The sequence below is a fragment of the Klebsiella sp. 141198 genome, assembly GCF_050600785.1.
Lineage (GTDB): Bacteria > Pseudomonadota > Gammaproteobacteria > Enterobacterales > Enterobacteriaceae > Klebsiella > Klebsiella aerogenes.
In genome coordinates, this window is record NZ_JAQIRM010000004.1 from 171407 (window position 1) to 229077 (window position 57671).

Consider the following 57671-nt stretch of genomic DNA (forward strand, 5'->3'; position numbering starts at 1 on the left):
TCCACGCCGGCCAGCATATCCGTTATGAAATTCGCCGCCAGGTGCTGGACCGCCTTCAGCAGGCGGGCCCGGCCTGGATTCAGGGAAAACCCGCCGGCAGTTGGGCGACGCTCATCCTCGAGCAAATCGACGATATGCATGATTACTACGCGCGCTATCTGCCGCAGATGACGCTGGCCGCCTGCGTGCCGCTGCTGATTGTTATCACTATCTTCCCCAGCAACTGGGCAGCCGCGCTAATTTTACTCGGCACCGCTCCGCTGATCCCGCTCTTTATGGCGCTGGTCGGGATGGGCGCCGCCGATGCCAACCGGCGCAATTTCCTTGCGCTCGGTCGCCTTAGCGGCCACTTCCTCGACCGCCTACGCGGCATGGAAACACTGCGCCTGTTCAACCGCGGCGAAGCGGAAATCAATAATATCCGCGACGCGTCGCAGGATTTCCGCCAGCGGACGATGGAAGTCCTGCGTCTGGCTTTTCTCTCCTCCGGCGTACTGGAATTCTTTACCTCGCTCTCTATCGCGCTGGTGGCGGTCTATTTCGGTTTTTCCTACCTCGGCGAGCTCGACTTCGGCCACTACGGCGTCGGCGTCACGCTGATGTCAGGTTTTTTAACCCTGATACTGGCGCCGGAGTTTTTCCAGCCGCTGCGTGATTTAGGCACATTTTACCATGCTAAGGCTCAGGCCATTGGCGCAGCGGATAGCCTGAAGTCCTTTATGGAAACTCCGCTGGCGCAGGCCGAACGGGGCGAGAAAACGCTAAGCGATCATGAACTGATTCGCCTCGAAGCCCGCGATCTGATAGTCAAATCACCGGATGGCAAAACGCTGGCAGGCCCGCTTAGTTTTATCCTGAACGCCGGAGAACGTGTGGTACTGGTTGGCCAGAGCGGCTCTGGTAAAAGCTCGCTGCTGAATACGCTGACAGGCTTTCTTCCCTATGAAGGTTCGCTACAGGTTAACGGCGTGGAGTTGCGCGATCTCGATGCTGAACGCTGGCGTCGGCTAATTAGCTGGGTCGGTCAGAACCCGCAGCTGCCCGCTGCCACTCTGCGTGAAAACGTGCTGCTGGCGTGGCCAGAAGCCACGGAAGCGCAACTGCAGCTAGCTCTGGATAAGGCCTGGGTCAGCGAGTTTATCTCCCAACTGCCACAAGGTATTAATACCCCGGTCGGCGATCAGGCTGCTGGCCTCTCTGTCGGCCAGGCTCAGCGCATTGCCGTAGCGCGCGCGCTGCTGGTGCCGTGCCGTCTGTTGCTGCTTGATGAACCAGCGGCCAGCCTTGACGCCCATAGCGAACAGCGCGTCATGCAGGCGCTGTCTCACGCCTCCACCCAGCAGACCACCCTGATGGTCACCCACCAACTGGCAGGACTCGCCGAGTGGGATGCTATCTGGGTAATGCAGGATGGTCAGATTGTCGAGCAAGGCGACTATGCGCAGCTTTCTGCCGCTGGAGGCGCGTTTGCCTCACTGTTAGCCCATCGCCAGGAGGAAATTTAAATGCGCGCACTGTTACCCTATCTGGCGCTATACAAACGCCACAAATGGCTGCTGACCCTCGGCGTGGTGCTGGCTATCGTTACGCTGCTGGCAAGTATCGGGCTGTTAACGCTTTCCGGTTGGTTCCTTTCCGCCTCGGCGGTCGTCGGCGTCGCCGGTATCTACAGTTTTAACTACATGCTGCCCGCCGCAGGCGTTCGCGGCGCAGCGATTATTCGTACTGCAGGCCGCTATTTTGAGCGTCTGGTAAGCCACGACGCGACTTTCCGGGTATTGCAGCACCTGCGCGTCGCCACGTTTAGCAAACTGCTGCCGCTCTCCCCCGCCGGGCTGGCGCGTTTTCGCCAGGGCGAGTTACTCAACCGCATCGTGGCTGATGTCGACACGCTGGATCACCTCTATCTACGCGTGATTTCGCCGCTGGTTGGCGCGCTGGTGGTCATTCTGGTGGTAACCATCGGCTTAAGCGTACTCGATGTCACCCTGGCGCTCACGCTTGGCGGTATTATGCTGGCGACGCTACTCCTGCTGCCACCGCTGTTTTACCGTGCCGGTAAGCCGACCGGGGAGCATATCACCCAGCTTCGCGGGCAATATCGCCAGCAACTCACCTCCTGGCTACAGGGGCAGGCCGAGTTGATGCTTTTTAATGCCAGCGATCGCTACCGCGAACAGATGGAAAAAACGGAACAGCGCTGGCAAGAAGCGCAGCGCCGTCAGGCAGAGCTTACCGCCCTGTCGCAGGCGCTGATGCTGTTGATTGGCGGCATCGCGGTGATCGCCATGCTGTGGATGGCATCTGACGGCGTTGGCGGTAATAGCCAGCCGGGCGCGCTCATCGCTCTCTTCGTTTTCTGCGCCTTGGCGGCATTTGAAGCGCTGGCGCCGGTCACCGGCGCCTTCCAGCATCTCGGCCAGGTCATCGCGTCCGCCCGCCGCATCACGCAGATTACCGAGCAGCAGCCCGAGGTGACGTTCAGCCAGCAGACACCGCAAAGCTTCTCCCAGGTAGCGCTTACCCTGAATGAGGTAACCTTCAGCTACCCGCAGCAATCGGCCCCGGCGCTGAAAGATATTTCGCTGCAGGTCGCGGCAGGCGAGCATATCGCCATTCTTGGCCGTACCGGCTGCGGTAAATCAACTCTGCTACAGCTATTGACCCGCGCCTGGGATCCGGCCAACGGTCAGATTCAACTAAATGGCCAGCCGCTTAGCGCACTGTCTGAAACGACCCTGCGCCAGGCGATGAGCGTCGTGCCGCAGCGGGTACATCTCTTCAGCGCGACGCTGCGCGATAATCTGCTGCTTGCCGCGCCGCAGGCCAGCGACGGCGAGCTTGCCAATATCCTGGAGCGCGTCGGCCTGGAGAAACTGCTGGAAGATAGCGGTCTGAATAGCTGGCTTGGTGAAGGCGGACGTCAGCTTTCCGGCGGCGAGCTACGTCGACTGGCCATCGCCCGCGCGCTATTGCACGATGCGCCGCTAATGCTGCTTGATGAGCCCACCGAAGGTCTGGATGCGACAACGGAAAGCCAGATCCTTGATTTACTTAGCGAAGTGATGCACGAAAAAACCGTACTGATGGTCACCCACCGCCTGCGTGGGCTGGCGCGGTTTAATCAGATAATAGTCATGGACAACGGACAAATTATTGAGCAAGGTAGTCACGCAGAGCTGCTGGCGAAACAGGGCCGCTATTACCAGTTTAAGCAACGTCTGTAAGCTATTATTGTCAACAATTGCTGGTGCGTATTGAGGTCAAAAATGCGTCTGGTTCAGCTCTCTCGTGACTCTATCGCCTTCCCTTCCCCGGAAGGCGCCCTGCGTGAACCAAATGGCCTGCTGGCGCTGGGCGGCGATCTGAGCCCCGCTCGCCTGCTCATGGCCTATCAGCGCGGTATTTTTCCATGGTTTTCTCCCGGCGACCCTATTTTATGGTGGTCGCCCGACCCACGCGCCGTACTGTGGCCGGAGCAATTCCACTTTAGCCGCAGCATGAAGCGCTTTCATCAACGCTCTCCCTATCGGGTGACGCTCAACCACGCCTTCGGCCAGGTTATCGAGGGCTGCGCCAGCCATCGTGATGAAGGCACCTGGATCACCCCCAGCATCGTGCAGGCCTATCACCAGTTACATGAACTTGGTCACGCTCATTCAATCGAGGTATGGGATGAAAACTCGCTGGTCGGCGGCATGTATGGCGTGGCGCAGGGAGCGCTGTTTTGCGGCGAATCGATGTTTAGCCGGGCGGAAAATGCCTCCAAAACCGCGCTGATGATCTTCTGTCAGGCTTTTGCCCAGGATGGCGGCAGATTAATTGACTGCCAGGTTCTCAACGCGCATACCGCCTCTTTAGGGGCGATTGAAATCCCGCGCCGCGATTATCTCGATTACCTTTCCGTATTACGCACCTACCGCTTACCGGAGCGATTTTGGGTACCAAGGGTGCTATTTACCGGTAATGGATAAATGTTTTCAGCACATTTCTTAGCGTGGTGGTATAATTGCGCGGTAGAGTAGCTTCTGCCTGTTGCCCCGCCGCCGTTTGGGAATAATAAGAGTCAGATAACGCCCATCGTTCTGTCACTGCCCTTTACGTTTGCGCCTGTCATGCGGTTTCACCGCGTGTATTCCGGGCAATGCGCCAAAACTACTTCGGCGATTTATACCCGTCATGTTTTAAGCTACAGGCGCTGGCTGCGCGCAATTATTTATCGCCAGCCTGCGACGCGAACTGTTTTGGGTATACGTAAAACTTTACATACTTGCTGAACTTCGGCATTATCTTGCCGGTTCAAAACTACGGTAGTGATACCCCAGAGGACTAGATGGCCAAAGAAGACAATATTGAAATGCAGGGCACCGTACTTGAAACGTTGCCTAACACTATGTTCCGCGTAGAACTGGAAAACGGTCACGTGGTAACTGCGCATATTTCCGGTAAAATGCGTAAAAACTACATCCGCATTCTGACGGGCGACAAAGTGACTGTTGAGCTGACCCCGTACGACCTGAGCAAAGGCCGCATTGTCTTCCGTAGTCGCTAATTGTTTCCGCCGCTAAGGCGTCAGATGCTGAAGGCCGGGCTCATGCCCGGTCTTTTCATTTCCGCTTCCCGCGCTGATTTACTCTGTCATCTCTTTATCTATCGGCAGGGTATTATTTAGCGCTTCTTTCGGCACATGAGCGCTCAATTTGTCGATACCAATAAGCTCTGAAGCGAAGCCGGAATAAACCATTAAACCATAATCGGTAGTAATGGTTTTCTCAGTCATATAATTTTGCGACTGACTCGTGGTGGTAATTTTCTTTCCCTTCTCCGTTTTCACCAACATCCCAGCGCCTTTGATTAGCAAGGCACATTGCGGGATTTGCTCCTCTAACCGTTTTTCCTCGGGGATATCAATGGTGTATGTGCTCACATACTTACCTGATCCGGTGGGGAAAAACGCCTTATAGGTTGGCCCCCCGGCAGCCTTAACCAGATAGAAGGGATTTTCAGCACCGCTAAACCGATAACTTCCTGTCATATCCGGACATTGCGCCTGAGCGGCAATGGAAAACAGCGCCAGCGAGGCGCAGAGCAAAAATTTGCCGGGTTTCATGGTTCATCCTTGTGATTTTATCCGTCCCGTCCCACGCTAATAAAAAAAGACCGGGCTGTCACCAGCCCGGTCTTTATCATTGAACAATTCAGAATTTATTTAATGCGCCGCTTCTGGTTTGTGCTTTTGCGCGCTGTGGAAGCCGTAGGTCAGCACGTTGTTGGCTTTATCCAACTCAACGGTGACCTGGCCGCCGTCCACCAGCGAACCAAACAGCAGCTCATTCGCCAACGGTTTCTTCAGGTTGTCCTGAATCACCCGCGCCATTGGACGCGCGCCCATTGCCCGGTCATATCCCTTCTCTGCCAGCCAGTCACGCGCTTCCTGGCTCACTTCCAGCGACACGCCTTTCTGATCCAGCTGTACCTGCAGCTCGACGATAAACTTATCGACCACCTGATGGATCACGGTCGTAGAGAGGTGATCGAACCAGATGATATTGTCGAGACGGTTACGGAACTCCGGCGTAAAGATCTTTTTGATCTCTTCCATCGCATCGGTGCTGTTATCCTGCTGGATAAGACCAATCGATTTACGCTCGGTTTCACGCACCCCGGCGTTGGTGGTCATCACCAGCACCACGTTGCGGAAGTCCGCTTTACGGCCGTTGTTATCGGTCAGCGTACCGTTATCCATTACCTGCAGCAGGATATTGAAGACATCCGGATGCGCTTTTTCGATCTCATCAAGCAGCAGCACCGCGTGCGGATGTTTGATAACCGCATCAGTCAACAGCCCGCCCTGATCGAAACCGACGTATCCCGGAGGCGCGCCAATCAAGCGGCTAACGGTATGACGTTCCATATACTCGGACATATCAAAGCGCAGCAGCTCAATGCCCAGCGCTTTCGCCAGCTGCACGGTGACTTCGGTTTTCCCGACCCCGGTCGGCCCGGCAAACAGGAAAGACCCAACCGGCTTATGCTCATGTCCAAGCCCGGCACGCGCCATCTTGATAGCTTCAGTCAGCGCTTCAATCGCTTTATCCTGACCGAAGACCAACATTTTCAGACGGTCGCCAAGGTTTTTCAGCGTATCGCGATCGCTGCGGGAGACGCTCTTCTCCGGAATACGCGCAATGCGCGCAACCACAGATTCGATATCCGCCACATTGACCGTTTTCTTGCGCTTACTGACCGGCATCAGCCGCGCCCGCGCCCCCGCTTCGTCGATCACGTCAATCGCCTTATCCGGCAGATGACGATCGTTGATGTATTTCACCGCCAGCTCGACCGCCGCACGAACCGCTTTGGCGGTATAACGCACATCGTGGTGCGCTTCGTATTTCGGTTTCAGGCCGTTGATGATCTGCACCGTCTCTTCGACAGAAGGCTCGGTCACGTCGATTTTCTGGAAACGACGCGCCAGCGCGCGATCTTTTTCAAAAATGTTGCTGAACTCCTGGTAGGTCGTGGAGCCAATCACCCTGATCTTGCCGCCGGAAAGCAGCGGTTTAATCAGGTTAGCCGCATCGACCTGACCGCCGGAGGCCGCGCCTGCGCCGATGATAGTATGGATCTCATCGATAAACAGGATGCTATTGGTATCCTGCTCAAGCTGTTTCAGCAGCGCTTTAAAGCGTTTTTCAAAATCGCCGCGATATTTGGTGCCCGCCAGCAGCGAACCGATATCCAGCGAGTAAATGGTGCAATCCGCCATCACTTCCGGTACGTCGCCCTGGACGATACGCCAGGCGAGCCCTTCCGCAATCGCGGTCTTGCCGACGCCGGACTCACCCACCAGCAGCGGGTTGTTTTTACGGCGGCGACACAATACCTGAATAGCACGCTCCAGCTCTTTATCACGGCCGATCAGCGGATCGATACCGCCCACGCGCGCAAGCTGGTTGAGATTGGTGGTGAAGTTTTCCATACGATCCTCCCCGCCTGCTTGCTCTTCGTTACCCGGCTGGCTCGCGTTATTTTCCGAAGGCTGGCTGGGCTCGTCTTTGCGCGTGCCGTGAGAGATGAAATTCACCACATCAAGGCGGCTGACTTCATGTTTACGCAGCAGATAGGCGGCCTGCGACTCCTGCTCGCTGAAAATCGCGACCAGGACGTTGGCGCCGGTGACTTCGCTGCGACCGGAGGATTGGACGTGAAAAACCGCACGCTGCAGCACGCGCTGAAAACTTAGCGTCGGCTGGGTGTCTCGCTCTTCTTCCGTAGCCGGAAGGACGGGAGTGGTCTGTTCGATGAAGGCTTCAAGTTCCTGACGCAAAGCGACCAGGTCCACGGAACAGGCTTCCAGCGCTTCGCGTGCCGAGGGGTTGCTGAGCAAAGCCAGCAACAAGTGCTCGACGGTCATAAATTCATGACGGTGCTCGCGCGCTCTGGCGAAAGCCATGTTTAAACTGAGTTCCAGTTCTTGATTGAGCATAGGCACCTCCCCCAATTTTCATGCCTGTAATCAGGCTTTCTCTAGCGTACACAGCAATGGATGCTCGTTCTCCTTGGCGTACTGGTTCACCATAGCGACTTTGGTTTCCGCAACTTCGGCGGTAAAAACGCCGCAAATCGCCTTACCTTCATAGTGAACCGTGAGCATCAGTTGCGTTGCACGTTCTACATCATAAGAAAAGAATTTTTGTAACACGTCAATAACAAACTCCATTGGAGTGTAGTCATCATTGACTAATATCACTTTATACATAGATGGTGGTTTAAGCGCATCACGAACTTCATCTTCTACCAGTTGATCGAAGTCCAGCCAATCTCTCTTACTCATCGTCAATGTTCGTCATCGGTTGCTGTTGCCAACAGGCCGCGGCCTGTCGATGATCTGAGGTTATGCACGTTACAAATTTACAATAGATCATAGATAACTATCATCTATTGCTTCCATCCGCGACGCCTGTCACATTCCCCAGCAATAGCGTTAACTGCTTCAAATTTTGACGCATTTTTCACCGTCCACCCTCGTCAATTGCTTGACGCATTTCCGTATTTCTCTAAATTGTACTGGCGAGAGTTGGCGAGCAATTGTACAACTCGTAACTCCCCTACCGGTTCATTCCATCTTACTTATAAAGATTTACGAAGGATGTCGAAGTATGGAAATGGGTACTGTTAAGTGGTTCAACAATGCCAAAGGGTTCGGTTTTATTTGCCCTGAGGGCGGCGGCGAAGACATTTTCGCCCATTACTCCACCATCCAGATGGATGGTTACAGAACGCTAAAAGCCGGGCAATCCGTTCGGTTTGATGTTCACCAGGGGCCGAAAGGCAATCACGCCAGCGTGATTGTTCCTGTGGAAGCAGAAACGGCTGCATAACTCTTTTGCTTCATTGTGTACATCCTGCTAATAAAATGCCAGTCCTTCTGACTGGCATTTTTATCTCCTTACTCACGCGCCAACGCATCAACCGGGTCTAATCGCGCGGCATTACGCGCCGGTAACCAGCCAAAAAGCACTCCGGTGAACGTCGAACACAAAAATGCGGTCAACAGCGCCAGCGGCGAAAAACCGATTTCCCAACCGGGTAAGAACAGTTGCAAAATGAACGCGATCATCAACGACAAACTCACGCCGATTGCGCCGCCCACCAGACAAACCAGCACCGCTTCAATAAGAAACTGCTGCAGAACATCCCGGGCCCGGGCGCCAACCGCCATTCTGATGCCGATTTCACGGGTGCGCTCCGTGACTGACACCAGCATGATATTCATCACCCCAATTCCGCCGACGACCAGCGCGATCACCGCCACCAGGGTCAGGAACAGCTGTAAAGTATGTGTGGTCCTTTCCGCCGTTTTCAAGACACTGTCCATATTCCAGGTGAAAACATCTTTTTTGCCATGGCGGAGCTCCAGCAACCGCACCAGTTGCTGCTCAGCGGTGGCGCTATCGTAGCCCTCCTGCACGCGGACGGTTATCGAGTTAAGCCACGATTGCCCCATCACCCGCCCGGCCATCGTGGAATAGGGCAGCCAGACGCGGAGGATTTTGCTGCTGCCGAACATCGATTGTTTCTCATCAGCCACGCCGACAATCGTCGCCGGCATATTACCGACCAAAATCACCTCGCCAACCACTTTCGCCTTGTGGGGGAATAGCTGGCGACGGGCATTGCTATCCAGCACCACCACCTGCGCCCGGCTATTCAGCTGCAGCTCATTGAACGTATTTCCCTCGCTGAACGTCATGCCGTAAACGTTGAAATATTGCGCGCCAACGCCTTCGGCGCTGGCGGCCACATCGATGTTATTAGCGCGCAGGCGCAGGCTTTTCGATACCGCCGGCGTCGCGGAGCTCACCCATGGTTGTTTTTGAATCGCCAGCAGATCGTCATATTTTAACGCCTGCTGATAACGCGGATCGTCATCGCCAAAATCTTTGCCGGGGTAAACATCGATGGTATTGGTGCCAATGGCGCGAATATCGGCTAAAACCAACTGTTTCGCGGCATCGCCGACGACCACGATAGAGACGACCGAAGCGATACCAATAATGATGCCAAGCATAGTTAACAGCGTGCGCATTTTATTCGCCGCCATCGCCCGCCAGGCCATCACCAGCGCCTCACGAAAACCACTACTGAACTGACGCCAGATGGTAGGCTCCGCGCGGTCTTCGGCGCGAAGCACGCCGCCTTTTTCCAGCGATGACGGCGGTGGGTTACGCACAATTTCACCGTCGCGCAATTCGATGATTCTTTCCGCCTGCGCCGCGACCTGCGGGTCGTGGGTGACGATAATCACCGTATGCCCTTGCGCCTTAAGCTGATGCAGGATGGCCATGACCTCTTCACCTGAGTGGCTATCCAGCGCCCCGGTCGGTTCATCGGCAAGGATCACCTCGCCGCCGTTCATCAGGGCGCGGGCGATACTCACGCGCTGCTGCTGCCCGCCGGATAGCTGCGACGGGAAGTATTCCGCCCGCTCGCCCAAACCTAATCGGGTGAGTAAATCCCGCGCCCGTTCAAGGCGAATCCGGCGCTCTTTGCCGGCATAGATAGCAGGGACCTCGACGTTTTGCGCCGCCGTCAGGTGCGATAACAGATGGTAACGCTGGAAAATAAAGCCAAAGTGCTCGCGGCGTAGCCTGGCCAGTTCATCGCCGCTCAGATGCGACACATCGACCCCGGCAACCTGATAGGTACCGCTGGTGGGTTTATCAAGGCAGCCAAGGATGTTCATCAGCGTTGATTTGCCGGAACCTGAAGCCCCAACGATCGCCACCATTTCCCCGGCGGCAATACTGAGGGTGATGCCCTTTAGGACTTCAACTTCACCGTCGCCCGAGGGGTAACTGCGGCGAATATCACGCAGTTCGAGCAGCGCCGTCATTTTGCCGCTCCGGGCGTGCTTTCGCTGATAATGACCTCATCACCCTCTTCCAGCCCTTTCGCCACCGCCACATCGGTATCGTTACGCGCACCGATAACGATTTCACGCTCTTTCACTTCCCCGTTGCGCAGCAAGCGCACGTTGTAGCGGTTATCGCCGATGGCGTCGCCCAGCGCGCTGAGCGGAATAGTAATCACGTTTTTCACTTCCGCCAGCTGGATATGCACCTGCGCCGTCATTTCAAGACGCAGGATCCCCTGCGGGTTGGGAACTTCAAACCGCGCATAATAAAATATGGCATCATTGACCTTTTCCGGCGTCGGCAGAATATCCTTCAGCGTACCTTCGTAACGGGTCAGAGGGTCGCCGAGTACCGTAAACCAGGCCTTTTGCCCCGGCTTAAGATGGATCACATCCGCTTCCGAAACCTGCGCTTTGACCAGCATGGTACTGAGGTCCGCCAGCGTCAGGATGTTTGGCGCCTGCTGAGCGGCAATCACAGTCTGTCCCTGCAGGGTAGTGATTTGCGTCACTTCGCCGGACATCGGCGCCAGGATACGCGTGTAGTCGAGGTTGGTTTTCGCGGTGTCGAGGGTCGCCTGGTTGCGTTTAATCTGCGCCTCTATGGTGCCGATTTGCGCCTCTTTCACCGCCACATCGGTGGCGGCGGTATCCAGATCCTGGCGTGAGACCAGTTGGCGTTGCGCCAACTGCTGCTGGCGCGCTAAGGTTACCTGCGCGAGCTTACGTTCGGCCTGCGCCTGTTTTAACTGAGCGCGCAGCTCCATGAGCGTCGCTTCGACTTCTTTAATCTGGTTTTCAGCCTGCTCCGGGTCGATAACTCCCAGCAGCTGGTCCTTCTGTACTTTATCGCCAATATTGACGCGCAGCGTCTTCAACTGGCCGCTGACCTGCGCGCCGACGTCGACTTTACGCAGCGCATCTAACTTGCCCGTCGCCAGTACGCTCTGCTGCAGATCGCCTTTACGCGCCACCAGCGTTTGATACTGCGGCAACGGCGCGTTCAGAACGCGCCATCCCCAAACGGCCGCAATAACCACCACCAGCGCCAACAGCCACCAGACTTTCCTGCGTTTTCCATTCAATGTCATAAAAAATTCCTGATCTATTCCCCGCAGCTCGGATGATGATTCTAACGGAAGCGGCGGCGAACAGAAGCCAGAATTTTAGCAATGCTTAATGTTTATTGATGTTGGGCTGCCGCGATGTCTTGCGGCGAGACATGGCACGGTTTTCGCTGCTGGGCTAATCAGCGCGCCCGCGCGCCAGCCACAACACCCGGGAAAACATCTTTTTCAGCAACGTCGGGACGGCGTCGATTCCCCGCCGTCCAGCCTCCATCGCGACTTCTATCGCCAGGTCGGGTTTCGATGAACGGTGAATGGCTTTGGTGATCACTCGGCGCATGTTCATCGGCATATTATCCGGGATCTGCGCCACCCGATGGTAAACATCATCGAACCCCTGACGATACATAAAGTGTTCCATGTCCATCGCCGGAAGCATGGTTAAGTGTACGCGTTCCAGTTCGTTATCATTGTTGAGTAGTCCGCGCACCGTAGCGGCGTACTTCTTTCCTGCCTCATCGCCGTCGACCAGCACATGCCATTCAATCCCCATCCGGCGGGCAAATTTAATCAGCGGCTTGAGCCCGGATTGGGCGAATTCAATCACCTTCACCCCTTCAGCGTCGAAATGATGCCCGCACTGGCGCGCCAGTTCGTTGATAACCCAGGTTTCCGTTTCGCCTTCCACCAGCAACCAGCAGCGGGCAAACAGCGATGACGCGCGGTTGAAGCGAATGTGAAACGCAATGCGACGGCTATCTTCCGCATTCATCCCGCCGGGACCGAGCCGCCACGCCGAGACGCGGGACGATTCACGCACCAGCCGACACACCTGCTCGACCGGCGTCAACGACAAAAGTTCGCCGGAATTGGTTGTAGTGACTCGCTGCAGCGGCAGGAGATTCAGTAAATGCCAGGCGACCGAAAGCATGATCGGATGCAACCGCGTTTCTGGATCTTCAATCAGCAGCAGCGGCCGCGCATCGCGATCGAGGCGGACGGTCCCCTTCGCCTGCAATAAAGTGGAGAACAACCCAAGCAGGATCACCCGGTGACTACGACCGCCGGGTTTATCAATCATTCGGTTAATAATATCGAGATAGCGCCAGCTGCGTTGTTCATCATGAGAACGTCGGCGCATCAGGCGATTGCGGCTTTGCGCGCTGCTCTGCTCGGCGAAGTAATGTTCTAGCAGTTGCACCATCGCCGACAGCCCTTCGCGGATTTGCCCATCGGTGAGATTTTGCGGATGATTGACCAGTTCGCGGGAGAGAAAATCCAGCTGCCGGGCGGTAATCTCAATTTGCGGCGAATGCGGCACGGTTCCGTTGTGAATTCGGCGCATAAAGCGGGCGTCGCGCAGGCGCAATACCGGCATTAAGCGCACCAGATGGCGCGCCAGATCGTCGATATCTTGCATCTCCAGCGCCTCTCCCTGGCAGTTAATAAAACTACGCAGGGTCATCACGCTGCCGTCGTCCGCCAGCTCCCCCTCAAGGCGATAGAAAATGCGCTGATAGCCGTCATCACAGGGCACCCAGCAATCGCTAAGCGGTCGAAAACGGCGCACGCGATGGCGCCCGGGTTCATTTTCGCGGAAAGTTAAAATGATATGCAGATGATGCTCCCGCCCCTGAATATCGCCGGGGGGAAACCAGAAGTCATCGCGTACGAAATGGTACAGGTCAAACTCAGGCGATAAAAGCAGCGTCAGAGCGTCCAGCAGGCTGGATTTACCCCATGCGTTTTCGCCGATTAGCACATTGTTTTGCTCGAGCATCAACGATAAACGGTTGATACCGCGAAATCCGACGATCTCTACACGCTCAAGATGCATATCCCCTCCGCCTGGCCCACACTCTCCTTCAGTAATCAGTAGTATAGCGAGGCGCAGACAACATGGCACCCCCTGCTTTCCGCACCGACAATTGAACTCAGAAGCAAATGAGTTTGTAAGGTATCAGCTCTTGATTTCATATAATTAATAAATTAATTCATCTTCGGTAGTAGTTTATTTTTCAGCGTTGTGTTCTACACTTGCATAAATCATGCATGGTGAAAGGAAAATCATCTCATTGCTCTAAATCAAATTACATCAATTTATTTAACTAGTCCGAGGGTGGCGTTCGTCCCTAGAATAGCGACGCTTTATTTTTATCGTCATCCTTTGCGTCGATAAATAAAGACCGGCACGTCATAACGTGTTCGTTTACATTATTATTTGAGGTGGTTATGTTCAGAAAATTAGCAGCAGAGTGCTTTGGCACATTCTGGCTTGTATTCGGCGGCTGCGGCAGCGCAGTGCTGGCAGCGGCTTTCCCGGAATTGGGAATTGGTTTTGCCGGCGTCGCCCTGGCCTTCGGTTTAACCGTATTAACCATGGCTTTTGCCGTGGGTCATATTTCCGGCGGGCACTTTAACCCAGCGGTCACTTTAGGCCTGTGGGCTGGCGGTCGTTTCCCGGCTAAAGACGTAATTGGTTATATTATCGCCCAGGTTGTCGGCGGTATTATTGCCGCCGCGGTGCTGTACGTCGTCGCCAGCGGTAAAGCCGGTTTCGACGCTGCCGCGAGCGGCTTCGCTTCAAACGGTTTCGGCGAACACTCTCCGGGTGGCTACTCCATGCTGTCCGCTATCGTTATCGAAATCGTGTTGACCTGCGGATTCCTGCTGGTTATTCACGGTGCGACCGATAAAAACGCCCCGGCGGGCTTTGCGCCGATCGCCATCGGCCTGGCGCTGACCCTCATTCACCTGATTAGCATTCCGGTCACCAACACCTCCGTAAACCCGGCGCGTAGCACCGCGGTCGCTATCTTCCAGGGCGGCTGGGCGCTGCAACAGCTGTGGCTGTTCTGGGTGATGCCAATCATCGGCGGTATCCTCGGCGGCGTGCTGTACCGCACCCTGCTCGAAAAACGCGACTAATCCTCGCAAGAAGCCCGGCGACGCCGGGCTTTTTCTTTTTGTCGACAGCTTTACTCGGCCTGGCGAATTGGGTAGTGTCAGTGGCGCTATTCTTATTTTGCAAGGACCTTGCCGTTCATGTTTTCGGGACTATTAATCATTCTGCTGCCGTTGATTGTCGGCTACCTTATTCCTCTGCGTCACCCTTCCGCACTGAAACTGATTACCCGGCTGCTTAGCTGGATTGTTTACGTTATCCTCTTTTTCATGGGGATTAGCCTTGCCTTCCTCGATAATCTCAGCAGCAATCTGTTATCAATACTGCATTACTCCGCGGTCAGCATTGTGGTTATTATTCTGTGCAATATTGCAGCACTGCTATGGCTGGATAAAAAAATGCCGTGGCGAGTCAAGCATCGTCCGGAAAAATTACCCTCGCGCCTGGCGATGGCTCTCGAGTCACTACAGCTGCTTGGCGTAGTGCTAATTGGTTTCCTGCTGGGATTAAGCGGCCTCTCTTTTTTACAGCATGCGACTGAAGCCAGCGAATATACTTTAATTTTCTTATTATTCCTCATCGGTATTCAGCTACGTAATAATGGAATGACTTTACGCCAAATTGTGCTTAATCGCCGCGGAATGATTGTCGCGGTGGTGGTCGCGGCCAGCTCATTATTTGGCGGAGTGATTAATGCCCTTATTCTTGGTCTGCCCATTAAAACCGGTCTGGCGATGGCATCCGGCTTCGGCTGGTACTCCCTTTCCGGAATCCTGATGACCGAATCCTACGGCCCGGTCATTGGCAGCGCGACATTCTTTAACGATCTGGCCCGCGAACTGCTGGCGATAATGTTAATCCCCGGCATGGTAATGCGCAGCCGCTCTACCGCGCTTGGGCTGTGCGGCGCAACCTCGATGGACTTTACTCTGCCGGTGCTACAGCGCTCCGGCGGCGTGGAAATCGTGCCTGCAGCCATCGTCCACGGTTTTATCCTCAGCCTGCTGGTGCCGGTGCTGATGGCGTTCTTCTCAGCCTGATCCCCCTATGGCGGTAGGTTCCCTACCGCCAAAATTGCGCTAAATCAATCTCCCTTTAAGTTGTGTCAGAAATACCTTTTCTCCATACGGCGACAGGCATAACCTTAAACATGTATCTAAAATATAACTTTAAAAGGTGTGATCATGTTTTGTGTGCAATGTGAACAAACTATCCGTACGCCGGCAGGAAATGGCTGTTCTTACGCGCAGGGTATGTGCGGTAAAACCGCTGAAACCTCCGATTTACAGGATCTGCTGATTGCTTCGCTGCAGGGCCTATCCGCATGGGCCGTTAAGGCACGTGAATACGGCATCATCGATCATGAGGTGGATAATTTCGCCCCGCGGGCGTTCTTCTCTACTCTAACCAACGTGAACTTCGACTCGCCGCGTATCGTCGGCTACGCCCGTCAGGCCATCGCGATGCGCGAGGCGCTGAAAGCGCAATGCCTGAATATTGATGCCAAGGCTTCGGTCGACAGCCCGGTAGCCGATCTGCAGCTGGTTAGCGATGATCTGGGCGAGCTGCAACGTCAGGCGGCGGACTATACGCCAAATAAAGACAAGGCCGCGATCGGTGAGAATATCCTCGGCCTGCGCCTGCTGTGCCTGTACGGCCTGAAAGGCGCCGCGGCCTATATGGAACACGCGCACGTGCTCGGTCAGTACGACAACGACATTTACGCCCAGTACCATAAAATCATGGCGTGGCTGGGTACCTGGCCTGCCGATATGAACGCTCTGCTGGAATGTTCGATGGAAATCGGCCAGATGAACTTCAAAGTGATGAGCATCCTCGACGCCGGTGAAACCACGAAATATGGCCACCCGACGCCGACCCAGGTCAACGTTAAAGCGACCGAAGGTAAGTGCATCCTGATCTCCGGGCACGATCTGAAAGATCTGTATAACCTGTTAGAGCAGACTGAAGGCACCGGCGTTAACGTCTATACCCACGGTGAAATGTTACCGGCTCACGGTTACCCGGAGCTGCGTAAGTTTAAACATCTGATCGGCAACTACGGCAGTGGTTGGCAAAACCAGCAGGTTGAATTCGCCCGCTTCCCGGGGCCCATCGTGATGACCTCAAACTGCATCATCGACCCAACCGTCGGCGCCTACGACGACCGCATCTGGACTCGCAGCATCGTCGGCTGGCCGGGCGTCAATCATCTGGAAGGCGAAGATTTCTCCCCGGTTATCACCCAGGCGCAGCAAATGGCCGGCTTCCCGTATAGCGAAATCCCGCATCTGATCACCGTTGGTTTCGGCCGCCAGACGCTGCTCGGCGCGGCGGATACGCTGATTGATCTGGTCAGCCGTGAAAAACTGCGCCACATCTTCCTCGTCGGCGGCTGCGACGGCGCGCGCGGCGAACGTAACTACTTCACTGATTTCGCTACCAGCGTACCGGACGACTGCCTGATTTTGACTCTCGCATGCGGTAAATACCGCTTCAACAAACTGGATTTCGGCGATATCGAAGGCCTGCCGCGTCTGGTCGACGCCGGTCAGTGTAACGATGCCTACTCGGCGATTATTCTCGCAGTAACGCTGGCGGAAAAACTGGGCTGTGGCGTAAACGATCTGCCGCTGTCGTTGGTGCTCTCCTGGTTCGAACAAAAAGCCATCGTCATCCTGCTGACGCTGCTGTCGCTCGGGGTGAAAAACATCGTCACCGGCCCGACCGCGCCTGGCTTCTTCACGCCGGACCTGCTGGCTGTCCTCAACGAGAAATTTGGTCTGCGTTCCGTCACTACCGTAGAACAAGATATGCAGCAGTTGCTGAGCGCATAAGGAGTCACCGCATGACAATGCCAACTCAACAGTGCCCGTGGCGAATGCAGGTTCATCATATTCAGCAGGAAACGCCGGACGTATGGACGATTTCGTTGCTGTGCCACGACTACTATCCCTATCGCGCCGGGCAGTACGCGCTGGTTAGCGTGCGCCATTCGGCGGATACGCTGCGCGCCTACACGCTCTCCTCAACGCCGGGGGTCAGTGAGTACATTACGCTGACCGTTCGTCGTATTGACGATGGCGCAGGCTCACAGTGGTTAACCCGCGATGTAAAACGCGGCGACTATATCTGGCTGTCGGATGCGATGGGCGAGTTTACCTGCGAAGATAAAACAAGCGATCGTTTTCTGATGCTGGCCGCAGGCTGCGGCGTGACGCCGATTATGTCGATGCGCCGCTGGTTGGCGAAGTACCGCCCGCAGGCGGATGTGCAGGTTATCTTTAACGTGCGTTCGCCGAAGGATGTCATTTTCGCCGAAGAGTGGCGTCAATACCCGGTCACGCTGGTGGCGGAACACGACGCGACGCCGGGCTTTATCGCCGGGCGCCTCACCCGCGAGCTGTTGCAAAGCGTGCCGGATCTCTCCAGCCGTACCGTGATGACCTGCGGCCCGGCGCCTTATATGGAGATGGTGGAACAAGAAGTGACGGCGCTTGGCGTGACGCGTTTCTTTAAAGAGAAGTTCTTTACCCCGGTGGCGGAAGCCGCTACCGACGGATTGAAATTTACCAAGCTGCAGCCGGCGAAAACGTTCTACGCACCGGTCGGCGCCACGTTGCTGGACGCGCTGGAGAGCAATAAAGTACCAGTGACCGTCGCCTGCCGCGCTGGCGTCTGTGGCTGCTGCAAAACCAAAGTGGTTGCCGGCGAATACAGCGTAACCAGCACTATGACGCTGACCGATGCGGAAATCGCCGACGGCTACGTGCTGGCCTGCTCCTGCCACCCGCAGAGCGATCTGGTTCTCGCCTGAGGTCAAAATCCCCGGTGGCGCTACCGCTTACCGGGGCTACAGGACCGTAGATACTGTTATCGGTTTGCAACGGTTTTGGTCGGGGAAAACATGTGCTTTGTGTTAATTCTGAGCACATTGCGCTCCGATATTTCTTCTGCGTTATGCCCCTCATGGCGCAGGGAGCGCACAGGGGGCGGCCAGTCGCCGCCAACACCGACAGTTTCAGCCAGCATGGTGAATAAATTAAAGGCAGGCCACACTGTTATCGGTTTGCAACTTTTTTAAGGGTTTTCCCGGACGCGGCGCGTTGCGCCTTCTCCGGGCTACCAAATCGCATCGTGCTGTAGCCCCGGTAAGCTGCAGCGCCACCGGGGGATTTTGAGATCACCAGCACCAGTAGTGTCAGCCAGCGTGGTGAATAAATTAAAGGCAGGCCGCACGGACCGTAGGCCGGATGGCGGCATTAATGCCGCCATCCGGCACTTTTTTACCGCCAGACCGACTGACCGGCCAACGAATAACGACCTGCCCCTAATAGCGCAATCGCCAGCGCGCCGATAAAGAAATAGACCAGGCTTTCAATCGCCCATGCGCCGACGGCATCCAGCTCGAATGTCTTACCTGTCCCAACCATCAGCCAGGCCACCACCATGGTAAACGCCAGCACCAGCGCCGCCGGGCGCGTCAATACGCCAAGAATAAGCAAACAAGGCGCGACGACTTCCCCCACCAGCACGCCGTAGGCAATAAATCCCGGCAGCCCTTTCGCGACCAGCATACCGCTGATGCCATCCACACCGTCGATTAGCTTATGCAGACCGTGAAATAACATTAAGCCGCCAACGGCAAGTCGTAACAAGAGTTTACCGGCGTCTTCATGCGATAGCGTTTTATTTACTGTATTTAACAATCCCTTAACCATTTGATGTTCTTCCTGTTTTACACCCTGTGTGCTCCCAGAGTATGCGCAATACTCCATCAATAAAACCAGCGAAAAATAAGGGGCAATCGGCAACACAACCTGCAGTTTCATCTAAGCTTGATAGCGTTATCACAAAAAGGAGATGGAAAACCATGAAACAGACCGTAGCGTCATACATTGCAAAAACGCTTGAACAAGCGGGCGTGAAACGTATTTGGGGAGTGACCGGGGATTCCCTCAACGGCTTGAGCGACAGTTTAAACCGCATGGGTACCATCGAATGGATGCCGACCCGCCATGAAGAGGTTGCCGCCTTTGCCGCCGGCGCGGAAGCACAGCTCACCGGCGAACTGGCGGTGTGCGCCGGTTCCTGCGGGCCTGGCAACCTTCATCTGATTAACGGTCTGTTTGATTGCCATCGTAACCACGTACCGGTGCTGGCCATTGCGGCCCATATTCCGTCGAGCGAAATCGGTAGCGGCTATTTCCAGGAAACGCATCCGCAGGAGCTGTTCCGCGAATGTAGCCACTACTGCGAGCTGGTCTCCACTCCTGAGCAAATTCCGCAGGTGCTGGCTATCGCCATGCGTAAGGCGGTGATTAACCGCGGCGTGTCGGTGGTGGTCCTGCCCGGCGACGTGGCGCTAAAACCGGCTCCGGAAAGCGCCAGCAGCCACTGGTATCATGCCCCGCTTCCCACGGTCACTCCGGCGGACGAAGAGCTGCACAAGCTGGCGCAGCTTATCCGCTACTCGAGTAATATTGCCCTGATGTGCGGCAGCGGCTGTGCCGGCGCGCACCAGGAGCTGGTGGAGTTTGCGGCGAAAATTAAGGCCCCTATCGTCCATGCCCTGCGCGGGAAAGAGCACGTCGAATACGACAATCCTTACGATGTTGGCATGACCGGGCTTATCGGCTTCTCTTCCGGTTTCCATACCATGATGAACGCCGACACGCTGATCCTGCTCGGCACCCAGTTCCCCTATCGCGCGTTCTATCCCACCGACGCCAAAATTATCCAGATCGACATCAACCCCGGTAGCATCGGCGCGCACAGTAAGGTGGATATGGCGCTGGTGGGCGATATCAAATCGACCCTGAAAGCGCTGCTGCCGCTGCTGGAAGAGAAAACCGATCGCCGCTTCCTCGATAAAGCGCTGGAGGATTATCGCGAAGCGCGTAAAGGGCTTGACGATCTCGCCAAACCCAGCGAAAAAGCGCTCCATCCCCAGTATCTGGCGCAGCAGATTAGCCGCTTTGCCGACGACGACGCGATCTTTACCTGCGACGTCGGTACCCCCACCGTCTGGGCGGCGCGCTATCTGAAAATGAACGGCAAACGCCGCCTGCTGGGTTCGTTTAACCACGGCTCGATGGCCAACGCCATGCCGCAGGCTATTGGCGCCAAAGCGACCGCGCCGAATCGCCAGGTCATCGCGATGTGCGGCGATGGCGGTTTCAGCATGCTAATGGGGGATTTTTTATCGCTGGCGCAGATGAAGCTGCCGGTGAAAATCGTCATTTTTAATAACAGCATTCTCGGCTTCGTGGCGATGGAGATGAAAGCCGGCGGCTATCTGACCGACGGTACCGAACTGCACGACACCAACTTCGCCCGCATTGCCGAAGCCTGCGGGATCAAAGGGATGCGCGTCGAGAAAGCCTCGGAGGTTGATGAGGCGCTGCAAACGGCCTTTAGCACCGACGGCCCGGTGTTAGTCGATGTGGTGGTAGCCAAGGAAGAGCTGGCGATCCCGCCGCAAATTAAGCTGGAGCAGGCCAAAGGATTTAGCCTGTATATGCTGCGGGCGATTATCAGCGGACGCGGCGATGAAGTGATCGAACTGGCGAAAACCAACTGGCTCAGGTAAAACAATGCTATCACCCTGAATCAGAACAAGGATATGCCGTGATAGATCTTCGCAGTGATACCGTAACTCGCCCCGGGCGCGCCATGATGGAGGCCATGATGGCCGCCCCGGTCGGGGACGATGTGTATGGCGACGACCCAACCGTCAATGAACTCCAGCGCTATGCCGCTGAGCTCGCTGGTAAAGAGGCGGCGCTGTTTCTGCCTACCGGCACCCAGGCCAACCTCGTTGGCCTGCTTAGCCACTGCCAGCGCGGCGAAGAGTACATCGTCGGCCAGGGCGCGCATAACTATCTGTATGAAGCCGGCGGCGCAGCGGTGCTGGGCAGTATTCAGCCGCAGCCGATCGATGCCGCGGCGGACGGTTCGCTGCCGCTGGATAAAGTCGCGGCCAAAATTAAGCCCGACGATATCCATTTCGCCCCCACCCGCCTGTTAAGTCTGGAGAATACGCACAACGGTAAGGTGTTGCCGCGGGGCTATCTGCAAGAGGCCTGGGCGTTCACCCGCCAGCGTAATCTGGCGCTACACGTCGATGGCGCGCGTATCTTCAACGCCGTTGTAGCGTACGGCTGCGAGCTGCGCGATATCGCGCAATACTGTGATTCGTTCACCATCTGCCTGTCAAAAGGGCTCGGCGCGCCGGTCGGGTCTCTGCTGCTGGGCAGCGAAGCGTACATCCGACGCGCCATTCGCTGGCGTAAAATGGTCGGCGGCGGGATGCGTCAGGCTGGCATTCTGGCCGCCGCCGGTCTGTACGCTCTGCGAAATAACGTTACCCGTCTGCAGGAAGATCACGACAACGCCGCGTGGATGGCGGAACAGCTACGCGCCGTCGGCGCTGACGTGATGCGCCACGACACCAACATGCTGTTCGTGCGCGTCGGTGAGGAGCAGGCGCGCGCCCTCGGCGAATTCATGCAGGCTCGCGGCGTGTTGATCAACGCCTCGCCAGTCGTGCGTCTGGTCATGCATCTCGATGTTAACCGCCAGCAGTTGACGGAAGTGGTCGGTCACTGGCAAGCCTTTTTACAACGCTAAGGAGTCAGGCGTGTCGCAATCTATTCTGGTGCTCGGCGCCAGCGGCTATATTGGCCAGCATCTGGTGCGCGAATTAAGCGCGCGAGGTTATCCGGTGTTGGCGGCGGCACGCCATATCGACAGGTTGCAGAAGCTCGATCTTCCCGGCGTCACCTGCCACGCTATCGACCTCAATCAACCGCAGGATCTCCCTGCTCTGCTTCGCGGGGTTGATACCCTTTACTACCTGGTGCATGGCATGGGCGAAGGCGGCGATTTCATCGCCCATGAACGCCGCGTCGCCGTTAACGTGCGAGATGCCTTGCGTCAGACGCCGGTGCGCCAGGTCATCTTTCTCAGCTCGCTGCAGGCGCCAGCCCAGGAGCAGTCCGACCATCTGCGCGCCCGCCAGGTGACGGCCGATGTCCTACGCGAGTCAGGGATCCCCGTTACCGAGTTACGGGCGGGTATCATCGTCGGCGCCGGATCCGCCGCTTTTGAAGTGATGCGCGACATGGTTTACAACCTGCCGGTGCTGACGCCGCCGCGCTGGGTACGATCGCGCACCACGCCCATCGCGCTGGAAAACCTGCTTTACTATCTGGTGGAGTTACTTAACCATCCGGCTCGCGAGCACCGCGTCTTCGAGGCTGCCGGTCCGGATGTCCTGAGCTATCAGCAGCAGTTCACCCATTTTATGGCGGTCAGCGGCAAGCATCGCCTGTTGATTCCTATCCCCTTTCCGACCCGCTGGATTTCGGTGTGGTTCCTGAACGTTATCACCTCGGTCCCCCCCACCATCGCTAAAGCGCTGATTCAGGGGCTAAAACACGATCTGATCGCCGACGATCGTTCGCTACGCGCGCTGATCCCGCAAACGTTGATTCCCTTCGATCAGGCGGTGCGTCGTACCCTGAAAGAGGAAGAACAGCTGGTGAACTCCAGCGACTGGGGCTACGACGCTCAGGCTTTCGCCCGCTGGCGGCCGGAGTATGGCTACTACCCAAAGCAGGCAGGCTGCACCGTCAGCACCCAGGCGAGCCGTAAGGCACTGTGGCAGGTGGTGAACCAAATCGGCGGCAAAGAGGGCTACTTCTTCGGCAATATCCTGTGGAAAATCCGCGGCGCTATGGACCTGCTGGTCGGCCACCGCCTGGCCAAGGGGCGACCGCAGCATGATTATCTGCAAACCGGCGATACGGTAGATAGCTGGAAGGTGATTATTGTGGAAGAAGAACAACAGTTAACCCTATTGTTTGGCATGAAAGCTCCCGGTCTGGGTCGTTTAAGCTTTACTATTAGCGATAAAGGCGACCATCGCGAACTGGACGTTCGCGCCTGGTGGCATCCACACGGCATGCCCGGCCTGTTCTACTGGCTACTGATGATCCCGGCGCATCTGTTTATTTTTCGCGGCATGGCGCGACGCATCGCCCGCCAGGCCGAGCAAATCACAGGCAAAAACGAAGATTAAGCGTTATTCTTTCATGATTCTCATTGCATACTCGGGAGAATCACGGAAAAATGCGCACGAAATTCTTTTCTGGGACAGTAGATTGATATGAAGGTACTGGTTACCGGTGCGACCAGCGGATTAGGCCGTAATGCGGTGGAATATCTGCGCAACAAGGGCATCAGCGTGCGAGCGACCGGGCGCAACGAAGCGATGGGTAAGCTTCTGAGCAAAATGGGCGCGGAATTTATTCCCGCTGATCTAACCGAACTGGTCTCTTCGCAGGCTAAAGTGATGCTCGCCGGTATTGATACGCTTTGGCACTGTTCCAGCTTTACCTCGCCGTGGGGTACCCAGCAAGCCTTCGATTTAGCCAACGTTCGTGCGACTCGTCGTCTTGGCGAATGGTCCGTTGCCTGGGGCGTACGCAATTTCGTCCATATTTCTTCGCCTTCGCTCTATTTCGATTATCACCACCATCGCGATATTCAGGAAGATTTCCGCCCGCACCGCTTCGCCAATGAATTCGCCCGCAGCAAGGCGGCCAGCGAAGAGGTTATCAACCTGCTGGCGCAGGCGAACCCGCATACCCGCTTTACGATTTTGCGCCCGCAAAGCCTGTTTGGGCCGCATGATAAGGTCTTTATTCCGCGCATGGTGCAGATGATGCGCCACTACGGCAGCGTGCTCTTGCCGCGCGGCGGTAACGCGCTGGTGGACATGACTTACTACGAAAACGCGGTGCATGCGATGTGGTTGGCCAGTCAGCCGCAGTGCGACCACTTACCTTCCGCGCGGGCGTGGAATATCAGCAACGGCGAGCCGCGGACGCTGCGCAGTATCGTGCAGAAGCTCATCGACGAGCTGGGCATCAAGTGCCGAATCCGCTCGGTGCCCTATCCGATGTTGGATATTATTGCCCGCAGCATGGAGCATTTCGGCAATAAATCGGCAAAAGAACCCGCTTTCACCCATTACGGCGTTTCGAAGCTCAATTTCGACTTTACCCTCGATATCAGCCGCGCTCAGCAGGAACTTGGCTATCAGCCGATCGTTACCCTGGATGAGGGGGTTACCCGTACCGCCGCGTGGTTAAAGGACCACGGCAAACTGCACGATTAAAACCATCGCTTACGGCAGCAAACCATCCTGTTTGCTGCCAAAGGTTTACCCTTGCCCATATTTTTCCAGCAACGCCTCGGCGATGGCCTGCGTTTGCGCATCGGCCACGCCGTCCCAGCGTGCCGGCCTGAAGTGCATCTGGAAGGCCATAATCACCCGTTTTTGCTGCGCCGGAGTCATCTCTGGGGTGACCTGATAGCCGTAGCGCGACAGCAGGTCTAACAATTCTCCGCTATCAACCGGTTGCCAACTCGGACGCCCTTGCAGATAAAAGGCGACACGTGAATCATCAGGCCAGGCGCCAATCCCCTGCTGCGCCAGCGCTCGCCACGGGAACAGCGGGCCAGGGTCATCCTTGCGCTGCGGCGCGATATCGGCATGAGCGACGACGTTTTGCGGCTGAATGTGATAGCGGGCAATGATATCTTTCGCCAGCGGGATAAGCGCTTCAATTTGCGCCGGATTAAATGGGGTAAAATGTTTTATATCGCCATTTTTTTGCCAGCCGCGATTTTCCAGCTCAATACCGATCGAGGTATCATTGATGCGCGTGCTGCCGCGCCAGAAGCTGATGCCGGCATGCCAGGCTAAATCTTCCTCCGGCACCAGTTGCCAGATACGCGGTTTACCGTGGTGCAGCGGCGGCTGCTCGGGAATTAAATAGTGTGAACTGACCTCTTTGTCGGTCAGGGTCGCCAGCGAGACATCAAAGTTATCGGCGGTATAGTGAATGACCAGGACTTTAATACGCGGATAGGCCGCCTGTGCCGGATGGCGGGTATCCAACTGATAACCCTGTTTGTCGACAATACCCTGCTCCTGCGCACAGCCTGCCAGTAGCAAAGCGGCAAGCGCAAGCTGAAGAATACGCTTTCCTAATAAGACCATCGATTACGCCCTTCCTGCTTAGCTTTATACAGCGCAGCATCCGCCTGCGCGATCAACTCTGAAGGTGGAGTGCTTCCCTCTGAGGCAACAATTCCCATACTGACCGTCACCAGCGGCCCGGCATCGGATTTGGCATGCGGCAGCGCCGCTTCGCGAATCTTCTGTTGGATCCGCTGCGCCACCGCCGTAGCGTTATCTAATGATTGCAGCGGCAGAACAATCACAAACTCCTCGCCGCCATAGCGCGCCACCATATCATCCTGCGCGCGCACCGACATTTTCAATACCGAGGCGATACAGGAAAGGCAATAATCTCCCGCCTGGTGCCCGTAGTGATCGTTATAACGTTTAAAGAAATCGACATCGAGAATAATAAGCGCCAGCGGCTCTTTACCTTCCCACGCCTGAGCTAAAAAATTGTCCAACGCCCGGCGGTTCGCGGTCGCCGTCAACGCATCCTGATTAGCCATGTTTTCCAGACGGTTAATCAGCTGAATATTCTCCTGATGGGTGTTCCAGGCCTCGTCATACCAGCGCTGCAAGATCTGACGGCCGTATACCATAATAGCGGTACATATTCCCCAAAGGATTAAAAAACGTAAATCGACGCCGTGATGTATTTGCACCCCTGCAAGCAACGAGGTAACCCATAAAGGAACAAGATAAGCCGCAATGCCCACTGGGAAATAATAGAGCGCGGCAAGACCGGTGGTCATTAAAATAACCAGCAGCGGCCACGCGAATGGCAATGACCAGAAAATGATGAAGCAGTAACTACTCATCGACCAACACAAACTGAGGATCAACAAGATAGCGGAAATCACTTTTGTAGCATAGGCACCACTTAATATCCGCCCGGAGATAACCATCAGGCAAAGCGCCAGCGAGAAAACAATAATGGCCCCAAGCGCCATCTCCAGATAAGGAATAATATAATGGTTAGACAACCTTTGGTGATCGAACTCGGTGAACAGAACGTTGCGGAAGATGACCATCAAGGCAAAGGAGATATTGACGAACGCCAGCCACGGCATGCTGCGCGACAGCGCGTGCTTTTGTACATTTTCGCGATTGGCCCACAGCATCGTTCGATTTTCGCGCGGATCAAGCCGTTGTTCTGTAGGCATAGCTACTCCTTTTTCAGCTTCCGGACAATGCGTTAAGCTGCCTGCGGTGACTTTTCTATATGATAAACCATCAGCCCGGGAATGTCTGTTGCCGGCCGCTTCAGCCACTCGCTGCTTAACGTCATTTTCAGCTAACGACAGATAAAAAAGGTCTTACGACCCGATACAGTCTATTGCGCAATAAAAAGCAAGCGTTATCAATGAGAACCACGTCATCTTTTCTTTAAAAAATCGTTAATTAAAGGTCATAAAAATGCAGCATTTCGCTTGAAAAAAAGACGGGCTTGATTCACTCTGAGGGCGCTCATTGGTTAGTTAAAACAAGGGCATGATGATAGCAAGATAAACAATGGAGATTAATAATATGAAATATGCAGCTTTAGTGGCAGGTGCAGCATTGTTTTTAACCGCGAACGCATTTTCTGCAGAAATTCTGAGCAAAGAAGATTTCGCTAAAGTACAGGGTCAATACCACAAAATTGGTACCATCTCCTCTACCGGACAAACTGCGCCGAGCGATGCGCGCGAAGAACTGATCAAAAAAGCCGATGAAAAAGGCGCTGACGTTGTGGTTCTCTCTTCCGGCAATACCGATAAGAAACTGCACGTATCCGCGAATATCTATAAGAAGAAATAATTAGTTATTACTGATATAGAAACATTATCATCGCATGGTGATAATGTTTCTTACTTATTACTCGACGAACATTTATTTTTATACTCTTTTTCCATTTACCCCTCGTTAATAGTCATATCAAATATGCGCCATCATCAGGATGGTCATTCGCATAGCGTTTAAAAATAGCTAAACCACTCCGTTATCGGACTCGCAATACATCCCCCGGACTATCAATATAAATCCGATGCTATAACAGATATGCCCACTATACATTTGTGGCATAAGAATATGCTCGCGTTTTACATTACCGCAGGTGGCAAATGAAAAAAATCGCATTCCTTATTTCTGGGTTGCTCTGCTCTGGCTTCAGCCATGCCAGCGCACTCTATTTTTATGAAATCGGCACCGAAGACGTCGGCCTGGCAGGCGCAGGTCAGGCCGCCCGCGCGCAGGACGCCTCCACCATCGTCACCAACCCAGCCGGCATGACCCGGCTTCCTGACCATATGTTTACCGGCGGCGCGCAGGTCATGGGCGGCGATATCCCGTATCAGATGAATAACGAACACGGCGGTAATAGCCCTGGTAACGTGATGAATCTGTTTCCTAACGCCAGCGGCTTTTACGCACAGAAAATTAACGATGATTTATATGCCGGGATTGGCTTGTACGGCAACTACGGTTTAGGCATCGATTTTGGCAACTGGGCCGGCGATCGTCTTATCAAGAAAAGTACCATGGTGGCGATGACGCTGAGCCCGTCGCTGGCGTGGAAACTTAACGATCGGCTCTCTGTCGGCGCATCCGCCAACCTGAACTACGGTTATTTATCGCTGACGCGCAACGTCGACGGTAATGATGAGAAAGATAAAGATCATGACTGGGCGATGAGCTACCGTCTGGGCCTGCTGATGCAGTTGACCGACCAGACGCGCGCCGGCATCACCTGGAACAGTAAAACCGATTATGACTTTAACGTTAAGGGCAAAGCGCGTTTCCCAAACTTACCTAACGTCTCGTATGATTTACCACTCTCCGCCCAGGTCCGCGCGCCGCAGCAAATCATGGTCAGCATGGTGCACGATATCAATAAACAGTGGTCAGTCATGGGCGATCTCGGCTGGCAGGACTGGAGCCAGTTCGGCAGCCCGCAAATCACCGTTGCCGGTCACGAAAGTCATAAAAATAACCGCCTGAAGGATTCCTGGCATAGTGCCGTCGGCGTGCAGTACCGGCCGACCGAGCAATGGCGTCTGAACGCCGGTGTCGGTTTCGACAGTACGGTTTATGATTCGCAAAGCGACACGGCGCTCTCGCTGCCAACCGGCGATGAGTGGCGCTTCGCTACCGGCGCGCAATACCAGATAACCCCCGCCAGCAATATCGGCGTCGCGGTATCTTATCTACATATGCAATCTTCCCACGTAAAATCTCCGGAAATTATCGCCGGCAGCTACGATCACCCTTATCTGTGGTTCGCCAGCGTCAACTATAGTTATCAGTTCTGATGCGCCGGCTGCCCGCGCAAGAGGCGCGGGCAGCGATGGTCGTTGTTACATCAAGGTCTTAGCTCTTTGCGTCAAGTACAATTGGCGCGCTTACGCTATGCTTTAGCAGAATCTAACAACGTAGTGAGTTCATAAGGAAATCATCATGCGCTACAACATTCTTGCACTTGTTTTGCCTTGCGCACTGGCGCTGAGCGCCTGTACCACCGTGACCCCGGCTTATAAAGACAACGGCACCCGCAGCGGGTCCTGCATCGAGGGCGGCCCGGACGAGGTAGCGCAGCAGTTCTATGATTATCAAATCCAGCACCGTAATAACGATCTCACCGCGCTGCGCCCGTATCTGAGCGACAATCTGGCAAAACTGCTGAACGACGCCCGTCAGGACCCGTCGCGCAACGCGCTGCTGCAATCAAATCCATTCTCCAGCAGTTCCACCCCGGCGGATAGCGCCGACGTCGCCAGCGCCTCAACCATCCCGAACCGCGATGCGCGCAATATTCCGCTGCGCGTTGAATTGAAACAGGGTACTCAGAGCTGGAAAGATGAAGTGCTGATGATTCAGGAAGGCCAGTGCTGGGCGGTTGACGATGTCCGCTATCTTGGCATAAACAGCCACGCTCCGGCCGGCTCGCTGCGTCAGAGTCTTGAGAAACGCTAATTTCGGCGTTAAAGCCACCCCGCTGAAACGATAACCCCGGTAAAATGTCGGTATTCCGTGCGGTAATGCCGACATTTGTTCCCCCCTACCACACGAACCCATATTTTGTGCTAACTTTAGTGATAAATGTGGTTTACATTTAACTTTTAACGCATAAATATTGCATAACTATTCTGTCAAAGGTACTATTTGCGGCCTCAATAGCTATTTGTATCAGACTGCCCAGATGAGTATTAAACTAAACGGCATTAATTGCTTCTACGGCGCGCACCAGGCGCTGTTCGACATCACGCTGGATTGCCCGCAGGGGGAAACGCTGGTGCTCCTCGGCCCAAGCGGCGCCGGTAAAAGCTCGCTGCTTCGCGTACTCAACCTGCTGGAGATGCCGCGTTCCGGTACCTTAAACATCGCCGGTAATCAATTCGACTTCACCAAAGCGCCGTCTGACAAAGCTATTCGCGAGCTGCGCCAGAATGTCGGGATGGTCTTCCAGCAGTACAACCTGTGGCCACACCTGACCGTGGTACAAAACCTGATCGAAGCCCCGTGCCGCGTGCTGGGCTTAACCAAATATCAGGCGCTGGCGCGCGCCGAAAAACTACTTGAGCGTTTACGCCTTAAACCTTACAGCGACCGCTATCCGCTGCATCTGTCAGGTGGTCAACAGCAGCGCGTAGCGATAGCCCGCGCGCTGATGATGGAGCCGCAGGTGCTGCTGTTTGATGAACCCACCGCCGCGTTGGATCCGGAAATTACCGCCCAGATCGTCAGCATCATTCGCGAACTGGCGGAAACCGGAATCACCCAGGTTATCGTTACCCACGAAGTGGAAGTGGCGCGTAAAACCGCCAGCCGCGTGGTGTATATGGAAAACGGGCATATCGTTGAGCAAGGGGATGCTAACTGCTTCGCGCATCCGCAAACCGACGCCTTTAAAAACTATCTTTCACATTGATGTTTTCGGGGAAATAACGATGAAAAAAGTACTGATTGCCGCTCTGCTCGCGGGCATGAGCCTTTCCGCTACCGCAGCCCAGACTATCCGTTTCGCCACCGAGGCCTCCTACCCTCCGTTTGAGCTGGTAGACGCCAACAACAAAATCGTCGGCTTTGACGTCGATCTGGCTAACGCGCTGTGTAAAGAGATGGACGCGACCTGCACCTTTACTAACCAGGCTTTCGATAGCCTGATCCCAGGGCTGAAATTCCGCCGCTTCGACGCCGTCATGGCCGGTATGGATATCACCCCTGAGCGTGAAAAACAGGTGCTGTTCAGCACCCCGTATTATGAAAACTCGGCGCTATTTGTCGGCCAGCAGGGCAAGTTCACCGGCATTGACCAGCTGAAAGGCAAAAAAGTTGGCGTGCAGAACGGTACTACCCATCAGAAATTTATTACTGATAAACATCCGGAAATCACCACCGTTCCTTATGACAGCTACCAGAATGCCAAACTGGACCTGCAAAACGGCCGCATTGACGCCGTCTTTGGCGACACGGCGGTAGTGACCGAATGGCTGAAGAGCAATCCGAAGCTGGCCCCGGTGGGTGATAAAGTGACGGATAAAGACTACTTCGGTACCGGCCTCGGCATTGCGGTTCGTCAGGGCAATACCGAGCTGCAGCAGAAATTTAACGCTGCGCTGGAAAAAGTGAAGAAAGATGGGACGTACCAGACCATCTATAGCAAATGGTTCCAGAAGTAACGCTGAATGAACGAATTTTTTCCATTAGCAAGCGCCGCCGGGATGACCGTCGGCCTTGCCGTTTGCGCGCTGGTCATCGGCCTGGTGCTGGCGATGCTTTTCGCCGTGCTGGAGTCGGTGAAATGGCGCCCTGTGGCATGGCTGGCGACCGGCATCGTGACGATTTTACGCGGCCTACCGGAAATCCTGGTGGTGCTGTTTATCTACTTTGGTTCCTCGCAGCTGCTGCTGACGCTGTCTGACGGTTTTACTCTCAATCTTGGGTTTGTGCAGATTCCGGTACAGATGCAAATTGAAAACTTCGACGTCAGCCCGTTCCTCTGTGGCGCCATTGCGCTTTCCCTGCTCTATGCCGCCTATGCCTCGCAGACCCTGCGCGGCGCCTTGAAAGCGGTGCCGCAGGGGCAGTGGGAGTCCGGACAAGCGCTGGGTTTGTCAAAGGCGGCGATATTCTTTCGCCTGGTGATGCCGCAGATGTGGCGCCATGCCCTGCCGGGCCTGGGCAACCAGTGGCTCGTATTGCTGAAAGATACCGCGCTGGTCAGCCTTATCAGCGTCAACGACCTGATGCTGCAAACCAAAAGTATTGCTACCCGTACTCAGGAGCCGTTTAACTGGTACATCATTGCAGCAGCGATTTATCTCGTCATCACCCTGTTGAGTCAATACATCCTCAAGCGTATTGACCAGCGTGCGACGCGCTTCGAACGGAGACCAGGTTGATGCTCGATTACTTACCCGAACTGCTGAAAGGGCTGCATACTAGCCTGACGCTGACGGCGGCATCGATCGTCGTGGCGCTGATCCTGGCGCTGATCTTTACCATCGTCCTGACGTTAAAAACGCCGGTGGTGGTATGGATCGTCCGCGGCTATATCACACTGTTTACCGGTACGCCGCTGCTGGTACAGATCTTCCTGATCTATTATGGACCAGGACAGTTCCCGTCATTACAGAATTACCCGGTGCTGTGGCATCTCATCTCTGAGCCCTGGCTGTGCGCGCTGATCGCTTTGTCGTTAAACAGCGCGGCTTATACCACCCAGCTGTTCTATGGCGCCATCCGCGCCATTCCGGACGGCCAGTGGCAGTCCTGCAGCGCGCTGGGGATGAGCAAGAAGGATACGCTGGCGATTCTGCTACCGTATGCTTTTAAACGCGCCCTCTCCTCGTACTCTAACGAAGTGGTGTTGGTCTTTAAGAGCACCTCGCTGGCTTACACCATCACGCTGATGGAAGTGATGGGTCATGGCCAGCTGCTTTACGGGCGCACCTATGACGTGATGGTCTTCGGCGCAGCCGGTATCATTTATCTGGTGGTGAACGGCCTGCTGACGCTCTTGATGCGTCTGGTGGAAAGAAAAGCGCTGGCCTTCGAGCGCCGTAACTAACATCACGAAATGCATAAACAGTAATATATGAAACGGGTAAGTGCTAATGCTTACCCTTTTTTTTTATAACCAATAAAATAAACATACAACTTTATTGCATATAAATTCATTTAGTGGCATTGTGAACTTCAGCCGTAAACCGGCACAACATCATAAGATTGACCGACGGGAGTCCCACTATGAAAAAGTTAGTTCTGGCCGCACTGCTTAGCTCTTTCGCCTTTGGCGCCGCTGCCGCGGAAAAAATCAGCTTTGGCGTTTCCGCGACCTATCCGCCATTTGAATCCATGGATGCGAATAACCAGATTGTCGGTTTCGATCTTGATCTGGCCAAAGCGCTGTGTAAGCAAATGCAGGCCGACTGTACTTTTACCAACCACGCTTTCGACAGCCTGATCCCGGCGCTAAAATTTAAAAAGTATGATGCGGTGATCTCCGGCATGGACATCACGCCTGAGCGTAGCAAACAGGTCGCGTTTACCGACCCGTACTATGCCAACTCGGCGCTGGTGATCGCCAAAAAAGACGCGTACCACTCTTTTGATGACCTGAAGGGTAAGCGTATCGGCATGGAAAACGGCACCACGCACCAGAAATACCTGCAGGATAAGCACCCGGAAGTCAAAACCGTCGCTTACGATAGCTACCAGAATGCCATTATCGACCTGAAAAACGGCCGTATCGACGGCGTCTTCGGCGATACCGCGGTGGTCAACGAATGGCTGAAGACCAACCCGCAGTTAGGCGCGGCGACGCCGAAAGTAACCGACCCGCAGTACTTCGGTACCGGCCTCGGCATTGCGGTGCGCCCGGATAATAAAGCGCTGCTGGAAAAACTCAATGCCGCGCTGAAAGCGATTAAAGCTGACGGAACCTACCAGAAAATTAGCAACCAGTGGTTCCCTGAGTAAGACCTGCGCTTCCCGGCTTATGGCGCAACCGCCTGAGCCGGGCCTATCGGCAACGCTCTCCCTCACAACGGCAGGGTAAACTGGAAACAGGCCCCTGCCGGTACTTCCAGCAGGCGAATATCGCCCCCGTGCAGTTGCAGCATCCGGCGAACAATCATCAACCCCAGCCCGCCCCGTGATGCGCTCTGCTGCCCCGGTTCCAGTACCGATGGCCGCTCAAACAGATTGGCCCGTAATTCACCGGCGACGCCCGGGCCGCTATCGGCCACCTCGACCACCACCTGCGTCCCCTGCAGGCGCGACGACAGACGAATTTCGCCCCCATGCGGAGTGTGGCGGATGGCGTTATCCAGCAGATTGGTTAATACCCGCTCCATCATCGAAAGGTCAGCCTCAACCAAAGGCAAGCCTGACGCCAATTCCAGGCGCAGACGGATTTCGCGGGTGGCAATCGCCAGATCGAATTTTTGCGCCACGTCCTGAATCAGCTCAGCAAGGATAAACTTTTCCGGCTGCGGCTTAATACCGCCATGTTCAAGGCGAGCCAGCTCAAATAGCTGTTGTGAGAGATGACGGACTTTATTTCCCTGGCGTAGCGCGATATTCAGATACTGCTTGCGCTCCTGCGCCGTCAGGCGATCATCCTTAAGCGATAACGTCTCCAGATATCCCAGCAGCGAAGTCAGCGGCGTGCGCAGGTCATGCGAAATATTGGCAATAAATTCCCGGCGCTGACGATCGCTATCAGCCAGCCGATCCCATTGCCCGGCGATCTGCTGCGCCAGTTCGATAAACCGGTTATGCAGCAGCGCCACTTCATTTCCGGGATGCGGGTCCGGCGCCTGCGCCGCCAGCGCCTTAATCGCGCGAATGCTGTCGCTATCACCCGCCGCCACCAGCGCCGTCAGCTGGCGTACAGGGCGTGTCACCCAGTACCACGCCAGGCCGCCGGCCAACAGGCCAAACAACGCCACCAGCAGCAGGGTCCATAGCAGCAGGCTCCACAGCGTCTTCTGCCAGGCGCTCTGTGCCAGTTCATTAAACGTTTCGCCCTGCAGAATAATATAAAGATAGCCACGTAGCTGGCCGTCAAGGCGTAGCGGCGCGGCGCTAAATACTTTTTGCTGGTCCACGCTGCGCGGATCGTCGCCATAAATCGGCCACGCGCCGCCGGAGAGAAACGTCTGCACCGGCGCCATGGCAATGCGCTGGCGTTTAATGTGCCCCGGCGGCGCGGCATCCGCCAGCAGCTCGCCATCCGGCGAAACGAGGTACAGCTCGACGCTTGGGTTAAACACCATCAGACGGTCGAAGAGTGGTTTCAACGCCGCGCGATCCACCTCGCCGTGGGCGTTGAGCAGCGGCTCGCGGGTGGCAATCTGCTGCGCCAGACCGGCGGAAAGCCGTTGCACCATGACGTTACCGTACTGCGCGCTGCTATAGAGCTGGAGCAGACAAACGGACAGCGCGCACAGCAGCAGCAAGGCGATAAACACCAACGACAGCCGCTGGCTGAGGCTGAGTCGGCGGATCATGACTGCGCCCCGGCGCTATAGGGCGCAAATTTATAGCCCTTCCCCCAGACGGTAAGAATAATGTCCGGCTCTGCCGGGTCGCGCTCTATTTTCGTACGCAGGCGATTGATATGCGTGTTGACAGTATGTTCGTAGCCTTCATGCTGATAGCCCCAGACGCTATCCAGCAGCGCCAGGCGCGAAAAAACTTCGCCGGGATGGCGGGCAAAGTAATACAGCAGATCGAATTCGCGCGGCGTGAGGTCTACCAGTTCACCGCGTAGCCTGACCTCCCGGGACAGCGGGTCGATATTCAGGCCGTGGCAGGCGATACGTCCGGCATCCATCAAGAGATTTTGTCCCATCGCTTCCTGACGGCGGAACACCGCCTTCACCCGGGCAATCAGCTCCAGCAGAGAAAAAGGTTTCGCCAGATAATCATCGGCACCCATCTCCAACCCCTGCACGCGTTGGGTTTCGCTGGAACGGGCGCTAATAATAATCACCGGTAGATAGCGCGTTTGCTGACGGATGCGACGGCAAATCTCCAGCCCGTCGACGTTAGGCAACATCAGGTCAAGAATCACCGCATCCCAGACGCCGTTATCCAGCTGGCGCAGCGCCTGCGCGCCGTCCGCCTCGTGCACGATTTGATACCCTTCATCCTGCAGATTCAGGCGCAACAAAGCCGCAATATCATCATCATCTTCCACCAGCAGGATTTTTTTACTCATCAGATTCGCTCCACGAATTTCACGCTCGTTTCATAAAGCTTACCCGATTTCAGCCGCTTAAAAAGTTCACATTTTGTTTAAACTTCACGAACCAGCAGCGTCAGCACTTCATAATGCGCGGTATGTGGGAACATATCGAACAACTGTACTCGCTCAAGGCGATAGCCCTGCAGAAGATCAATATCTGCGGCCATTGTCCGGGCGTTACAGCTCGAGTAAATGATATACGGCGGCGCCATGCGGCTTAGATAATCGCACAGTTCGGCGCCGATGCCGCGCCGCGGCGGGTTGACCAGCACCAGCTGTGGAATATCGTCTTCATACGTCGCGAATTGCGTGGAATCCAGCGCCTGAAAATGAAGATTGGTTAATCCCAACTGGGCCGCGGATTGCTTCGCGCAGGCGATGGCTTCCGGGGCGATTTCGATCCCGGTAAGACGCATCTGCGGGGTGGCGCAGTGCAGACCGAAACCGCCGACGCCGCAAAATAGATCCCACATGTGGTTGACCGGCAGCGCGCGTACCCAGTCGCGGGCGGTCGCATAGAGCTGGCTCGCCACCGTCGGGTTGGTCTGGAAAAAGCTTTGCGGGCGGATCCACAGCGGTACGCCGTTAAAGTTCTCCGCCAGCGCCTGTTGATCGCTGAGGAAAATCTCCTCCTCCCCTTCCATGATAGCCATGTGCACGGGCTGAATATTGGCGGTAATCACCTTAAGCTGCGGCAACTGCTGCTGTAACCACGGCAGCGCGGCGCGCAGCTGTTCAAGCTTAGCCGCAGAGCGCAGGACGAAACGCAACATCATGCCGCCCTGCTGGCTTTCGGTCAGCAGCAAATACTTCAGTTCGCCGCGCTTGCGGGCAACGTTATAGGGGGTGAGTCCGGCGCGGGCGATAAACGGCTTCAGCGCGGCGAAAACCGGCGCGAAACTTGGCGGGTACAGCGGGCAATCGGTGAGATCTTCCGGGGTGCCATCGCGATGCAGCATGCCGAGCAGCGGGCGCTCTACGCTACCGCTTACGACCATTTTCGCTTTGTTGCGAAACGCCGTCTCCGGACCTGAGACCGGAGCAAGCCATGTCGCCACCGGATGACTCGCCAGCAGTTCGCGCAGGTTCGCCATTTTATCGGCGAGCTGTTGCGTCAATGGCAATTCCAGCCACTGACAGGAACGGCAGCGGCCCGCGTCGTAAAGTGCGCAATGCATAAGAAGACCTTCAAGAAAACCGGGGCGGGGATTGTATCACCCTTATTGCAAGCGGAAAAACCGTCGGCACGACGCCGGGATAAACAATAGCGCCAGCACCAGCAGATCCGGCAGCTTTTGCAGAAACAGCGCATGGAGAATTTCCCGCTTCGACTCGCCGGCCACGCTGAACAGTTCCGGATAGCCGTAGCCAATCGAGGCCGCCCACAGATAAGAGATGACGATGATTTGCGTCAGCAGGTAGAGCCAGCGCGCCCAGTTGCGGCCTTTCACCAGCGAAAAAGCGCACCAGATCTCGATAAACACCAGCGCCAGGCTCGCCAGAAACACCAGCGTCAGGGCCCAGGTTTGCACACTACGATGAATAAAATCGGCAATCCCCTGCACGCCGAGCTGATTGAGGATCATTAACAGATCGAGACCGCGAATTAAGATAATAGCGAAGGCCGCCACCTGTACCAGCACAGGGACGTTGAGACGAGCATGAGACGATCGAGTTTTTGTAAACAATCCCAACGTAAAGTCATCCATGAAAACGGCGCCACGAGTGCGGCGCCGATAATAGGCTCTGTTAGCGATTTTAGTGGGTTCAGCCCCTTCTTGCACGCTGGATATCGCGCACTCGCTGCTTTTCTGCGCGAGCCATTAAATACCAGGCGATAAAACCGACAATTCCCACCACGCCGAGGATTAAGGTCGCCAGGGCGTTAATTTCCGGGTTAACGCCCATCCGCACGCTGGAGAAAACCAGCATCGGTAGCGTCGTCGCCCCTGGCCCGGAAACGAAACTGGCAATGACCAGGTCATCAAGAGACAAGGTAAAGGCCAGCAGCCAGCCGGAAATGACCGCGGGCATAATCATCGGCAAGGTTATCACGAAAAACACCTTCAGCGGCGCGGCGCCAAGATCCATCGCCGCCTCTTCGATTGACCTGTCCAATTCGCGCAGACGTGAAGAGATCACCACCGCCACATAGGCGGTACAGAAGGTGACATGCGCCAGCCATATCGTCAACATGCCGCGATCCGATGGCCAGCCGATGGAATGCCCCAGCGCGACAAACAGCAGCAGCAGCGACAGCCCGGTAATCACATCGGGCATCACCAGCGGCGCGGTGATCATAAAAGCAAAACCGTTGGAACTGCGAAAACGGCCAAAACGCACCAGCACCACCGCGGCAATCGTGCCAAGGATCGCCGCCGCCGTCGCCGCACAGGCGGCAATGGTCAGGCTTAACCCCACCGCGCTCATCATCGCGTCATCATGAAACAGCTCGCTATACCAGCGAGTCGACCACCCCGCCCATACCGTCACCAGCTTCGAACTGTTAAATGAATAGATAACCAGCATCAGCATCGGCGCATACAGGAAGGTAAAACCGAGCACGAGGATCAGAATCCGCCACGGCGAACGTACTACCGGTAAGTCATTCATCCATGATCCCCCATCTGTTTTTGCTGATGTTTGTGGAACCACATGATCGGCACGATCAGTAGCAATAGCATCACAATAGCCACCGCCGATGCTACCGGCCAGTCGCGGTTATTAAAGAACTCCTGCCACAGCACGCGGCCAATCATAATGCTGTCGGGGCCGCCGAGCAGTTCCGGGATCACGAACTCGCCCACCGCCGGAATAAACACCAGCATCGAACCGGCGATAATGCCGCCTTTCGTTAACGGAACAATCACCTGGAAGAAGGTCTTTAACGGCCTGGCGCCGAGATCCAGCGACGCTTCCACCAGCGAATAGTCGATACGCGTCAGCGCGGTATAAATCGGCAGCACCATGAACGGCAGGTAGGCGTAAACGATACCGATGTATACCGCCAGGTTGGTATGCAAAATCTCCAGCGGCTGATCGATAACTCCAAGCCACAACAGGAAGTTATTGAGCACCCCGTTGCTTTTCAGCAGCCCCATCCAGGCGTAAACGCGAATGAGGAACGAGGTCCACGAAGGTAATATCACCAACAGCAGCAGGATATTTCGCGTCGACGGCTTGCTATGCGCCACCGCCCACGCCAGCGGATAGCCCAATAGCAGACAGCAAAAGGTGGAAATGGCCGCCACCTGCAACGACTGCAGATAAGCCTCAAAGTACAGCGGATCGTCGGTCAGCTGCAGGAAGTTGCCGAGGTTGAGCGTCAACGTCAGTTGACCGTCGGCCCATGACAGTAACTCGGTATAGGGCGGGATCGCCCGCGCCATTTCGGCCAGACTGATTTTAAAAACGATCAGGAATGGCAGTAAAAACAGCAGGATTAACCACAGATACGGCAGCGCAATCACCAGCTTACGCCCGTGGGCCATCTGCTGGCGCGCCAGCCACAGGGCAAAACCGCCGGGCTTTTTGCCGCCGGCTGGAGGTTCTAATGTGCTCATCGCCCTCTCCTTACACCGTCAGAACAACGCAGCTATCGGCGTCCCAGCACAAGCGAACTTCATCACCCCAGGTCGGCATGCCTTTGCGATGGCGATGTTCGTTTTGCAGCTGGGCGCTTATCATCTGCCCGCTTTTGAGACGGACATGATAGATAGACAGATCGCCGAGGTAGGCAATATGGATAACCTCGCCTACCGCAAAGTTAAAGCCGTCCGCCGGCGGTTCGTCGCAGAGCATGATTTTCTCAGGACGCAGCGCCACCCAGACCGGCACGTTATCCACCACCGAAGCATCCGGATCGACCTTCAGCGGATGTACCAGCCCCGGCGCATTCAGTACCAGACCATCTTCCAGCCGCTCTTTGACCAGCCCTTCGAAGACGTTTACCGAACCGATAAACTCGGCGCTATAGCGAGTCGTCGGATGTTCATAGATCTCCTCCGGCTCGCCTATCTGCACGAACTTGCCGCGGTTCATGATGGCGATACGACCCGCCATGGTCATCGCCTCTTCCTGGTCATGGGTGACCATCACGCAGGTGACGCCGACGCGCTCAAGAATATCCACCACCTCAAGCTGCATCCGGTCGCGCAGTTTTTTATCCAACGCGCCCATCGGTTCATCGAGCAGCAGCAGTTTCGGCCGCTTCGCCAGACTACGCGCCAGCGCCACGCGCTGACGCTGGCCGCCGGAAAGCTGGTGCGGCTTGCGTTTGGCGAACTCCTGCATATGCACCAACGCCAGCATCTCCTGGACGCGGGCGTTAATCTCCGCCTTCGGCAGCTTGTCCTGCTTGAGACCAAAGGCGATATTTTGCTCCACCGTCATGTGCGGAAACAGCGCGTAAGACTGGAACATCATATTGATCGGCCGTTGATACGGCGGCACGCGCGCCAGGTCGACGCCCTCCAGCACAATCTGCCCGGCGGTGGGCAACTCAAAACCTGCCAGCATGCGTAGCAACGTCGATTTCCCGCAGCCGGACGCGCCCAGTAAGGCAAATATTTCGCCTTTATAAATGGTGAGATTGACATCATCGACGGCGTGTTGCCCATCGAAGGATTTGGTTAAATTACGGATTTCCAGCAGCGGGGTCAGCGCTTTGGGGGCTTTCGCCTGTGGGCGGGGCATTGCGTCATTCACTCGGGTGCTCTCCGGCAAATACAATCACCGTATGGCCCGGTTGCCATACATTCTTCAGTTCTATGTCCGCCAGCGAACAGCAGGTCAGACCTTTACAGGCCCGGCGTGCCGGGCCTGATGGCGTTATTTCCCGCTTTTCACTTTGGTCCATGCGCGGGTGCGCACGCGATCAATCTTCGGATCCTGCACCTTGAGGGTGAACAGCTTGGCGAAGACATCCTCCGGCGGGTAAATCGCTGGGTTGTTACGGATATCGGCGCTGACCAGCGGCGTCGCCTCTTTGTTGCCGTTAGCGTAGTAGACGTGATCGCTGATGTGGGCGATGACCTCCGGGCGCAGCAGATAGTTCAGGAACTGATAGGCTTCGTCTTTATTTTTGGCATCCGCCGGCATGGCGAAGACATCAAAGAAGGCCAGCGCCCCCTCTTTCGGAATGAAGTAGGAGATATTGACGCCGTTCTTTGCCTCTTTCGCGCGATTCGCCGCCTGCCAGACATCGCCCGCCCAGCCAATCGCAACGCAGATATCGCCGTTTGCCAGGTCATTAATATATTGCGAAGAGTGGAAGTAACGGATATTGGGCCGCAGCTTCAGCAGCAGATCGGTTGCCGGTCCGGTGTAATCATCGGCTTTGGTGCTGTTTGGATCTTTACCGAGATAGTTCAGCACCGTCGAGAAAATCTCTTCCGGGGCATCAAGGAAGGAGACGCCGCAGCTTTTCAGCTTCTCAAGGTTTTCCGGTTTCAGCACCAGATCCCAGCTGTTTAACGGCACGTCTTTACCCAGCGCCGCTTTCACTTTATCGACGTTATAGCCGATGCCGGTGGTCGCCCACATGTACGGCATCGCATATTTGTTATCGGGATCGTGACGCGCCACCAGTTGTAAAACTTTCGGGTCGAGGTTTTTCCAGTTCGGCAGTTTACTTTTATCAAGCGGCTGGAACACTCCGGCCGCCAGCTGGCGTTCAAGGAAGCTTGCCGACGGCACCACCAGATCGAACCCGGTGCTGCCGGCCATTAATTTACCTTCCAGCACCTCGTTGGAATCAAATACGTCATACACCACTTTAATTCCGGTCTCTTTTTCAAAATTGGCGACCGTGTCCGGCGCAATATAATCAGACCAGTTATAGACGTGCAGCGTTTTTTGTTCCGCTGCGAGCGAGCCGGCAGAAACGGCCATCAGCGCACCCGTAATCACACCTGTTAACCATTTTTTACCCAAGGCGGTCATATCTCTGTTTCCTTCTCAAGGCCCGTTAATTCACGGACGCAATAGACGAACCTGAACGCATGCAAGAATCATGCATATTTTTCATTGCCTGAGATAAGGAGAGGAAACCTCTCCCTGATTGGCTGCCCGCAAATGGACGCCTCGCCAGAATAACTGTAGCCAGAATAAGAGGATATAGCCCAGGCAAAAAAACGCCCTGGATCATATTTCCAGCCAATAAAGGTCTACGAGATAAAAGCGAAGCGGTAAAACAGCAGTGAATAATTCTTTAAATGAGGGTTTGTGACAGAATAAATAAGCAACCGCCATCGCAGCGGCTGCTTTTATTAATTAGTGCAGAAAATGGTATTGCACTTCTTCGGCTGCGGCCTCTTCTTCCTGCTCTTCCGCTTTATACAGCAGTTGATTGGCGCCGGCTTCCAGAATGACCATCGAGACCTGCTCTTCGCTCTGGCGGAAGAACCAGGCAAACTGTTCAAGCGTGACGCCCGCGCCAACGGGCAGCGCCTGGCAAACCACCAGCTTCGGCAGGTTATCATCCTGAATATCAAGGAACGCTTTTACGGTCAGCGAACTGGCGTTAATCGCCGACAGGTCCGCCGATAGCGGCAGTAGCGCCGAAGGCTTCACTTCCGCCAGCGCCGAAAACAGCACCACGTTGTCCAGCAGGTCGATTTTGGCATCGAAAATACCGTCGAAATTCTGCATATGCGGCAGGTGCAACGCCTGGCAGGAGTCGCACTCAAAAAAACTGATGCCTAACTCGTCGAGCCAATGACGTAACGTATCAAGACCCGGAACGACCAGTGAATCCATAGTGCCTGTGACCTCTTGCTGGATAAAAAACGACGCATAGCTTACGCAAAAAATGCGTCGCATTCCATGAAAGGATAACGAAGTGACGCTACCCTCCCATTTTTAGACAATATCCAGGCGTTGCCTGACGCTCGATCCACGCGATCATTCGCCCGGCAATATCGACGTGAGTGGTGGTTTCAATCCCTTCCAGCCCCGGCGAGGCGTTAACTTCCATCACCAGCGGACCGCGATGGGCGCGCAGGATATCCACGCCTGCCACGTCCAGACCCAGCGTTTGCGCTGCTTTAATCGCCATCTCCCGCTCCTGATCGCTAAGCGTGGCCGTAGTGGCGACGCCGCCGCGGTGCAGGTTAGAGCGAAAATCGCCCTCCTTCGCACGCCGCTCAATCGCCGCCACTACTTCATCGCCAACCACCAGGCAGCGGATATCGCACCCTTTTGCCTCAGCGATATATTCTTGCACCAGAATGTGCGCATTAAGGCCACGGAAGGCGTCAATCACGCTTTCCGCCGCCTGCCGCGTTTCCGCCAGCACCACGCCGATCCCCTGCGTCCCCTCCACCAGTTTAACCACCAGCGGCGCGCCGCCCACCATCGCGATCAGATCGCTGGTGTCGTCCGGGGAATGGGCAATGCCGGTGACCGGTAGATCGATTCCCTGACGCGCCAGCAACTGCAGCGAGCGCAGCTTATCGCGGGCGCGGGTAATCGCCACCGACTCGTTTAGCGGATAGCTGCCCAGCAGTTCGAACTGCCGCAGCGCGGCGGTGCCGTAATAGGTGATAGCCGTGCCGATGCGCGGAATGACTGCATCAAAATGGGGCAACTGTCGCCCTTTGTAGTGAATAGAGGAGGCCACCGGGCTGACGCTCATATAGCAGGAGAGCGGATCGAGGATCTCGACCTGATGCCCGCGTTTTTGCGCGGCTTCACGCAAGCGGCGGCAAGAATAAAGCGTTCCATCCCGGGATAATATAGCGATTTTCACCCAACACCTCTTAGAAAATAACTGGCAGCCAGCACTCTGCGTTTGCAGGGTGAAGTGTATAGGGAATCAGCGCGTTGCCCAGCCCTGTTTATGCAAATAATCGAGAATAAACGGCCGGCTCTCTTTGATGATGGTGCGGCGGATATGATCGCTCCAGGTATCGCGGCGGGTATTGCTGCCGCGCGACAGATAATAGTCCGCCAGCTGTTCGTCATACTGCGCCAGCACCTGTTGATCAAGCGGCTGGTAGTGATTCTCATGCACCAGCATCGCAGGCGGAATACGCGGCTTAACCTGCGGGTCGTCAGCAGGCCAGCCAAGGCACAGGCCAAACAGCGGCAACACGTGTTTCGGCAGTTGCAGCAGTTCGGTTACCGCGTCAATGTTATTGCGCAGGCCGCCAATATAGACGCCGCCTAATCCCAGGGATTCCGCGGCGATTAAGGCATTCTGCGCCATTAGCGCGGTGTCGACGACGCCCAGCAGCAGCTGTTCAGCCAGCCCCAACTGCGCTTGTGGGCAAATTTGCAGGTGGCGGTTGAAATCGGCGCAGAATACCCAAAACTCCGCCGCCTGCGCCACGTGCTGCTGGCCGCCGGTCAACGGAACCAGCTGCTCACGCATCTGCGGGTCGGTAATGCGAATAATCGAGGTACATTGTAAAAAGCTGGAGCTGGATGCCCCTTGCGCCCCGGCGATGATAGCCTCACGCTGTTGGTCGCTAATCGGCGCGTCGGTAAAATGGCGGATGGAACGGTGGTTGCGCAGCAGATCAATGGTCGGCGTCATGGCGTTTTTCTCTTTCGGACGGGGTAGAAGATGAGGTCTTATTATCGGTCAACTGCGGCGCGACAATTTTCGCTATTCGCCACATTAAGGCTATCGCCGCCGGGATCATCAGCAGGATCCCGGCAAAGATCATGATGAGCGCCGCCGTCGGGCTGGCAAACGGCGCCGGCAGCTGAACATACTGGTTCAATGACAGCCAGGCCAGCGTCAGCAGCGCCATGCCGACGAGCTCAACAATCAGAATACTTTTGGGTAATGCGGCAGGCGATCGCATAACGCTCCTCAATATACTCATGCCGCGCACATCGCTGGCGGGTCTGTATAGGGTCTTGCAGCAGATGATATTTATCAAGCATAACCCGCAACCATCGCTATAAAAGGTAAAACCTTCTTCCCCTTGCTAACGGAACGCGGCATCATAGCCACATTCGCCATCCGGCTGAGATTTAAGGAGAGAAGCATGTTTACCGTTATTTTTGGTCGCCCAGGTTGCCCGTATTGCGTTCGCGCCAAAGAGCTGGCTGAAAAACTGAGCACCGAGCGCGATGACTTCAGCTATCGCTACATTGATATCCACGCGGAAGGCATCAGCAAAGCCGATCTGGAAAAAACCGTCGGTAAGCCGGTAGAAACCGTACCGCAGATTTTCGTCGATCAGAAACACATCGGCGGCTGCACGGATTTCGAAGCCTGGGCGAAAGAAAATCTCGGCCTGTTTGCTTGAGAGACTTCACTCTTCCATTGAGTGCCTGCGTCTGGCGTCCAGCCAGACGCTAATAAATAAAAAGCATAGCGCCCCGAGCGCGCACCAGAACACCGCGCTAAAAAGCCACGCCAGTTCCTGCCAAAACGATCGATGAGTAATAAAGAACATCCGCATCACCACCAGACAAACCGGTGCCGCCAGCATGGCGCCAATCAGCGGACGTATGACGCGCCGGCCTGGGGATAAACAGCTCGCCACCGCGCCAGGCAGCACAAAGAACAGCAGCCCAAGCTCGGGGTTGCCCGTTTGCCGAAAAGCCCCTTTCATATGCAGCAACAGCGATAAACAGACCACAATAAACAGAAAGAACCCACAAATTATACCGGCCCACGCGCGCTCAGATTTCACGACATCCTCCTGATTTCGCCTCTAACTATCTTTCACTTCATCCAGTCAGAAATAGCATTCTGGCAGTCCATGCTTATAACGCTCCCGTCAGAGTAAAACGATTGTGACTAGCCGCAGCAACCAGGAAAGATTAAACTAGCGGCACTGTTTTATCGGTATTAACGGGATGCCAGAATAACGTTCGGCATAGTGCGAACGCTTGAGCAACCTTAGACCAAAAAACCATTTCCTTCAACAACTTACTAGTAAACGAGAAGTTGGCTTTCGTGAATATAAACGTCGCAGATTTGTTAAACGGGAATTACATCCTGTTATTGTTTGTTGTACTCGCACTGGGTCTTTGCCTGGGGAAACTTCGCCTCGGGTCAGTACAACTTGGTAATTCCATTGGCGTTTTAGTCGTTTCTTTATTATTAGGTCAGCAGCACTTCGCCATTAACACTGATGCGCTAAATCTTGGCTTTATGCTGTTTATTTTCTGCGTCGGCGTCGAAGCTGGCCCCAACTTTTTTTCGATTTTTTTCCGCGACGGCAAAAACTATCTGATGCTGGCGCTGGTGATGGTGGCCAGCGCGATGTTAATCGCTATGGGGTTGGGCAAATTGTTTGGCTGGGACATCGGCCTGACCGCCGGGATGCTGGCGGGCGCCATGACTTCCACCCCGGTGCTGGTGGGCGCCGGCGATACCCTGCGCCACTTCGGCATGCCCAGCGATCGGCTGGCGCAGTCGCTTGACCACCTGAGCCTCGGTTACGCCCTGACCTACCTGGTTGGCCTGGTGAGCCTGATCGTCGGCGCGCGCTATATGCCGAAGCTGCAGCATCAGGATCTGCAGACCAGCGCCCAGCAGATCGCCCGCGAGCGCGGTCTGGATACCGACTCCAAGCGTAAAGTCTATCTGCCGGTTATCCGCGCCTACCGCGTCGGCCCGGAATTGGTCGCGTGGGCGGACGGCAAAAATCTTCGTGAGCTGGGGATTTACCGCCAGACCGGCTGCTATATCGAACGTATTCGCCGTAACGGTATCCTGGCGAACCCGGATGGCGACGCGGTACTGCAGATGGGCGACGATATCGCGCTGGTTGGCTACCCGGACGCCCATGCCCGCCTCGACCCAAGCTTCCGTAACGGTAAAGAGGTGTTTGACCGCGACCTGCTCGATATGCGTATCGTCACCGAAGAGATTGTGGTGAAGAATCATAACGCCGTCGGCCGCCGCCTGGCGCAGCTGAAGCTGACCGATCACGGCTGCTTCTTAAACCGGGTGATCCGCAGCCAGATTGAAATGCCAATCGATGATAACGTGGTGCTTAATAAAGGCGACGTGCTGCAGGTGAGCGGCGACGCCCGCCGCGTAAAAACCGTCGCTGACCGCATCGGCTTTATTTCGATTCACAGCCAGGTGACCGACCTGCTGGCTTTCTGCGCCTTCTTTATCGTCGGCCTGATGATCGGCATGATCACCTTCCAGTTCAGCTCGTTCAGCTTCGGTATCGGTAACGCTGCCGGCCTGCTATTCGCCGGTATTATGCTCGGTTTCCTGCGCGCCAACCATCCGACCTTCGGCTATATCCCGCAGGGGGCGTTGAATATGGTGAAGGAGTTCGGCCTGATGGTGTTTATGGCCGGGGTCGGCCTGAGCGCCGGCGCGGGTATTAATAACGGTCTGGGCGCCATTGGCGGGCAAATGCTGGCCGCCGGTCTTATCGTCAGCCTGGTGCCGGTGGTGATCTGCTTCCTGTTCGGCGCCTATGTGCTGCGCATGAACCGCGCGATGCTGTTCGGCGCGATGATGGGCGCGCGTACCTGCGCCCCGGCGATGGAAATTATCAGCGATACCGCACGCAGCAATATTCCCGCGCTCGGCTACGCTGGCACCTACGCTATCGCCAACGTGCTGCTCACCCTTGCCGGTACGCTGATCGTCATCATCTGGCCGGGCCTTGGCTAGTCCCTGCCGAAAATTTTTAACTTTTTCGCAAAAAAATCGGTGATGAACAGAACTTTTTCCCAGGATGTCAGTCATAACTAGTGCCACTGCTTTTCTTTGATGTCCCCATTTTGTGGAGCCCATCAACCCCGCCGTTTAGGTTCAAGGTTGATGGGTTTTTTGTTGCCTGAAATTCAGATTCATTAGAATCAGTCTCTTAGCTGACAACTCGTTTCTGCATGCGATGACCTTCCCGTCAAAACCGCCCCACTCTTAACAAAAGTATCTGGTCTTGCTTTCGCCTCGCAGAGAAGCACTTCCTTAACATTTGATAGTTACTGCTATTGAATTGACGTACTTATCTTGCTATGTAAAAACGTAGTGTTGATACTTTACTTCTACTGATAAGGAATTCAGATGTTAACTCAAAGTCTTATAAATATATTCAGCAAAGAAATGATAGGGACGGTTATCGCCACCCTGCCCATCATAAAAGCCATTTTAAATTACTTAAACAAACCTTTAGATTACATCGATGATATATATAAAAAAGCCAAATTAAGCACATGGAGAATTCGTTTTTTCATGATCAAAATATCAACAAAAGAGATACCCAGACTGACTCGCGCAAATGTGATATTGTTTTCTATCGTATTATTATTTCTTTTCGGCAGTTTAGCAACCAGTTCATATTATGGCGTGAAGCTATTACAAATACGTCCGGGCTGGACATCTTTAATTCTTAAAGAAACGGATGAATGGTTTTTAATCTCGGAAACAGAAGCATCAGAACACGCATTCCATCCCTCCTGGCATCTCACAGAAAAAAGCTGTATCTCTGGCGAGGCCTCGCACCTGGTAAATAATAAAATAATAACACCACAACTGGGGAGATTTATTTGTGATTCCTTCACCAATGCGGATGACAAAGAGAACATAATGAAATCTATTAAAGATACCACTCATAACAAACCTGTCATCACCTTTCTCATCTCGATCATTACCGTTGGCTGTCTATGGTTCATAACCAGCTTAACATTGACGTTAATATATACTCTCAGACTTAAAAAATTTATTATCCGGGAGCATGAAAAAGCCTATGACTATCTAACATAGCACTCCAGCCTTTAGCTTAGGGGGTGAGAACTCTGTTACATTTGTCATTTGCACGACGTATATTACCAGTTCCGGTAATATTGTTACTGGAACTGCAGAGCCTATCATCCTGCAATAATTGTTGATATTATTGTCCGCAACGATTAAGAGGTGTTTCGGTTGAAGGTAAAAATATGATTGATGTACAGCAGGAACAAAAACTTCAGGAGCACGGTTTTACCAGCAAAGAGATTAATATGCTGCGAAAAGGACTTGAGAGTCCACAACGTAAAGATCAAAGCCTGCAGGCCTTGTTGAAAGAACTGAGACGTCGTTTTTACATGTCCTGTATTATTATCATTGCCCTGCTTATCTTTTGTAGCTACGCGATGCTGACTAATGATACCGGTAATGGGCTGGCTTACTTTGCTGTGACTGCAGTTTGCTGCACCTTTGCACTAATAGCTACCCCTTATCCGCTTTCATGGAAAGCGATAACATTCTTAAGAAAGAAACTCTACCCAAATTAATTTAACACGCAATTTTTTCATCAGTACGATACGTTCTCCCTATGTTGTATAACTGATATATCCTCAACATGCCACTTAAATATCCCCTCTTAAATAATCGGCGATAAAGCTTATCAAGCACACCAGCGTAAAACAGATGGCGAAACCACCCAGCTTGAATAACCAGCCATCCAGAGCAATAAAACAAACCACAGCGGCGATAGAGAAGCTGCCTGTTCCGACAGCTTCAAATATATTGATTGCATGAATACAGATCTTTTTACATACATAGCTTGAAGAGAATCTTTTTGGTTTCATTGGCTCTCTCTTATCCCTGCATCAGGTAACCCAAGGCTAATCAAAAGCGCGTCTATTAGCCAGTAATAATTAAAATATTTACTTATTAAATCAACAAGTTAAACAAAAACCTAATAAGAAAATCAATCACTAAACGTAAGTACCCCCTCCTTGCACAGTCTATTTTTTCACCCATACTTTGTTGATCCACTCCCACATAAGGCGCTCTTCATGTTGCTTAAAGATAAGACCGTGGTGATTTTCGGCGGCAGCGGCGCGATTGGCCGCGCGGCGGCGCTCGCCATGGCGAAAGAAGGCGCGCGGATCTTTCTGGCCGCCCGGCAGACGGATAAGCTGGAAAAGGCAGCGGCTGAGGTTCGCGCCGCTGGAGGTATCGTCGAGACCCTGCAACTGGATGTGCTGGATGGCGGGCAAACCACCGCGCAGGTGGCCAACCTGGCCGGGCGAACCGGCGGGATTGATATTGTGGTTAATGCCACCGGCTTTCTCCACGATCAGGGGAAAACGCTGGAACAATTATCCCTTGCCGAGTATCGCCAGGGTTTTGTCCCCTTTCTTGATGCCCAATTTACTATTGCTAAGGCTGTAGCGCCGTGGATGGGTGGCGAACGCGAGGGCGTCATTATTACCACTATCCCTCCTTCTGCGACGATGGCCATCCCTGGACACCTCGGCCATATCGTCGGCTGCGCCGCAATGGAAGCCTTTATCAAAGCATTGGCCAGCGAACTCGGCGCCAAAAAAATCCGCGTGCTCGGCGTACGGTCACACGCGATAGCGGATGCGGCGCTGGCGGGTTCTTATACTGCCGAGGTGTTTGCGCCTAAAGCACAGGCGCTGGGCTTGAGCGTCGAACAGTGGCTGGGTGGTGCGGCGCACGGCACCATGCTGCAGCGGTTGCCGACACTTGAGCAGATAGCCGGAGTCATCACCTTTCTTGCCTCACCGTCGGCGGCGGCGATGACCGCCACGGTGGTTAACGTCACCGCCGGAGCGACGCTTAGCTAGCGCTATTCTCCCCCGCCAGCCGCCCGACCATTAAGCGAATCGCCGCTTTCGACAGCGGCGCGCTATCGGTCACGAAGTGCAGCGTCATCCCCTCGATAAACGCATCCAGCCCGCGCGCCGTCGCCGGTTCAAACCACTGCTCCAGCGTCTGCTGGCTGCGCAGCATCCAGTTCTGCATGACCGTTTTCAGCGCTGGTCGGCTGCTGCAAAACGCGTACAGCTGGTACATTAACTCCATATTACGCGCAGTGGTCACCTGAGCGCTGAAGATAAGCTCGGCGATAGCGTCGCAGGCCTGCTGGCGGCTGCCGACGCCGTCGAAAAATTGCTGATACTGCGCCGACATTTCGACGGTGAAGTTACGAAACGCTTCCTCAATCAGCGCCTCAATACCGCTAAAATAATAGGTCAGCGAGCCCAGCGGTACCCCGGCGCAGCTGGCGATTTTACGGTGCGTTACCGCATGAATTCCGTGCGCGGCGATGGTATCCAGCGTCGCCTGCAGGATGCGCTCGCGCCGCTGCGGATCGTTCGGTCTGCGGGTCATCGGTGTGTTTTTCCCCTCTGTGCGCTATGCAAATCAAGCGATAGCGGAATGTGTACAAATGTACACAACCTTGTTACTGTTGTCTGCAACTCTTCTTTCTCGGGCGTTTATGGATGACGGCGCAAACTTCTCGCAAAGCCCTCCAGCTTCGGCTGTGGGCGCTATTTATGTTCTTTTTTATCCCCGGCTTATTGATGGCCTCCTGGGCCACCCGTACGCCCGCGATTCGCGATTTACTAACCCTTTCCACTGCTGAAATGGGAATGGTGCTATTTGGCCTGTCGATTGGTTCGATGAGCGGTATTCTCTGTTCAGCATGGCTGGTGAAGCGCTTCGGTACCCGTAAAGTCATCCGCACAACTATGTTGTGCGCCGTGGCGGGCATGCTGGTGTTAAGCCTGGCGCTGTGGCTCGCCTCTGCGCCGCTGTTCGCCTTTGGGCTGGCTATCTTTGGCGCCAGCTTCGGCTCGGCGGAAGTGGCGATTAACGTCGAAGGCGCCGCCGTTGAACGGGAAATGAATAAAACCGTGCTGCCGATGATGCACGGTTTTTACAGCTTCGGCACCCTCGTGGGCGCCGGCATCGGTATGGCGGTGACCGGTTTTGGCCTGCCCGCCGCGCCGCATATTCTGATCGCCGCGCTGGTGGCGATTGCCCCCATCGTTATCGCCATTCGCGCCATCCCCGACGGCACGGGCAAAAACGCCGCCGAATCCGCCCATAGCGAGGCCAAAGGCCTACCGGTCTGGCGCGACGTGCAGCTGTTGCTGATCGGCGTGATCGTACTGGCAATGGCCTTTGCCGAAGGTTCCGCTAACGACTGGCTGCCCCTGCTGATGGTCGACGGCCATGGCTTTAGCCCTACTTCCGGTTCGCTGATTTACGCCGGTTTCACCCTCGGCATGACCCTCGGCCGCTTCACCGGCGGCTGGTTTATCGACCGCTACAGCCGCGTCACCGTCGTACGCGCCAGCGCGGTAATGGGCGCGCTGGGTATCGGGCTGATTATTTTTGTCGACAGCACCTGGGTTGCCGGGGTATCAGTACTGCTGTGGGGACTCGGCGCTTCGCTTGGTTTCCCGTTGACGATTTCCGCCGCCAGCGATACCGGCCCGGATGCGCCTAAACGTGTAAGCGTCGTGGCGATTACCGGCTACCTGGCTTTCCTCGTCGGGCCACCGCTGCTGGGCTTCCTTGGCGAACACTTTGGCCTGCGTAGCGCCATGATGGTGGTACTTGGCCTGGTGATGGTGGCGGCGCTGGTAGCCCGCGCGGTAGCCAAACCGCAGCCTGAACCTGTGATGGAGAATAGCTAATGAGCATCAAACTAATTGCGGTAGACATGGACGGCACCTTTTTAAGCGATGCCAAGACCTATAATCGCCCACGTTTTCTGGCGCAGTATCAGCGCATGCGTGAACAGGGTATTCGCTTTGTGGTCGCCAGCGGCAACCAGTATTACCAGCTGATATCGTTTTTCCCGGAGCTGGTCGATGAAATCGCCTTCGTCGCCGAAAACGGCGGTTGGGTGGTGAGCGGCAAAGAAGATATCTTTAACTGTCAGCTGCCGACGACGCATTTCAACGCCGTCGTCGACCACCTGCAAACTCTGCCCCATATCGAAATTATCGCCTGCGGCAAACGCAGCGCCTATACGCTCAATAGCTATAACGACGAGTTAAAAGCGGTGGCGGCGAAGTACTATCACCGTCTCGAACTGGTGGATGATTTTAACCATCTCGATGACGCGATCCTCAAATTCGGCCTGAACGTGCCGGATCATCTGATTGCGCAAATTCAACCGAAGCTACACGCGGCGCTGGGCGATATGGTTACCGCCGTCGCCACCGGCTACGGCAGTATCGATTTAATCATCCCTGGCGTGCATAAAGCCAACGGCCTGCGCATTTTGCAAGAGCGCTGGGGCATTGAGAACCATGAAGTGGTGGCCTTCGGCGATAGCGGTAATGATATTGAAATGCTGCAGCATGCCGGTTTTGGTTTCGCCATGGCGAATGCCAAAGCGGAGGTCAAAGCCGTCGCCAGTCATCATGCGCCGCATAATAACGAAGAAGGCGTATTGCAGATTATCGATAAGGTATTGAATCGCGAAGCGCCGTTCGCCTGATGAAACCCCGGATGCCTTTGGGCATCCGGGTTGCTAAGTATCACGCCTGCTGCGAACTGCCGATGCTTTTATCTTTCAGGAAGTAAATAATCAGCCCCAGCCATAGCACCCCGCCCAACAGGTTAAACAGGCTGAACAGGCCGTTGCCGCCAAGCTCATAAGCATGCTTGCTAAGCTCAATGCCTACGGTAAAGATCAGCATCTGCAGCATACCCATCGCCGCCGAAACCGTCCCTTTACTCATCTCGCTGGCGAACAGCGTTAAGCGCACCAGCCCGGCGTTAGCCAGGCCAATTCCGAAAGCGTAGAAGCTCAAACCAGCGGTCATCCACAGATAAGCATGGGACGAAACGACCGTGGCCGCCGCCGACAGGAGCAGGCCAAACATAATCGGCCAGCCGCCCATAATAATCAACGAGCGTACCGAGCGGCGCGAGGTCAGACGCGCCAGTACCAGGTTGCCGGCGATCAGCGCGCCGAAAATCGGTACCTGCAGCATGCCGTACTCATAGCTGGTGGCCTGCTCGCCGCTGATAATAATGACCGGCGATTGCGCAATCCACGCCAGCAGCGGCAGGCTGACAAAACCGGTCGCCAGCGCCCCGGCGACAAAGCGCAGATTTTTCAGCACCAGACGATAGTCGCGCCCCAGCTCTTTTACCGACAGCTTTTCCCCCATCCGCGTCGCCGTTTCCGGCATCGCCCGCTGCAGCCCGACAAAGGAGATGGCCGCCAGCACGGCGAACAGCACAAACATCATCTCCCACGGCAGCATATGCACCCAGGCAGCGCCGACCAGCGGCCCGAGCAGCGGGGCAATTAGCGCGACGTTAGCCATCAGGGCGGTAATTTTGATGCATACCGCCTCCTCAAATGACTCCTGTATAGCCGCATAGCCCACCGCGCCGATAAAGCACAGGCTGATGCCCTGCAGGAAACGCAGCAGGGTAAATTGTTCAATGGTTTGCGCCAGCAGCGTCGCCAGACAGGTGACGATAAACCACACCACCCCGGTCAGCATCACCGGACGGCGGCCAATACGATCCGACAGCGGCCCCAGCAGCCACTGCAAAAACATCCCCCCCGCCAGATAGGCGGTCATAGAGGTGGGAACCCACTCATTGCCGACCTGAAACTCCTGCACCACCGCGAGCATACCCGGTTGGATCATATCGTTGCCGATATAGGTGGAGAATTCATATAACACAAGGCACAGCGGGAACAGCAACGCCTGACGACCGAGGCGTTTACCTGATAGCGAATAATTCTGCATGCAATCTCTTAATTAAAAAAAAATCGCGCAAAGTTTAATGAAAGTCGACCCGTGGAGATAGTGAATTGTGAGTGACAATGAAAAATATCGCCAGCCCACATTCCGGCATGAAACGAATATTTATATTTCGTTTATGTTTCAATGAGATTACAGCCGATATACTTTCTCGGTCGACATGCTGGCAAGGGCATCTGACAGGTATATTTCGTAACAAACTGATAATTAAGACAATGCTGCTTTACCTTATCGTTTCCTTTCAATAAGGTGAGCGGCTTATTGCCATCGTAACCAGAGACTGGAAGCATGCTGGAAAATATCAACTACGCGCTGTTTGCCCTGATTAACGCCACCCCGGCCTCCTCGTGGTGGGCGATTGAGGTCGCCACGTTTATTGCCAAAGACTTAATTATCATTGTGCCGCTGCTGGTGGTGGCGCTGTGGCTATGGGGGCCAAACCAGCGTCAGTTGGTATTCAAGGTCATGCTGGCCCTGGCCCTGAGCCTGTCTATTTCGTGGGTTATCGGTCATCTGTTTCCGCATGACCGGCCGTTTGTTGACGGCGTCGGCTATAACTTCCTGCATCATGCGGCGGATGACTCGTTCCCAAGCGATCACGGCACCGTCATCTTTACCTTCGCGCTGGCGTTTTTATTCTGGCACCGGGTGTGGTCCGGTGCGCTGCTGCTGGTCATCGCCTCGGCGATTGCATGGTCGCGCGTCTATCTCGGAGTACACTGGCCATTGGACATGCTGGGCGGGCTGCTGGCCGGCATGTGCGGCTGCCTTGGGGCGCAACTGCTGTGGCAGAGCGGCGGTCATGGCCTCTACCAATGGCTGCAACGTTTGTATCGTCTCTGCTTCTCGCTGCCGATTCGTAAAGGCTGGGTACGTGGCTAACGTCTGACAGGTGACGAACCCCTCGCTGCCGGGTAAAATCAAGCTGACGCCCTGCCCTTGCAGGGCGATTTTAGCTCAGAGGGTATATGGAAACTCGTCGTGACGAACGCATTAACCAGCTCATTCAGGCACTCAAGCGCAGCGATAAACTTCACCTGAAAGAAGCAGCCTCGCTGCTTGGCGTGTCGGAAATGACCATTCGTCGCGATTTGAACGGCCACAGCGGCCCGGTGGTGCTGTTGGGCGGGTATATTGTGCTGGAGCCGCGTAGCGCCACGCACTACCTGCTGAGCGATCAGAAAACCCGTCTGGTGGATGAAAAACGCCGCGCCGCGCGCCACGCCGCCGGGCTGCTTGAAGCGCATCAGATGGCCTTTTTTGACTGCGGCACCACGACGCCATGGATAATCGACGCTATCGATAACGAGCTGCCGTTTACCGGCGTGTGCTACTCGTTAAATACCTTTCTCGCCTTGCAGGAAAAACCGCTGTGCCGCGCTATTCTTTGCGGCGGCGAATTCCACGCCAGCAACGCCATCTTTCTGCCGCTTAGCCTGCAGGATACCCTGAGCCACCTCAGCCCGGATATCGCCTACTACTCCGCAGCCGGGATCGACTGCGAACAAGGCGCGACCTGCTATAACCTGGAAGAGCTGCCGGTGAAACACTGGGCCATGAATAATGCTCGCTACCATGTGCTGGTGGTCGATCACAGTAAGTTTGGCAAAGTGCGGCCGGCGCGGATGGGGGAGTTATCGCGTTTTGACGTCATCGCCAGCGACGTACGCCCGGATGACGATCTGCTGGCGCTGGCGAAAGATAAGCAAATATCACTGCTGTACTAACCGCGCCCTATAGGGCGCGGCCTGTCGCTTAAGAGAACCAACTGCCGAACCAGCCGTGCAGTTTCATCAGCACGAAGTCGACCATGCGGCTGAAGAAGCCGCCCTCTTTCACTTCTTCCATGACGATCAGCGGGCGCTGTTCAATGGTTTTGTCATTGAGTTTAAAGTCGATGGTGCCCACCACCTGCCCTTTCGCCAGCGGCGCGGTGAGCTGCGGCTCAGTCAGGCTGTAGCTCGCTTTCAGGTTTTTCAACTGCCCGCGTGGAATAGTCACCGATCCGGCTTCGCCGGCGCCCAGTTTGACTTCATTACTGTCACCGAACCACACGCGCTGAGAAATAAAGGTGGCATCCGGTTTGATTGGGGTAACGGTTTCATAGAAACGGAAGCCCCAGGTCAGCAGTTTTTCGGACTCATTAAAGCGGATACGGTCGGTTTTAGTGCCCAGTACTACCGCGATAAGGCGCATATCGCCCTGGGTGGCGGAAGAGACCAGGTTGTAGCCCGCGCCGGCGGTGGTGCCGGTTTTCACACCATCGGCATTGAGGTTGGTGCTCCACAGCAGACGGTTGCGGTTTGGCTGGCGGATTTTATTGAAGGTGAACTCTTTTTCTTTGTGTACCGCGTACTCTTCCGGCACATCATGGATCATCGCTTTGGTCAGCAGCGCCATATCGCGAGCGGTGCTGAACTGCCCCGGCGCGTCCAGCCCATGGACGGTTTTAAAGGTGGTGTTAGTCAGGCCGATCTTCTGCGCATAGCCGTTCATCAGGTTGACAAACGAATCCTGGCTACCGGCGACATAATCCGCAATGGCGATGCTGGCATCGTTACCGGACTGAATTATCACGCCCTTATTGAGGTCTTCAACCGATACCTGCATGCCTGGCTTCAGGAACATCACCGAGGAGCCGCGCAGCGCCGGGTTACCGGTGGCCCACGCATCGCGGCCGACGGTGACCGTATCGGTCAGTTTGATTTTGCCTGCTTTCAGCGCCTGGCCTACCACGTAGCTGGTCATGATTTTGGTCAGGCTGGCCGGGTCGAGTTTCTCGTCGGCATTGCCTTCACTCAATACTTTGCCGCTGGCATAGTCCATCAGGATCCAGGCTCGCGCATCAATCGATGGCGCATCCGGAAGTTGATCCGCCGCCTGCACAGCAGGGGCCACGAGAAGTAAAAGCGCGCAGCCTGCCGCGAGGCCGCGAAGGGAAAAAGCATCATGCGTCATAAGAGCCACCCAAGTATCCTTTCCAAACAAAATATGCCGCAACACTCTTGCCGCACAGCACAAGGCGGTGAGTAAAGCGTACAAATGACCTTAAAGAAACAGCGAGTTGGTAAAGTTTTTAAAGTTTACGCAATAACGACGCTGCCTGCTGAAAACAAGGCAATTTTTTTGATCGTGATTGCCTTAATATTAACTTTATTCCAACATGATTGCTCACCATGTTGCAACGGCGATTAAATAACATGCAGGAGCGGATATGATTACGTTATGGGGCAGAAATAACTCGACCAACGTGAAGAAAGTACGCTGGGTGCTGGCGGAACTGGATCTTCCTTATCAGCAGATTCTGGCGGGGCTGGAGTATGGCCTCAATCACGACCCGGAGTATCTGGCGATGAACCCGAACGGCCTGGTGCCGCTACTCAAAGACGATACCAATGGGCTGGTGCTGTGGGAATCCAACGCCATTATTCGCTATCTTGCCGCTCAGTACGGGCAAAACCGGCTGTGGGTAGAGTCGCCTGCGCAGCGCGCGCAGGGTGAAAAATGGATGGACTGGGCCAACGCCACGC

At 55.1% G+C, this 57671-nt stretch carries 57 protein-coding genes (2 of these 57 running past the window's edge); 31 read left to right on the forward strand and 26 right to left on the reverse strand.

Features of this window, described 5'->3' with window-relative positions:
- The 4 genes from cydD to infA form a co-directional block, all read left to right on the forward strand.
- On the forward strand, positions 1-1505 hold the 3' portion of the coding sequence (gene cydD / locus PGR10_RS14680; RefSeq protein WP_087859963.1) for a heme ABC transporter permease/ATP-binding protein CydD. Its footprint begins 262 nt before the window's first position; the window shows 1505 of its 1767 coding nt (coding positions 263-1767); the start codon falls outside the window, past its left edge; it ends in the stop codon at positions 1503-1505.
- A complete protein-coding gene (cydC, locus tag PGR10_RS14685; protein WP_087859964.1) occupies positions 1506-3227 on the forward strand; it encodes a heme ABC transporter ATP-binding protein/permease CydC in 1722 nt (573 codons plus the stop codon). It abuts the gene before it with no gap.
- Positions 3228-3269: 42 nt separating this feature from the next.
- Positions 3270-3974, forward strand: coding sequence for a leucyl/phenylalanyl-tRNA--protein transferase (gene aat, locus PGR10_RS14690; protein WP_430923698.1), 705 nt, complete (start codon positions 3270-3272; stop codon positions 3972-3974).
- A 359-nt stretch (positions 3975-4333) separates the two neighbouring features.
- The gene (gene infA / locus PGR10_RS14695; protein ID WP_001040187.1) at positions 4334-4552 is read left to right on the forward strand and encodes a translation initiation factor IF-1; all 219 of its coding nucleotides are present in this window, start codon (positions 4334-4336) and stop codon (positions 4550-4552) included.
- A gap of 78 nt (positions 4553-4630) precedes the next feature.
- On the opposite strand, the gene PGR10_RS14700 is transcribed toward infA, so the two are convergent.
- From PGR10_RS14700 to clpS, 3 genes are all read right to left on the reverse strand, one after another.
- Positions 4631-5110 (reverse strand): hypothetical protein, encoded by a 480-nt coding sequence (locus tag PGR10_RS14700; protein ID WP_087859966.1) that lies wholly within the window; start codon positions 5108-5110, stop codon positions 4631-4633.
- Positions 5111-5209: 99 nt separating this feature from the next.
- The gene (gene clpA, locus PGR10_RS14705; protein WP_015367493.1) at positions 5210-7489 is read right to left on the reverse strand and encodes an ATP-dependent Clp protease ATP-binding subunit ClpA; all 2280 of its coding nucleotides are present in this window, start codon (positions 7487-7489) and stop codon (positions 5210-5212) included.
- A gap of 30 nt (positions 7490-7519) precedes the next feature.
- Entirely contained in the window at positions 7520-7837 is a 318-nt protein-coding gene (gene clpS / locus PGR10_RS14710; RefSeq protein WP_015367494.1) for an ATP-dependent Clp protease adapter ClpS, read from the reverse strand.
- Between the two features lie 325 nt (positions 7838-8162).
- Here clpS and cspD point away from each other — a divergent pair, with 325 nt between their 5' ends.
- Positions 8163-8384: a cold shock-like protein CspD gene (gene cspD, locus PGR10_RS14715; protein ID WP_015367495.1), complete on the forward strand. Its 222-nt coding sequence runs from the start codon at positions 8163-8165 to the stop codon at positions 8382-8384.
- Positions 8385-8452: 68 nt separating this feature from the next.
- On the opposite strand, the gene macB is transcribed toward cspD, so the two are convergent.
- The 3 genes from macB to PGR10_RS14730 form a co-directional block, all read right to left on the reverse strand.
- The gene (gene macB / locus PGR10_RS14720) at positions 8453-10399 is read right to left on the reverse strand and encodes a macrolide ABC transporter ATP-binding protein/permease MacB (protein ID WP_430923699.1); all 1947 of its coding nucleotides are present in this window, start codon (positions 10397-10399) and stop codon (positions 8453-8455) included.
- Positions 10396-11511 (reverse strand): macrolide transporter subunit MacA, encoded by a 1116-nt coding sequence (macA, locus tag PGR10_RS14725; protein WP_087859968.1) that lies wholly within the window; start codon positions 11509-11511, stop codon positions 10396-10398. The genes macB and macA overlap by 4 nt, the downstream gene beginning before the upstream one ends.
- 154 nt (positions 11512-11665) lie before the next feature.
- On the reverse strand, positions 11666-13324 hold the full coding sequence (locus PGR10_RS14730) for an ATP-dependent endonuclease (protein WP_087859969.1): 1659 nt from the start codon (positions 13322-13324) through the stop codon (positions 11666-11668).
- Positions 13325-13719: 395 nt separating this feature from the next.
- Between PGR10_RS14730 and aqpZ the strand changes: the two genes are divergently transcribed.
- From aqpZ to hcr, 4 genes are all read left to right on the forward strand, one after another.
- Entirely contained in the window at positions 13720-14415 is a 696-nt protein-coding gene (gene aqpZ / locus PGR10_RS14735; protein ID WP_015367500.1) for an aquaporin Z, read from the forward strand.
- A gap of 117 nt (positions 14416-14532) precedes the next feature.
- A complete protein-coding gene (locus PGR10_RS14740) occupies positions 14533-15432 on the forward strand; it encodes a lysine exporter LysO family protein (protein ID WP_047065549.1) in 900 nt (299 codons plus the stop codon).
- A gap of 144 nt (positions 15433-15576) precedes the next feature.
- Positions 15577-17229 (forward strand): hydroxylamine reductase, encoded by a 1653-nt coding sequence (gene hcp / locus PGR10_RS14745; RefSeq protein WP_087859971.1) that lies wholly within the window; start codon positions 15577-15579, stop codon positions 17227-17229.
- A gap of 11 nt (positions 17230-17240) precedes the next feature.
- Positions 17241-18209, forward strand: coding sequence for an NADH oxidoreductase (gene hcr, locus PGR10_RS14750; RefSeq protein ID WP_430923700.1), 969 nt, complete (start codon positions 17241-17243; stop codon positions 18207-18209).
- Between the two features lie 469 nt (positions 18210-18678).
- Here hcr and PGR10_RS14755 read toward each other — a convergent pair whose 3' ends face one another.
- Complete coding sequence (locus PGR10_RS14755; RefSeq protein WP_087859974.1) at positions 18679-19113, reverse strand: DoxX family protein; 435 nt, start codon at positions 19111-19113, stop codon at positions 18679-18681.
- A gap of 152 nt (positions 19114-19265) precedes the next feature.
- Between PGR10_RS14755 and poxB the strand changes: the two genes are divergently transcribed.
- The 4 genes from poxB (at position 19266) to PGR10_RS14775 (ending at position 24578) form a co-directional block, all read left to right on the forward strand.
- Complete coding sequence (gene poxB, locus PGR10_RS14760) at positions 19266-20984, forward strand: ubiquinone-dependent pyruvate dehydrogenase (protein ID WP_430923701.1); 1719 nt, start codon at positions 19266-19268, stop codon at positions 20982-20984.
- A 38-nt stretch (positions 20985-21022) separates the two neighbouring features.
- The gene (gene ltaE, locus PGR10_RS14765) at positions 21023-22024 is read left to right on the forward strand and encodes a low-specificity L-threonine aldolase (RefSeq protein WP_087859976.1); all 1002 of its coding nucleotides are present in this window, start codon (positions 21023-21025) and stop codon (positions 22022-22024) included.
- A 10-nt stretch (positions 22025-22034) separates the two neighbouring features.
- A complete protein-coding gene (locus PGR10_RS14770) occupies positions 22035-23477 on the forward strand; it encodes an SDR family oxidoreductase (RefSeq protein WP_087859977.1) in 1443 nt (480 codons plus the stop codon).
- Between the two features lie 87 nt (positions 23478-23564).
- The gene (locus PGR10_RS14775) at positions 23565-24578 is read left to right on the forward strand and encodes an NAD-dependent epimerase/dehydratase family protein (protein ID WP_015367508.1); all 1014 of its coding nucleotides are present in this window, start codon (positions 23565-23567) and stop codon (positions 24576-24578) included.
- Positions 24579-24623: 45 nt separating this feature from the next.
- On the opposite strand, the gene PGR10_RS14780 is transcribed toward PGR10_RS14775, so the two are convergent.
- Both PGR10_RS14780 and PGR10_RS14785 read right to left on the reverse strand, forming a co-directional pair.
- Positions 24624-25466, reverse strand: coding sequence for an N-acetylmuramoyl-L-alanine amidase (locus PGR10_RS14780; RefSeq protein WP_430923702.1), 843 nt, complete (start codon positions 25464-25466; stop codon positions 24624-24626).
- Positions 25454-26593 carry a GGDEF domain-containing protein gene (locus PGR10_RS14785; RefSeq protein WP_087859980.1) on the reverse strand — a complete coding sequence of 380 codons (1140 nt, stop codon included), beginning with the start codon at positions 26591-26593 and terminating at the stop codon, positions 25454-25456. The genes PGR10_RS14780 and PGR10_RS14785 overlap by 13 nt, the downstream gene beginning before the upstream one ends.
- Positions 26594-26957: 364 nt before the next feature.
- Between PGR10_RS14785 and yahO the strand changes: the two genes are divergently transcribed.
- The 8 genes from yahO (at position 26958) to artJ (ending at position 33389) form a co-directional block, all read left to right on the forward strand.
- Positions 26958-27230 carry a DUF1471 family periplasmic protein YahO gene (gene yahO, locus PGR10_RS14790; RefSeq protein ID WP_045396302.1) on the forward strand — a complete coding sequence of 91 codons (273 nt, stop codon included), beginning with the start codon at positions 26958-26960 and terminating at the stop codon, positions 27228-27230.
- Between the two features lie 302 nt (positions 27231-27532).
- Positions 27533-28720 carry an OmpP1/FadL family transporter gene (locus tag PGR10_RS14795; RefSeq protein WP_430923703.1) on the forward strand — a complete coding sequence of 396 codons (1188 nt, stop codon included), beginning with the start codon at positions 27533-27535 and terminating at the stop codon, positions 28718-28720.
- A gap of 145 nt (positions 28721-28865) precedes the next feature.
- A complete protein-coding gene (locus PGR10_RS14800; RefSeq protein ID WP_430923704.1) occupies positions 28866-29381 on the forward strand; it encodes a lipoprotein in 516 nt (171 codons plus the stop codon).
- A gap of 226 nt (positions 29382-29607) precedes the next feature.
- Complete coding sequence (gene artP, locus PGR10_RS14805) at positions 29608-30336, forward strand: arginine ABC transporter ATP-binding protein ArtP (protein WP_430923705.1); 729 nt, start codon at positions 29608-29610, stop codon at positions 30334-30336.
- Between the two features lie 19 nt (positions 30337-30355).
- Positions 30356-31087 carry an arginine ABC transporter substrate-binding protein ArtI gene (gene artI / locus PGR10_RS14810; RefSeq protein WP_015367516.1) on the forward strand — a complete coding sequence of 244 codons (732 nt, stop codon included), beginning with the start codon at positions 30356-30358 and terminating at the stop codon, positions 31085-31087.
- Positions 31088-31093: 6 nt separating this feature from the next.
- Positions 31094-31810 carry an arginine ABC transporter permease ArtQ gene (artQ, locus tag PGR10_RS14815; RefSeq protein WP_015367517.1) on the forward strand — a complete coding sequence of 239 codons (717 nt, stop codon included), beginning with the start codon at positions 31094-31096 and terminating at the stop codon, positions 31808-31810.
- The gene (gene artM, locus PGR10_RS14820) at positions 31810-32478 is read left to right on the forward strand and encodes an arginine ABC transporter permease ArtM (protein WP_015704859.1); all 669 of its coding nucleotides are present in this window, start codon (positions 31810-31812) and stop codon (positions 32476-32478) included. The genes artQ and artM overlap by 1 nt, the downstream gene beginning before the upstream one ends.
- A gap of 179 nt (positions 32479-32657) precedes the next feature.
- Positions 32658-33389 carry an arginine ABC transporter substrate-binding protein ArtJ gene (gene artJ / locus PGR10_RS14825; RefSeq protein WP_015367519.1) on the forward strand — a complete coding sequence of 244 codons (732 nt, stop codon included), beginning with the start codon at positions 32658-32660 and terminating at the stop codon, positions 33387-33389.
- A 62-nt stretch (positions 33390-33451) separates the two neighbouring features.
- Here artJ and PGR10_RS14830 read toward each other — a convergent pair whose 3' ends face one another.
- From PGR10_RS14830 to PGR10_RS14885, 12 genes are all read right to left on the reverse strand, one after another.
- Positions 33452-34924, reverse strand: coding sequence for a sensor histidine kinase (locus PGR10_RS14830; protein WP_213317750.1), 1473 nt, complete (start codon positions 34922-34924; stop codon positions 33452-33454).
- Positions 34921-35637: a response regulator transcription factor gene (locus tag PGR10_RS14835; RefSeq protein ID WP_015704857.1), complete on the reverse strand. Its 717-nt coding sequence runs from the start codon at positions 35635-35637 to the stop codon at positions 34921-34923. The genes PGR10_RS14830 and PGR10_RS14835 overlap by 4 nt, the downstream gene beginning before the upstream one ends.
- Before the next feature lie 77 nt (positions 35638-35714).
- Positions 35715-36842, reverse strand: a complete 1128-nt coding sequence (gene rlmC, locus PGR10_RS14840; protein ID WP_213317751.1) for a 23S rRNA (uracil(747)-C(5))-methyltransferase RlmC — start codon at positions 36840-36842, stop codon at positions 35715-35717.
- A 42-nt stretch (positions 36843-36884) separates the two neighbouring features.
- On the reverse strand, positions 36885-37373 hold the full coding sequence (locus tag PGR10_RS14845; protein ID WP_045396319.1) for a YbjO family protein: 489 nt from the start codon (positions 37371-37373) through the stop codon (positions 36885-36887).
- A 58-nt stretch (positions 37374-37431) separates the two neighbouring features.
- Positions 37432-38277, reverse strand: a complete 846-nt coding sequence (gene potI / locus PGR10_RS14850; protein WP_430923706.1) for a putrescine ABC transporter permease PotI — start codon at positions 38275-38277, stop codon at positions 37432-37434.
- Positions 38274-39227: a putrescine ABC transporter permease PotH gene (gene potH, locus PGR10_RS14855; protein ID WP_015367525.1), complete on the reverse strand. Its 954-nt coding sequence runs from the start codon at positions 39225-39227 to the stop codon at positions 38274-38276. Before potH ends, potI begins: the two co-directional genes overlap by 4 nt.
- Positions 39228-39237: 10 nt before the next feature.
- Positions 39238-40371 carry a putrescine ABC transporter ATP-binding subunit PotG gene (gene potG, locus PGR10_RS14860; RefSeq protein WP_430923707.1) on the reverse strand — a complete coding sequence of 378 codons (1134 nt, stop codon included), beginning with the start codon at positions 40369-40371 and terminating at the stop codon, positions 39238-39240.
- A 123-nt stretch (positions 40372-40494) separates the two neighbouring features.
- A complete protein-coding gene (gene potF / locus PGR10_RS14865) occupies positions 40495-41607 on the reverse strand; it encodes a spermidine/putrescine ABC transporter substrate-binding protein PotF (protein WP_032711260.1) in 1113 nt (370 codons plus the stop codon).
- Positions 41608-41937: 330 nt separating this feature from the next.
- Entirely contained in the window at positions 41938-42423 is a 486-nt protein-coding gene (locus PGR10_RS14870) for a YbjN domain-containing protein (RefSeq protein ID WP_015367528.1), read from the reverse strand.
- A gap of 88 nt (positions 42424-42511) precedes the next feature.
- Positions 42512-43414 carry a 30S ribosomal protein S6--L-glutamate ligase gene (gene rimK / locus PGR10_RS14875; RefSeq protein ID WP_015367529.1) on the reverse strand — a complete coding sequence of 301 codons (903 nt, stop codon included), beginning with the start codon at positions 43412-43414 and terminating at the stop codon, positions 42512-42514.
- 66 nt (positions 43415-43480) lie between these two features.
- Positions 43481-44203, reverse strand: a complete 723-nt coding sequence (gene nfsA, locus PGR10_RS14880; RefSeq protein WP_087859984.1) for a nitroreductase NfsA — start codon at positions 44201-44203, stop codon at positions 43481-43483.
- Entirely contained in the window at positions 44187-44477 is a 291-nt protein-coding gene (locus PGR10_RS14885) for a YbjC family protein (protein ID WP_047065002.1), read from the reverse strand. Before PGR10_RS14885 ends, nfsA begins: the two co-directional genes overlap by 17 nt.
- Positions 44478-44663: 186 nt before the next feature.
- Here PGR10_RS14885 and PGR10_RS14890 point away from each other — a divergent pair, with 186 nt between their 5' ends.
- Complete coding sequence (locus PGR10_RS14890; RefSeq protein ID WP_015367533.1) at positions 44664-44927, forward strand: GrxA family glutaredoxin; 264 nt, start codon at positions 44664-44666, stop codon at positions 44925-44927.
- A gap of 6 nt (positions 44928-44933) precedes the next feature.
- On the opposite strand, the gene PGR10_RS14895 is transcribed toward PGR10_RS14890, so the two are convergent.
- Entirely contained in the window at positions 44934-45317 is a 384-nt protein-coding gene (locus PGR10_RS14895) for an inner membrane protein YbjM (RefSeq protein WP_047065001.1), read from the reverse strand.
- Positions 45318-45583: 266 nt separating this feature from the next.
- Here PGR10_RS14895 and PGR10_RS14900 point away from each other — a divergent pair, with 266 nt between their 5' ends.
- The 3 genes from PGR10_RS14900 to PGR10_RS14910 all read left to right on the forward strand — a co-directional run bounded on the left by PGR10_RS14900 (position 45584) and on the right by PGR10_RS14910 (position 48873).
- A complete protein-coding gene (locus PGR10_RS14900; RefSeq protein ID WP_101704156.1) occupies positions 45584-47269 on the forward strand; it encodes an aspartate:alanine antiporter in 1686 nt (561 codons plus the stop codon).
- 396 nt (positions 47270-47665) lie between these two features.
- Positions 47666-48364, forward strand: a complete 699-nt coding sequence (locus PGR10_RS14905) for a DUF6216 family protein (RefSeq protein WP_430923708.1) — start codon at positions 47666-47668, stop codon at positions 48362-48364.
- A 173-nt stretch (positions 48365-48537) separates the two neighbouring features.
- Positions 48538-48873 (forward strand): hypothetical protein, encoded by a 336-nt coding sequence (locus PGR10_RS14910; protein ID WP_271032247.1) that lies wholly within the window; start codon positions 48538-48540, stop codon positions 48871-48873.
- A 75-nt stretch (positions 48874-48948) separates the two neighbouring features.
- On the opposite strand, the gene PGR10_RS14915 is transcribed toward PGR10_RS14910, so the two are convergent.
- Entirely contained in the window at positions 48949-49170 is a 222-nt protein-coding gene (locus tag PGR10_RS14915) for a hypothetical protein (RefSeq protein ID WP_087859989.1), read from the reverse strand.
- Positions 49171-49380: 210 nt separating this feature from the next.
- Here PGR10_RS14915 and PGR10_RS14920 point away from each other — a divergent pair, with 210 nt between their 5' ends.
- Positions 49381-50178, forward strand: coding sequence for an SDR family NAD(P)-dependent oxidoreductase (locus PGR10_RS14920; RefSeq protein WP_221694147.1), 798 nt, complete (start codon positions 49381-49383; stop codon positions 50176-50178).
- Here PGR10_RS14920 and PGR10_RS14925 read toward each other — a convergent pair.
- A complete protein-coding gene (locus PGR10_RS14925; RefSeq protein WP_221694146.1) occupies positions 50171-50725 on the reverse strand; it encodes a TetR/AcrR family transcriptional regulator in 555 nt (184 codons plus the stop codon). The two genes, PGR10_RS14920 and PGR10_RS14925, sit on opposite strands and share 8 nt — an antisense overlap.
- Positions 50726-50838: 113 nt before the next feature.
- Between PGR10_RS14925 and PGR10_RS14930 the strand changes: the two genes are divergently transcribed.
- The gene (locus PGR10_RS14930; RefSeq protein ID WP_015704846.1) at positions 50839-52041 is read left to right on the forward strand and encodes an MFS transporter; all 1203 of its coding nucleotides are present in this window, start codon (positions 50839-50841) and stop codon (positions 52039-52041) included.
- A complete protein-coding gene (locus PGR10_RS14935) occupies positions 52041-52853 on the forward strand; it encodes a Cof-type HAD-IIB family hydrolase (protein ID WP_316424458.1) in 813 nt (270 codons plus the stop codon). Before PGR10_RS14930 ends, PGR10_RS14935 begins: the two co-directional genes overlap by 1 nt.
- 40 nt (positions 52854-52893) lie before the next feature.
- Here the strand turns inward: PGR10_RS14935 and kdeA are convergent, their stop codons facing one another.
- Positions 52894-54126 (reverse strand): multidrug efflux MFS transporter KdeA, encoded by a 1233-nt coding sequence (gene kdeA / locus PGR10_RS14940; protein ID WP_430923710.1) that lies wholly within the window; start codon positions 54124-54126, stop codon positions 52894-52896.
- Between the two features lie 303 nt (positions 54127-54429).
- Between kdeA and ybjG the strand changes: the two genes are divergently transcribed.
- Both ybjG and deoR read left to right on the forward strand, forming a co-directional pair.
- Positions 54430-55023, forward strand: coding sequence for an undecaprenyl-diphosphate phosphatase (gene ybjG, locus PGR10_RS14945; RefSeq protein ID WP_045359985.1), 594 nt, complete (start codon positions 54430-54432; stop codon positions 55021-55023).
- 86 nt (positions 55024-55109) lie between these two features.
- Positions 55110-55868: a DNA-binding transcriptional repressor DeoR gene (deoR, locus tag PGR10_RS14950; protein ID WP_047049071.1), complete on the forward strand. Its 759-nt coding sequence runs from the start codon at positions 55110-55112 to the stop codon at positions 55866-55868.
- 28 nt (positions 55869-55896) lie between these two features.
- Here deoR and dacC read toward each other — a convergent pair whose 3' ends face one another.
- On the reverse strand, positions 55897-57099 hold the full coding sequence (gene dacC / locus PGR10_RS14955; RefSeq protein ID WP_045396363.1) for a serine-type D-Ala-D-Ala carboxypeptidase: 1203 nt from the start codon (positions 57097-57099) through the stop codon (positions 55897-55899).
- 256 nt (positions 57100-57355) lie between these two features.
- Here dacC and PGR10_RS14960 point away from each other — a divergent pair, with 256 nt between their 5' ends.
- Positions 57356-57671, forward strand: the 5' portion of a protein-coding gene (locus PGR10_RS14960) for a glutathione S-transferase family protein (RefSeq protein ID WP_308957813.1). The gene runs 311 nt beyond the window's last position; 316 of the gene's 627 nt are visible here — the first part of the coding sequence; the start codon lies at positions 57356-57358; its stop codon lies beyond the right edge, outside the window.

Coding starts and splice junctions, on each gene's coding strand:
- kdeA (WP_430923710.1), bottom strand. CDS start 54,126: ATGCAGAATTATTCGCTATCAGGTAAACGCCTCGGTCGTCAGGCGTTG.
- PGR10_RS14930 (WP_015704846.1), top strand. CDS start 50,839: ATGACGGCGCAAACTTCTCGCAAAGCCCTCCAGCTTCGGCTGTGGGCG.
- PGR10_RS14835 (WP_015704857.1), bottom strand. CDS start 35,637: ATGAGTAAAAAAATCCTGCTGGTGGAAGATGATGATGATATTGCGGCT.
- PGR10_RS14910 (WP_271032247.1), top strand. CDS start 48,538: ATGATTGATGTACAGCAGGAACAAAAACTTCAGGAGCACGGTTTTACC.
- PGR10_RS14800 (WP_430923704.1), top strand. CDS start 28,866: ATGCGCTACAACATTCTTGCACTTGTTTTGCCTTGCGCACTGGCGCTG.
- PGR10_RS14935 (WP_316424458.1), top strand. CDS start 52,041: ATGAGCATCAAACTAATTGCGGTAGACATGGACGGCACCTTTTTAAGC.
- cydC (WP_087859964.1), top strand. CDS start 1,506: ATGCGCGCACTGTTACCCTATCTGGCGCTATACAAACGCCACAAATGG.
- ybjG (WP_045359985.1), top strand. CDS start 54,430: ATGCTGGAAAATATCAACTACGCGCTGTTTGCCCTGATTAACGCCACC.
- potH (WP_015367525.1), bottom strand. CDS start 39,227: ATGAGCACATTAGAACCTCCAGCCGGCGGCAAAAAGCCCGGCGGTTTT.
- PGR10_RS14905 (WP_430923708.1), top strand. CDS start 47,666: ATGTTAACTCAAAGTCTTATAAATATATTCAGCAAAGAAATGATAGGG.
- nfsA (WP_087859984.1), bottom strand. CDS start 44,203: ATGACGCCGACCATTGATCTGCTGCGCAACCACCGTTCCATCCGCCAT.
- PGR10_RS14920 (WP_221694147.1), top strand. CDS start 49,381: ATGTTGCTTAAAGATAAGACCGTGGTGATTTTCGGCGGCAGCGGCGCG.
- hcr (WP_430923700.1), top strand. CDS start 17,241: ATGACAATGCCAACTCAACAGTGCCCGTGGCGAATGCAGGTTCATCAT.
- clpS (WP_015367494.1), bottom strand. CDS start 7,837: ATGAGTAAGAGAGATTGGCTGGACTTCGATCAACTGGTAGAAGATGAA.
- PGR10_RS14730 (WP_087859969.1), bottom strand. CDS start 13,324: ATGCATCTTGAGCGTGTAGAGATCGTCGGATTTCGCGGTATCAACCGT.
- PGR10_RS14795 (WP_430923703.1), top strand. CDS start 27,533: ATGAAAAAAATCGCATTCCTTATTTCTGGGTTGCTCTGCTCTGGCTTC.
- PGR10_RS14700 (WP_087859966.1), bottom strand. CDS start 5,110: ATGAAACCCGGCAAATTTTTGCTCTGCGCCTCGCTGGCGCTGTTTTCC.
- PGR10_RS14830 (WP_213317750.1), bottom strand. CDS start 34,924: ATGATCCGCCGACTCAGCCTCAGCCAGCGGCTGTCGTTGGTGTTTATC.
- artJ (WP_015367519.1), top strand. CDS start 32,658: ATGAAAAAGTTAGTTCTGGCCGCACTGCTTAGCTCTTTCGCCTTTGGC.
- cspD (WP_015367495.1), top strand. CDS start 8,163: ATGGAAATGGGTACTGTTAAGTGGTTCAACAATGCCAAAGGGTTCGGT.
- poxB (WP_430923701.1), top strand. CDS start 19,266: ATGAAACAGACCGTAGCGTCATACATTGCAAAAACGCTTGAACAAGCG.
- aqpZ (WP_015367500.1), top strand. CDS start 13,720: ATGTTCAGAAAATTAGCAGCAGAGTGCTTTGGCACATTCTGGCTTGTA.
- PGR10_RS14785 (WP_087859980.1), bottom strand. CDS start 26,593: ATGCCTACAGAACAACGGCTTGATCCGCGCGAAAATCGAACGATGCTG.
- yahO (WP_045396302.1), top strand. CDS start 26,958: ATGAAATATGCAGCTTTAGTGGCAGGTGCAGCATTGTTTTTAACCGCG.
- clpA (WP_015367493.1), bottom strand. CDS start 7,489: ATGCTCAATCAAGAACTGGAACTCAGTTTAAACATGGCTTTCGCCAGA.
- artI (WP_015367516.1), top strand. CDS start 30,356: ATGAAAAAAGTACTGATTGCCGCTCTGCTCGCGGGCATGAGCCTTTCC.
- rlmC (WP_213317751.1), bottom strand. CDS start 36,842: ATGCATTGCGCACTTTACGACGCGGGCCGCTGCCGTTCCTGTCAGTGG.
- artM (WP_015704859.1), top strand. CDS start 31,810: ATGCTCGATTACTTACCCGAACTGCTGAAAGGGCTGCATACTAGCCTG.
- PGR10_RS14755 (WP_087859974.1), bottom strand. CDS start 19,113: ATGGTTAAGGGATTGTTAAATACAGTAAATAAAACGCTATCGCATGAA.
- PGR10_RS14845 (WP_045396319.1), bottom strand. CDS start 37,373: ATGGATGACTTTACGTTGGGATTGTTTACAAAAACTCGATCGTCTCAT.
- PGR10_RS14780 (WP_430923702.1), bottom strand. CDS start 25,466: ATGGTCTTATTAGGAAAGCGTATTCTTCAGCTTGCGCTTGCCGCTTTG.
- potF (WP_032711260.1), bottom strand. CDS start 41,607: ATGACCGCCTTGGGTAAAAAATGGTTAACAGGTGTGATTACGGGTGCG.
- macA (WP_087859968.1), bottom strand. CDS start 11,511: ATGACATTGAATGGAAAACGCAGGAAAGTCTGGTGGCTGTTGGCGCTG.
- artQ (WP_015367517.1), top strand. CDS start 31,094: ATGAACGAATTTTTTCCATTAGCAAGCGCCGCCGGGATGACCGTCGGC.
- PGR10_RS14870 (WP_015367528.1), bottom strand. CDS start 42,423: ATGGATTCACTGGTCGTTCCGGGTCTTGATACGTTACGTCATTGGCTC.
- deoR (WP_047049071.1), top strand. CDS start 55,110: ATGGAAACTCGTCGTGACGAACGCATTAACCAGCTCATTCAGGCACTC.
- PGR10_RS14890 (WP_015367533.1), top strand. CDS start 44,664: ATGTTTACCGTTATTTTTGGTCGCCCAGGTTGCCCGTATTGCGTTCGC.
- PGR10_RS14915 (WP_087859989.1), bottom strand. CDS start 49,170: ATGAAACCAAAAAGATTCTCTTCAAGCTATGTATGTAAAAAGATCTGT.
- artP (WP_430923705.1), top strand. CDS start 29,608: ATGAGTATTAAACTAAACGGCATTAATTGCTTCTACGGCGCGCACCAG.
- dacC (WP_045396363.1), bottom strand. CDS start 57,099: ATGACGCATGATGCTTTTTCCCTTCGCGGCCTCGCGGCAGGCTGCGCG.
- PGR10_RS14885 (WP_047065002.1), bottom strand. CDS start 44,477: ATGCGATCGCCTGCCGCATTACCCAAAAGTATTCTGATTGTTGAGCTC.
- PGR10_RS14925 (WP_221694146.1), bottom strand. CDS start 50,725: ATGACCCGCAGACCGAACGATCCGCAGCGGCGCGAGCGCATCCTGCAG.
- infA (WP_001040187.1), top strand. CDS start 4,334: ATGGCCAAAGAAGACAATATTGAAATGCAGGGCACCGTACTTGAAACG.
- PGR10_RS14740 (WP_047065549.1), top strand. CDS start 14,533: ATGTTTTCGGGACTATTAATCATTCTGCTGCCGTTGATTGTCGGCTAC.
- aat (WP_430923698.1), top strand. CDS start 3,270: ATGCGTCTGGTTCAGCTCTCTCGTGACTCTATCGCCTTCCCTTCCCCG.
- macB (WP_430923699.1), bottom strand. CDS start 10,399: ATGACGGCGCTGCTCGAACTGCGTGATATTCGCCGCAGTTACCCCTCG.
- hcp (WP_087859971.1), top strand. CDS start 15,577: ATGTTTTGTGTGCAATGTGAACAAACTATCCGTACGCCGGCAGGAAAT.
- potI (WP_430923706.1), bottom strand. CDS start 38,277: ATGAATGACTTACCGGTAGTACGTTCGCCGTGGCGGATTCTGATCCTC.
- PGR10_RS14775 (WP_015367508.1), top strand. CDS start 23,565: ATGAAGGTACTGGTTACCGGTGCGACCAGCGGATTAGGCCGTAATGCG.